Below are 56,190 nucleotides of genomic sequence, written 5' to 3'. Positions count from 1 at the left end.
TAGACCTAAATGTGGATCATTTGCCAATATCGGATTTCCTGTCGCCGATTTAGCTCCAGATACCGCCCAGTTATTACTACCGTTGTCTGGATTGGGTTTTGATATGGTTTCTGAAATCGTGTCTAATATCGCCATACTTTCTGGTAAAGCGGTTTGTGGGACGTCTATGAAATCCCAATTGGTTTCCTTAGGAATTACAGGATCTGTAATGTCAAAAAAATCAGGAAAAAGAAAATCAAAATTTTCTTTTCCAAACAAGCGCAAAGCATTGGTGTACTCCAAATCCTCGTCTCCACCTGCCAACATTTTGGTCATATACATTAACAGTAATGCCGTTTTTTTAGGTGACCAAGCTTCTGGCTTATAGTCTAATAATTTATATTCCACAGGATAATCTTCGGACTTTAGTTGGTTGATGTAAGCATTAACACCATCCGCATAATCTTGGATATAACCCAAAGTCTCTTTATCGTTTTCCTCCATATATGCGATAGCTTGGTCTGCACCGTACCCCATACCTCTACGACGCTCTGTACGGTCGTAATCCAAAGCTTTTTCACCAATGATTTCAGACAAGCGTCCTGCCGCAGCGTAGGTTTGAAACTCTAATTGCCATAACCTGTGTTTCGCTGTTAAATAGCCTTGTGCTTTATAAAGATCACTTTCATTTTGTGCAAACACATGTGGAATCAATTGCTCATCATAATGGACAGTAACGATGTCTTTTAATCCTGGCAGGTTAATCTGGCCTGTAACAATTTCGTCAGTTTCATTTTGCCATATTCCTGAATAGGGATTCAAAAATTTACCGATGGGTGGTATAGAACCTAGTTTTGTATTGAGTATAAAAAAAAGCCCTATGGTTAGGACAAAGGAGACGATGAGTTTAGTGTATTTCATTAAGTCAAAAATTGGTGCTTTAAAAGTACCAAATATTATTCTAAAGTTATAGTGTCTATTAAAAGTTTGAAATCTTCAGCTTTCTTGTTTCCGATTAAAAATGCGATTTCTTCCATCTGATCTCCCTTAAAGTTAGGAATATCTATTCGGTATCCTCTAAATGATGCATACATGTCGGCAAAAGGAATTTTTACCGTCTGCCATTTACCAGTAGTTTCAAACTTGAAGATATAGGAATAGCGATTGTATCGGCTATCTTTAACCCTAAATTGATAGGTTTTACCATCTCCTTTAATACGAATCTTAAAGCAGGAATAGTTAGATGAATCTATAGTTTCAAAATCATAACGAATCGAAGAAAACCCTCCATTATTTTCTAATGAGATATGACCATAATATTCGCCATGGCCGTCTTCATTAATTTTGATATGACCATCAGATTGCCCACCCATGACAATATCGTCTAATATTTGCCAATTGTCTAAAGGATTATCCGTACTAAATTGATATAAGGTCAAAGGTTGTTGTATAAACATGAGGAAAAGAAATGGATACAGTTTTAACATTGCTTTTTTATTAAAGTTACAAAATGTTAAAATGATTGTTTTTAGAATTTAGAAAACTTTAATGCTTTAATCAACGGAGCACCAATTTTTTTACAATCTCCTTACCAATGGATTCGTTAAGCATTTTCACGATTTTCTCGTTACCGTAACTCAACTCTTCCCTCAGCACACTAGAGCTAAGTTGCACATAGAGCGTTTCATTTTTGAGTTCTATGGCAGTGGTATAGTTATTGACACCATTACCCATAAGGTTTGCCCAGGCTTCGCGCACATTGACTTTATTTAAACCAGTTTCTAAATTATTGGTCTGCACAAACTCTTTTAGAATGTCCTCAATAGATCGATTATCATTGTTGCGCTTTGCCATTAGTATTACATCATTTTTTAGTCAACATCTAATTGAATAGGTATATAACGTTTATATAAATATACGTCCTTATTTTCATTACGCACCTTTAAATGGGTTTCTGAAGCTTCTAGAACAGTTTCTTTCCATTTTGAATAAGGTGTGCTGTAATAAAGAACTAAATTATCATTTTCTAGTTTTGCTATTATTTTTTCGGCATCATCCGAAGTGAAATATGTGTCGTTGATACCTGGTTTTAGTTTCTTTCTAAATCCTTGTAGACTGTCATTGACATTTATGTAATCTATCGTTTCGTTAAATTGGTATTGCTTTTTAGTTCCATTACTTAATGTTACTTCCTCTATTTCCCAATAGCCGTTAAGGTGTTCTAAATAATGCTCAGGATTATTGGAACAACTAACCATTAGTAGTAAGGTTATAAAAAGCAATTTTCTCATAGTTTATATAGCTTGTAAGATTGATGGATTTGTTTAACAATGGTTTCCGTGCGGTCAGCATGGGTATCACTGATAAAAATTTGACCAAAATGATCATCATCCACTAGGCTAACAATTTGTGCAACACGGTTTTCATCCAATTTATCAAAGATATCATCTAAAAGTAAAATAGGAGAGACACCACTTTGTTTTTTAATAAAATCGAACTGTGCCAATTTAAGAGCAATTAAAAATGATTTTTGTTGCCCTTGACTACCAAATTTTTTTATTGGAAACTCATCAATGGTAAAGACTAGATCATCTTTGTGAGAACCAACACTAGTGTATTGTAAGGCCTTGTCCTTGTTGAGGTTGCTTTTTAATAATGAAAGCAAATTACCATCAAACAAATCGCTTTTGTATTTTAGGTCTATGGCTTCTTTGCTCTGACTAATAGCTTCGTATCTATCCTTAAAAATAGGAATGAAAATTTTTAAAAAAGCATTCCGTTTTTCAAAAATTTCTGTACCATAAGTATTTAGCTGTTCGTTGTAAATCGCTAAAGTATCTGCATTAAAGGTATTGTTGAGGGCAAAGAACTTTAACAAGGCATTACGTTGCGACAATATTTTATTGTAGGCAATAAGAGCCGTTAAATAAGGTTTATCACTTTGTGAAATCACACTATCTATAAATTTACGTCGCGTATCACTACCCTCAATAATTAAATCCCTATCGGCAGGTGATATAATAACCAACGGAATAAAGCCTACATGATCACTAAACTTGTCATAGGCCTTACCATTTCGTTTTATGATTTTTTTCTGCCCCTTTTTGAGAGACACAATAATTTTTTCTTTTCGTTCGTTTTTAGTGAAATGGCCATCCACAACAAAGAAGTCGCTTCCGTGCTTTATATTCTGCAGAGCGATAGGGTTAAAATAGCTTTTACCATATGCTAAATGGTATATGGCATCTAGGGCATTTGTTTTTCCTACTCCGTTGGCACCGACGAAACAATTTATTTTACTGTCAAAATCAAAAACCTGGCTTTCAAAATTCTTGTAATTTACTAAAGAGAGGGTATTTAGTATCATAAAAAATAGATGTCCTTTGCTTGAATCTAGTAGCTTTATAATGTAATGAATATTCTCGCAAATTATTGAAAAATAACAAATAATTTGGCTTTTAAATCCCAATAAAAATTTTATTTTTGCGCACGCATTAATAGACAAGATATGGCAACGTACAAGAAAAGAGGCTATAAACCAAAAACCAAAAAAGAAAAGGAAGAAGTTGTAGAAGAAAACTCAACAACAGCAGAGGTATTTAATACCTTAGATGAGGGTGCTTCGAAAACAGAAGAGTGGTTTATTAAAAATCAAAACTACATAGTTGGTTTTATTGCAGTTGCAGCTGTTTTAGTATTAGGTTATTTAGGGTATAACAAATATGTGGCAGAACCTCAGGAAAAAGAGGCCATGAACGAGATGTATACCGCAAAGAAATATTTTGAAGATGCTGCAAATGGCATTTCTTCAGATTCATTGTATACCATGGCGCTAAATGGCGGTGAAGGAAAATATGGTATGTTAGATATTATTAATGAATACAGCGGAACACCTGCTGCCAATTTGGCTAATTATTATGCAGGTATGGCCTATTTAAATCTAAAGGACTATCAAAATGCCATTGAACACTTAAGCGATTTTTCTAGTGACGATAAAATGTTAGGTCCTATAGCTAAGGGTGGGATTGGAGATGCTTTTGTTCAGCTAGAGCAATTGCCTGAAGCACTTGAATATTACGAAAAAGCGTTTAAAGCTAATATCAATGATTATACCACACCAATGTATTTGTTGAAGGCGGCGAGAGTTGCTATAGATTTAGATCAAAACCAAAAAGCGTTAGATTATCTAAATAGAATTGAGACTGAATTTGACAGTTCTACAGAAGCAGATCAAGTTGATGTTTTAATTGGTATGGCTCAGGCTAAACTTTAAGAATGGCAACTGAAAATCACAATTTATCACATTACGATAAAGCAACAATCCCAAACGCGAAAGACTTTCGGTTTGGGATTGTTGTTTCAGAGTGGAATAACAATATTACAGAAGGGCTCTGGCAAGGTGCTTTTGACGCCTTGACAGATTGTGGTGCACTGAAAGAAAATATAGTGCGTTGGAATGTGCCAGGAACATTTGAATTGACCTATGGGGCCGCACGACTATCTAAAAGCATCTATGCTCAATCAGGTATGCTAGACGCCATCATTGTGATTGGCTGTGTTATTCGAGGTGAAACAAAGCACTTCGATTTTGTTTGTGAAGGGGTTACTCAAGGCATTAAAGATCTTAATTTATCAGGAGATATACCTGTTATTTTTTGTGTGTTGACAGATAATAATATGCAGCAATCTATTGATCGTTCTGGCGGTAAGCACGGAAATAAGGGTACCGAAGCTGCCATAGCTGCCATAAAAATGGCGGCCCTAAGAAGAGATACCAAATAAATGAGGGGTCGCTAACCAGGACAAACGCTTGTTTGTGCCTCATTTTTTAAATTTCAAACAGATAGTAAGGCGCTAAGGTCTTGCTTCCAAGTTCAAAGTGGCATCTTTTTTGTTGATAATTTTAAGGAATCATTAGGCAATATTTCCTTGTATTTTAAGTACTTTTGAGACTATCAAGCGTTTAATTTACAAGCCAACTTGTTTAATCAAAGAAAAAATAAGCGGTTCAATTATAAACCACGTTTTCAGGATTCTACGACCGATAACCATCGGAATGAGTCGAAAGACGACTTGGGGCGCAAGTGGAATGAATTGAAAGGGAATACCAAGCGAAAATCAAATAAATTGTTTTCCTTACCCTCTTTAATCATTATGCTTATTGCACTTTTTATTTTAATGTATGTCTTAGAAGGATATATAAAATAGTGATATTATGGGATTAATGAAATTGAAAAAGAATCGAAAATATAATTATAAGCCTAGATTTTACAAAGGGGATGGTAGTCCATACGAAGTAAAACACAAGTTTGATGACTACCGAAAAACGGTAAACCCACCAAAAGGGATTAAGGGAAAATGGAATGCTGCCCTAGACGAATACCAAAATGATAGAGATGAACGTGTAAACAAACGTGTTTTTATCATCGCAGGTATCTTGATCCTTTTGTTTTTGTTATTCATAGGATTCGATTTATCTATCTTCTTCCCACAAAGCTAATGACAGATATCATTCAACTTTTACCAGACCATGTTGCCAACCAAATTGCAGCTGGTGAGGTGGTGCAGCGTCCTGCCTCAGTAGTCAAGGAACTCCTCGAAAATGCCATTGATGCTGGTGCAGATGAAATTAAGCTTGTGATAAAAGATGCTGGTAAAACCTTGGTTCAAGTTATCGATAATGGTAAGGGCATGAGTGTTACCGACGCGCGTTTGAGTTTTGAGCGTCATGCAACTTCCAAAATAAAAACAGCAGAAGATTTATTCCAACTCAACACAAAAGGATTTAGAGGCGAAGCCTTGGCAAGTATTGCTGCCATTGCCCATGTGGACTTAAAAACCAAAAGACCTGTTGATGAGCTAGGTACAGCCATAGAAATAGAAGGCAGTACGGTAAAATCACAAGACATTGCGGTCACACCGACTGGTACTTCAGTAGCCGTTAAGAATTTGTTTTTTAATATTCCAGCAAGACGTAATTTCCTAAAGTCAGACACCGTAGAGTTAAGACATATCACAGACGAATTTCATCGTGTTGCCTTAGCACATCCCAATATTGCTTTTGCATTTTATCATAATGGAAGTGAACTTTTTAACCTTCCTAAAGAAAATTACAGGCAACGTGTTGTGCATATTTTTGGAAATAAAACCAATGAAAAATTGGTGCCTGTTGAAGAAGAGACAGAAGTATTAAAGATTTCAGGATTTGTAGGTAAGCCAGAATACTCAAAAAAAACACGTTCAGAGCAGTTCTTTTTTGTAAATCAACGTTTTATAAAAAGCCCCTATTTAAACCATGCTATCAGTGCAGCGTTTGAAGGCTTGTTAAAAGATGGTTACCATCCGAGTTATTTTTTAAATCTTAGTGTAGATCCAAAGACCATAGATATAAATATTCATCCTACCAAAACCGAAATTAAGTTTGATGATGAACATACCTTGTATGCTATTTTAAGGTCCGCAGTAAAACATAGTTTAGGGCAATTTAATATAGCACCTGTTTTAGATTTTGAACAACAAAGTGACTTTAATACACCTTACAGTTACAAGAATAAGGCTGGAAAAACACCAACAATTGAGGTTGACCAAAGTTTTAATCCATTTGCAGACGATTCTGGGTCATCTAAATCTGTTGATAGCAGAACAAATTATAAATCGCCACCGACTGCTAATTGGGAAAGTTTGTACGTAGGTTTAGAGTCTAAAAGTAATAATGGACAAAGAGATGAGGTGGATTTTAATTTTGAACAAGATCATAACACTGAAACCATTTTTAGTGATACCTCAGTTGAAACCAGTAAGACCACCTTTCAGCTCCAACAAAAATATATTGTTAGTACCCTAAAATCGGGTATGTTAATTATAGACCAAAATCGTGCACATCAACGGGTGTTGTATGAGAATTTTTTAAAACATATGACCATTAAAGAGGCAACAAGTCAGCAACTCTTATTTCCGTTAGAATTAGGTTTTACACCCAATGAACTTAAAATTATAATGGATTTACGGGAAGATTTAGAGCATACAGGATTTGTGTTTTCAAACGTTACAAAGGAAACGCTTACAGTTACAGGTGTTCCTGTTGGAGTGCCAGAAAGTGAGGTTTCTATAATATTAGAGCAGTTAATTAGCGATGTTGAGCATGATGTACCGGATGCTAATTTTAGTGCAGCGGATTTATTAGCCAAATCTATGGCTAAAAGTTTGGCCATTAAAAACGGACAAACTTTAAAGAATACAGAACAAGAGCATTTGGTAAACAGTTTATTTGCCTGCAAGGAACCTAATGTATCACCAACCAACAGACCAACATTTATAACCATGTCTACTGATGACATTGAAAAGAAATTTGTATAGCATATGAGAATAGGAATAACAGATGCAGTTAAACACCTCATTATTATTAATGTAATAATGTTCATTGGAACAATAACCATTGGTGGAGGCCAACTGTTTAACACCTTATTTACAATGTATTTCCCAACCAACGATTTGTTCCAGCCTTGGCAAGTACTTACTCATATGTTTATGCATGGAGGGCCAACACACCTACTTTTTAATATGTTTGCACTTTGGATGTTTGGCACACCCGTAGAGCAAAGGTTAGGAACAAAGAAGTTTCTTTTTATATATTTCTCTGCAGGATTTGGGGCGCTACTTTTTCAATTAGGGTATTACTATTTTGATTTTATACCTGCTATGCAAACAGTTTCTGAATTAGGATTGGATAAAACGCTTATAAACCAAATTATAAATATAGATGCCTTAGATGGCAATTATATAAGAGGTGAAATCTTAAAACAAAAGATGATTCCATTGCTTAATGAGTACAGTTATACTACGAATATTAATGAACAGCAGTTTAAAGCACTTTTTGATTTAAATGTAATTAATAGAAGTGCTATGGTTGGTGCTTCAGGATGTATAATGGGAATTTTGGCAGCATTTGGAATGATGAATCCTAATGCTAAATTGATGCTGATTTTTTTACCAATACCAATTAAAGCTAAATATTTTATACCTGGTTTGATTATATTGGATGTCATTTCAGCATTTACAGGTCAGTCTTTCTTCAGTCCTAGTAATACTGCATATATGGCTCATGTTGGTGGTGCTATTATTGGTTTTCTCATTATGTGGTATTGGAAAAAAAATAGTATGGATAAATACCGTTGGAATTAGGAATGACAACCATTGAAAGTTTAAAATATCGTTACAACAACCTTGATGTTTTTGGTAAAATTATTACCATAAATGCGGTTGTATTTATCATAGACGTTATCCTGACAAGTCTTTTTAGACTTAACGTGGTAAAATACTTTGTCTTGCCTGCTAATTTTGGTGATTTTATCACTCAACCATGGTCCATTTTAACGTATGGGTTTCTGCATAGTGGTTTTTTTCATTTATTGTTTAATATGCTGTTTTTGTTCTACCTATCTCGCGTAGCATCCAACCTTTTTAGAACCAAAATGGTGTTAAATATCTATCTTCTTGGTATTCTTGCTGGTGGTATGGCATATTTGGGGGTTTCAAATATAGATCCGACTAATTTTTTTGGAACCAAAAATGGTATAATGGTCGGTGCCTCTGCAGGTGTAAGTGCGTTATTAATGTTCGTTGCTGTTTATATGCCAAATTCTGAGATTAGATTATTCAATACGTTCAATGTCAGATGGATGCATATCGCGATTTTCTTTGTGGCCATGGATGTGTTTCGATTGTTGCTTGGGATTAATCAAGGTGGCTACGTTGCGCATGTTGGTGGCTATATTTTAGGCTATTACTACGCCAAACAACTTGTTAAAGGTAAGGATATTGGACTTGGATTTGAGCGTATGATGGATTCCTTTGCAAGTTGGTTTAAACCAAAATCTAATTTAAAAACCGTGCATAGATCTAAACGATCGGCCAGTAAAAGAGCATCAAAATCCAAATCTTCAGAGAAAAACGATAAGCAAAAAAAGATTGACGCCATTTTAGACAAAATAAGTAAAAGTGGCTATGAGAGTTTAACATCAGAAGAAAAAGCTTTTCTTTTTGATGCCAGTAAAGACAACTAAGGGACATGAAAAAGTTAAGCTTATTTAATAAATTTATTTTTGTTGTCAATTCCCTTGCCGCATTTTTTTTATTGATTTCTTACTTATTGCCTTATGTTCCCCCTAAAAGTTTTGCCACCTTATCCGTATTAAGTTTAGGTGTACCTCTTTTAATTTTACTGAATATTGTATTTTTTCTCTATTGGTTATTACAATTAAAAAAACAGATGCTATTATCTTTAGTAGTGCTAGTTTTGGGTTGGAACTATTTAGGGGCACTTTATAAATTTTCATCTTCAGAACCTATTGAAGAATCTGGAAATGTTTCAGTTATGTCTTTCAATGTGAGGTTATTCAATAAATATAATTGGAAACCAAACAAAACTACCAGAGAAGATATATTGGATTTTTTCCATAAGGAATCGCCAGATATTATTTGCATTCAAGAATACACCAGAGGTACACCAATCAATCTAGAAGGCTATACCGATTATAATGGTCGATACACCAAAAATGCTAAAGGTGGTCACACTATTTTTACAAAGTTTCCGATAGTAAATTCAGGATCTTTAGAGTTTACCAACACAGACAATAATGCCATTTTTGTAGATATTGTTAAAGACAAGGATACGGTTAGAATCTATAATGTGCACTTGCAATCGGCAAAAATTAATACGGAGATGGACTATTTAAATAGTCAATATTCGCGAGATGTATTTTTAGAGCGTGTAAAAGCAGCATTTAAAGCTCAGCAATCACAGGTTGAACTGTTTTTAGAGCATAAATCCAAATGTCCTTATAAAATTATTGTTGCTGGCGATTTTAATAATACAGCATATTCATATAGTTATAAGGAAATTTTAGGGGATGATTTAAAGGATGCCTTTGAGAAAGCTGGACACGGTTTTGGTAAATCCTTCGACTTTAAGTTTTTTCCGCTACGAATCGATTTTGTTTTAGCAGATAAACGTTTAAAGATTAATGGTTTTAAAACCTATAATGATATAAGTCTATCCGATCATTTTCCTATTAAAGCCACCTTGAATTTAAATCAATAAACAATCTGCACCATCTGAGAATATATGGGCTAAGAGTCCCACCGCGAAAACTCGAGTTGTTTTTGGAACTAGCATAAAGGCATACACTGTAATTGCAAAATAACTGTGAAGCGGATGAAAATTAATACTACAGCGCTTAGAATCAAAAATTGGATTGGCCAATAGGTGATCTAAATCTATAAGAAAGGCAGCAAGCATTATCAAATACATTTTTAACCAGTGCTTTCTAAAGCAAATAAGAGCAATTACTAATGGTAAACCAAAATGAAGACCGTAATGGACGCTAAATCTTAGCATAATTCTAAGTTTTGACGCATTAAATATAATTCTGCATTGGGTCCTTCATTAAAGAGTAGATCCAAAATGCTCAGGTTTGATATAAATCCATGCTTTTCAGAAAAAACTTGCGTGTAATACTCCAAATTTTTAGCTTCAAAATTTCGATGTACCAATGATCTGCAGTCTTTTTTGGATTTGGGTTCTTTTTCAAAATGTGTTGTTTTAGATATCGATATGTCCATCTGGAGACTATCAACCAGAATTTCAATACATTTTAAGTTTAAATCGAGGATATAGTCAAACTGGGTTTGAAAAAGCGGCATTAAATCATCTATATAAAATTCAAAAAATGGAGACATGCTATAAGCCGACTCTAGCGACTTTAGATGTTGTAATTGCCAATTATCTTCATTAGCAATTTTAACATCCTTATATAACTGTCGGTTCTTTTGAGAATACCGTACCGGTACTGTAAGGGCTAGTTTGCCATTAGCACCATAAATTTCCGTACGATTTCTATACGATTGTTTTTGATAATTGTCACAAAACTCCAAATAAACCGTATCCGAATTTATCGCAGCTACGAAGTGTGCTACGTTTGGAAAGTATGTTGGATGCAAAAGACAATCCATACGAGTGGACTTTAAGATGTTGAAGCCTTCTTTTTCTTACGCCACTTAGTAAAACCATAAATACCTAAAACCACCACTAAAAATGGAATCAAATAAGAGGTGCGTTCTCCAGATCCACTCACTGTTGTGAAAACTCTATCCCAACGGAACTTCCAGTTTTTCATACCATCCATTAAACCATCTATACTCATCCAAATAAAAACGGGCTTACCAAAAATGTGATTATAGGGTACAAAACCCCAATATCTGCTGTCGATAGAGTTGTTTCGGTTGTCTCCCATCATCCAATAATAATCTTGTTTAAAGGTATAAGAGGTAGCTGGCTCATCGTTAATAAAAATCTGATCACCTCTGGTTACAACTTTATTGCCTTCATATTCACCGATAGCACGTTTGTATAATGCAATATTCTCAGGGTTCAATGATACAGTTGCGCCAGCTTTCGGAATCCAAATAGGACCAAAGAAATCTGTGTTCCAATCGTTGTGATATGCATCTCTAGGAAAAACATTTCCAGAAATGCCCCTTTCTTGAGTAAGTCGTTCTACACTTGCAACATTAGGCTGGATTCTTAGCTTGTTAACGGCTTCATCTGATGCGGCGTAAATTATAAATGAGCCGTCTTCAGGATTATAGCGAAACCCATCATCAATATCGGCTTTATCTAACATATTATAAAACAGATGTTCTTCACCCGCTGTAGAAATTGACTTCTTTAGCGTCAATTTATAAGTAAACTGTAAATGTGATCTTGGAGGTAATACATTCTGTTTCCCATTTATATACACGTAACCTTCTCTTATTTCTAAAGTGTCGCCTGGTACACCAACGCAGCGTTTGACCAGATTGGTTTTTTTATCTATGGGTTTATAGTAGTTACGGTCCGGATTAAAGTCGTTCATGTCTAGCAGCGTGTCTGCAGGCTGATTAAAAACAACGATATCGTTACGCTCTACATTTTCAAAACCGGGAAGTCTAAAATAGGGTAATTGCAGTTTGTTTTTCCATGATGTTTTTCGAGCTTCAAAATTATCATCAAATAAATACGATTTAATACCTAATTTAGGAATGGTATCATGAACCATAGGTGCTGCTACAGTAGTCATAGGGCCTCTTGCGCCATAATGAATTTTACTCACAATAAGAAAATCTCCCACTAAAAGTGACTTTTCTAAAGAGGATGAAGGAATTACAAACGGTTGAAAAAAGTATGTATGTACAATTGTTGCTGCCACAATAGCAAATAGGATAGAGGTGATCCATTCGCCCGCTGTGGTTTTTGGTTTAAGTTGCCTGTTTTCTATAAACTTTACATCCTCAACATAGTTTAAATAATAGAGGTAAAACCCAAGGGTTACGATACAGATTAATGCATCTAACTTAGTGTCCTTACCAAATGCTCTTGCTGTTTCTACCCATGCAGCAGGAATCATAATAAGGTTAACAATAGGCAAAAACATGAGAATTACCCACCACCATGGACGCGTTATTATCTTCATTAAAATGACTGCATTGTAAACTGGTACAAAAGCTTCCCAGGCTTTGCGACCTGCCTTAACATATAGTTTCCATGTGCCTAAGCCATGAATTAGTTGTATAATCAATAAAAAAATAAACCACTCTGTCCAAGTCATGATGCTATGTTTAGTCTAGTAGGTTGAAAAATATTTTAATTAGTTTCATTTGATGGGCAAATTAACCAATGTTTAACACATCTCGCATAGTGAAAACGCCCTTTTTGTCTTTGATCCACTCTGCGGCAATTACAGCTCCCATAGCAAACCCTTGTCTGCTATGAGCAGTATGCTTAATGCTAATGGAATCTATATCAGAATTATAGGTCACTTTATGTGTGCCAGGTACTTCAGGAATGCGTTTGGCTTCAATATGGATTTCATCAGCAAATGGTTGTTCTAATGTCCACCATTTGTATCTAGTATTTTCAATAATTTGTTCTGCTAAGGTTATTGCGGTACCACTAGGTGCATCCAATTTTTTTGTATGATGAATTTCTTCAATTTCAGTGCTGTAGCCGTCCACAGTGGCCATAAGTTGACTTAATTTTTTGTTGATTTCAAAAAAGATATTTACACCTAGACTAAAATTAGAAGCATATAAAAACGTACCATTTTTAGAATGGCAATAGTCACTAACCTCATTGTATTGATCAAGCCAACCGGTTGTGCCAGATATAACAGGTACACCCGAATCCAGTGCCTTTTTTATATTGGCAACAGCTGCCGTTGGGATACTAAAATCTATAGCTACATCTGTATTTGAAAAATCGAAATCCTCTGTAGCGTTGGAAATCTTTAAAACAATAGTATGGTTACGTTCTAAGGCAATTGCTTCTATACTTTTTCCCATTCTGCCATAACCAAGTAACGCTATATTCATTAGAACTTGAAGTTTAATGTTAAACCTAAATCAGTAGAATTTTCTAGTTGATTGTATTGATAATGTGGACTCAAAGTGAGGTTTTCATCAACATTAAATTGTAAAAGATGGGCATCTACATTAGCATCGATGATATTTAACGCATAGAGTCCTATGGTCACTAAAAGTGAAACTTCCTTATTACGCCTAAATTGTTGTTGTGCTCTTATGAGGCCATCATCTGAAACCACACCAAAAAATTCATCATCTGTAAATCCTGCTAACCGTCTTTTGTAGGCATCTCTATAGCGGTCAAATTGCCTGTCGTTTCTCAAATAAAAGTAAACACCTGTACCAATAGCACCCCAAACAATTGGAATTTTCCAATATCTCTTATTGTAAAACTGACCAGCACCTGGTAAAATCGCCGAGTAGAATGCAGCTTTAGACGGTCTTAGGGGATCGATTTCTTTTCTTTCAATGAGCTTACTGTCTATTAATACAGGCTCATCCTCTAAGGTAACACTCAGACTATCACCTTCTTTTTGTGCAAATGAAAATGATATTAAAAGGATGGATAGGAAACCAAAAAAGAGCTGTTTATTTGGCACGTTGCACTAGTTTTTTAATCCTGTTGAAATCCTCTTCAGAATGAAAAGGAATGGTAATCTTTCCACTTCCATTTTTCCCAAGCTTAACATCAATCTTATGACCGAAATATTCAGAAAAATCTTTAATCCCTTTTTTGATGTATTTAGGAACTTCCATATTGTCTTTTTCTGCTTTAGGTTCTTCCTGTTTGTGTAGGTTTTTAACAAGTTGCTCTGTAGCTCTTACGGAAAGTTTCTGGCTTATAATTTTTTCATAAACCTCGAGTTGGTCAATTGGATTTTCAATATTAACCATAGCTCTACCATGACCCATGGAAATAAAACCATCTCGCATTCCCGTTTGGATAATAGGATCTAGCTTTAATAGACGTAAGTAATTGGCAATAGTCGAACGCTTTTTACCCACACGTTCACTCATTTGCTCTTGGGTAAGATTAATCTCGTCAATCAAACGTTGGTAGGACAAAGCAATTTCAATGGGATCTAAATCCTGTCTTTGAATATTTTCTACCAAGGCCATTTCTAAAGACTCCTGGTCATTGGCAATTCTGATATAAGCAGGTATAGTTTCTAATCCTATTAGTTTAGAAGCTCTAAAACGACGTTCACCAGAAACCAATTGGTAGTTGTTAAACGCTAATTTTCTAACCGTAATAGGTTGAATAACACCTAATTCTCTAATAGAAGATGCTAATTCTCTTAGCGACTCTTCGTTAAAGTTAGTTCTCGGTTGAAACGGATTAACCTCAATACTATCAATATCGAGTTCTACAATATTACCTACTACCTTATCTGCATTTTTGTCCTCAGCAGACTTGATATCGTTATCAGGATCTTTGAGTAATGCAGAAAGCCCACGTCCTAAAGCCTGTTTTTTTGTTGCCTTCGCCATTAAAATTCATTTTTCTTTATAAGCTCTTTCGCCAAACTTAAATAGTTGGCCGCGCCTTTACTGCTTACATCATAATTAATAATGCTTTCCCCATAACTAGGCGCTTCACCAAGTCTAACATTACGTTGAATGATAGTTTCAAATACCATATCGCTAAAGTGCTTTTGTACTTCTTCTACAACTTGATTCGATAAGCGCAAGCGCGAATCGAACATGGTGAGTAGCATACCTTCAATATCTAACGCTTGGTTATGTATCTTTTGTACACTTTTAATAGTATTTAACAATTTCCCTAAACCTTCCAAGGCAAAATACTCGCATTGGATAGGAATGATCACTGAATCTGAAGCTGTTAAAGCATTCAAAGTTAATAATCCTAATGAAGGTGCACAGTCAATCAATATATAATCGTATTCAGATTTTAAATCCGAAATAGCTTGTCTAAGCATGTATTCGCGTTCATCTTTGTCCACAAGTTCTATTTCAATAGCAACAAGGTCAATATGTGCTGGAATCACATCAACGTTCGGAGCATTAGAAGCGATAATGGCTTCTTTAGCTGTTTTTGTATGTTCTAAAACCTGATACGACCCAAATTCTACAGCATCTACATCAATGCCTAAACCAGAACTTGCGTTCGCTTGTGGATCTGCGTCTATAAGTAGGACTTTCTTCTCTAGGGCACCTAAAGAAGCTGCTAAGTTTACTGAGGTTGTTGTTTTACCAACACCACCTTTTTGATTAGCAATAGCAATGATTTTACCCATTAAATGATTTGGTTTATTAAGGGTTTAAAAATACAATTTATTATGGGTTTTGAAAATTGAAGTTGTTAACAGTTTTACTTTTTGTTGATCGGTACTATTTTTAATCTTTTTCACCTTGTATTCTGAGTTAGCCGACTGAGAACTAAATAATTGTGAAACTTTAATTGTCAGTTTTTTAACACAATTTTAAAATCTTAATATTTAACTTTAGCCTAACCATTAAATTAATCAAAAATATGAAAACTAATTTTCGCACTGCATTAGTGCTGGCTCTGACTTTGCTGCTTTCAGTATTGGTAGAGGCGCAGCCAAGACAAACCGCTTCGGTAGAAGGTATCACTGAGTACAAATTGGATAACGGACTTAAAGTCCTATTATTCCCAGATAACTCTTCACAAACTATTACAGTAAACATTACTTACAAAGTAGGTTCGAGACATGAAGGTTATGGGGAAAAGGGAATGGCACACTTGTTAGAACATTTGGTGTTTAAAGGAACGCCAAACCACCCGGACATTCCGAAGGAGCTCACAGCTCGTGGAGCTAGACCAAATGGTACTACTTGGTATGACCGAACCAATTATTTTGAAACCTTTAATGCCACAGAAGATAATCTAGATTGGGCTTTGGATTTAGAGGCCGATCGCATGGTAAATTCTTACATCGCTAAAAAAGATTTAGATTCTGAATTTTCGGTGGTTAGAAATGAGTTTGAATCAGGTGAAAATTCACCAACCAGTGTGTTGATGCAAAAAGTGATTAGTTCTGCATTTTTATGGCATAATTATGGGCAATCTACTATTGGTAACAAGTCTGATATAGAGCGTGTGCCAATTGAAAATTTAAAAGCGTTCTATAAAAAATATTACAGACCAGACAATGCCGTTTTAATGGTAACAGGAAAATTTGATACCGATAAAACCTTGGCTTTAATTGAAAAGAAATTTGGAAGTATTAAAAATCCAGACACCCCTTTAAAGGATGTGCCAACAATTGAGCCACCACAAGACGGTGAAAAGCGTGTAGAGTTGAGCAGGGTAGGTGATTTACAGTTGGTATCTGCATTATATCACACACCAGCAGGATCACATGTAGATTATGCGCCTTTAGCACTTGTGGAAAATATCTTAACAGATCAACCATCTGGTCGTTTGTATAAAGCCTTGGTAGAAAGTAATAAGGCATCTTCAATTTGGAGCTTTTCGCCATTTACCAAAGAACCAGGATTTATGTATTTTAATGTCGATGTGCCTTCGGATAAATCATTAGCTGATGCTGAGGCTACCTTGTTGGAGATTTTTGATGGGCTTAAAGATAATCCAATTACCGAAGAAGAGTTAAAACGTGCTAAAGCCAACTTAGGTAAGCAAATGGATCAGATGATGCGCAACTCTTCATTCCTAGGAACTTACACCAGTGAATTTATAGGTGCTGGAGATTGGAGATTAATGTTTATCCATAGAGACCGTGTAGAAGCTGCCACACTAGAGCAAGTCAATGAGGTTTTAAGCAACTATTTCATAAAGACCAATAGAACGGTTGGTAATTTTATCCCAACAAAGCAACCAATGCGTATCGAAATTCCTCACACTGAAGGTTTGGAAGCCTTGGTGACTAACTATAAAGGTAAGGAGGCCATGAGTGTTGGTGAGGCTTTTGATGTCTCTTATGCCAATATTCAATCGCATTTAGATTCTGGTGTTATTGGTGAAACAGGTATTGAGTACGGCTTCATCAAAAAAGACAATAGAGGTGAAACGGTAAACGTGAATTTCACCTTTAGAAATGGTAGTGTTGATGATTTAATGGATAAGGGAATGGTGGCGAGTTATACGGCCAGAATGCTCAATAAAGGTACTAAAAGTAAATCTAGACAGGACATAGAAGACAAGTTGAGCGAACTTAAATCTAGTGTTTTCTTCAGTGGTAACAACGGTAGAACTTATGCATACGTTACTTCGACAAAAGAGCATTTAATGGAAACTCTGGACTTAATGACCGAAATGTTAAAAACACCAGCATTCAGTCAAGAAGAGTTAGATAAATTAAAAACTCAGGATATAGCTAACATTGAGCGCAACAAAACCGAACCGCAGTATTTGGTGCAAAAGCGTTTGGGTGAAATTAATCAGACTTATCCGAAAGGACATCCGTTGTACAATATGTCCATGGAAGAAGAGCTTGCAGCGATTAATGACGTGACGGTTGAAGCTATGCAAGCGTATTATGATGATTTTTATGGAATCTCTAACAACGCAACTTTAGTGGCTATTGGTAATATAGACGAAGCGGCGCTTAAAGGCTACTTCGAAAAAGAGTATGCCGATTTTAAATCAGAGTTGCCTTATTCTGAAATTAAAGATCCGTTTAAACCAAACAATCCTGCTAACGAGAAAATAAAAACTCCAGATAAGAAAAACGCTTTTACGCTTGGTTTCTTAAATTTTGAATGTAGCCAGTACGATGAGGATTATGCAGCTCTACAAGTTGCAGGTTCTGTATTTGGTGGAGGATTCTTAAACTCTCGAATTGCTACAAGATTACGCCAGCAAGACGGTGTAAGCTATGGAGCAGGTGGAGGAGTTAATGTAGATGGTGATAAGGAAGATAAAAATTCCGGTATGTACATCTATGCTATTTATGCACCAGAAAACGAAGCCAAAGTTCAAAAAGGATTTGAAGAGGAAATAGCACGTTTTATTAAAGATGGTATTACACAACAAGAATTAGATGATGCAGTAGCTGGTTGGGTGCAGGCACAAAGCGTTTCTAGAGCAAAGGATAATGAATTGGCAAGTACCATTAATAATAACCTTTATTACGATAGGGATATGATGTTCCAAAAGAATATCGAGGAAAAGGTGAAGAGTCTTACAGTTGAAGATGTTAATAAGGTGATTAAAACTTATTTTAAAGATATGGAAGAGTGGACTGTTGTTAATGGAGGAGATTTTAAAGAGTATGAGATAAAGAAAGACGATAAAGTTGAAGATTAATTAGCCAAACTAGCAACAAAAAAGCCCTTCAATCGAAGGGCTTTTTTTATTAATTATTATAGTATCTATTCAATCAAAATCTCTAAAATTTTAATAGCAGCATCACTGATTTTAGTTCCAGGTCCAAATACAGCGACTGCACCAGCATCGAATAGATATTGGTAATCTTGTTTTGGTATCACACCACCAACAATGACCATGATATCTTCTCTACCGTAGTTTTTTAATTCTTCAATAACTTGAGGTACTAAAGTTTTATGACCGGCCGCTAATGAAGATACACCTAAAATGTGCACATCATTTTCTACGGCTTGCTTGGCAGCTTCTTTTGGGGTCTGGAATAATGGGCCAATATCCACATCGAAACCAACATCGGCATAACCTGTTGCCACAACTTTAGCACCTCTATCGTGGCCATCCTGTCCCATTTTTGCAATCATAATTCGTGGTCTACGACCATCTTGTTCTGCAAATCGGTCTGCTAGTTCTCTGGCCTTTTTAAAGCTTTCGTCGTCTTTTATTTCTTTGCTATACACTCCGCTAAATGATTTTATTTGTGCCTTGTAACGTCCAAACTCTGCTTCCAAAGCATCACTGATTTCACCCAAAGTTGCACGTTTTCTTGCGGCATCTACGGCTAAAGCTAATAAATTTTCTTCACCAGATTTTGCGGCAGCTGTTAATTTAGCCAACGCTTCATCAACGGCTTTGGTATTTCTTGTGCTTTTAATGCGCTTAAGACGCTCTATTTGTTGGGTTCTAACGGTTTGGTTATCTACTTCTAGAGTTTGGATTGGGTCTTCTTGTTCTAAACGATATTTATTGACACCAACAATAATGTCTTGTCCAGAATCAATACGTGCTTGTTTACGAGCAGCAGCTTCTTCAATACGTAACTTCGGAATTCCGGCTTCAATGGCCTTGGTCATGCCGCCCAATTCTTCAATTTCTTGGATATGCTCCCAAGCTTTATTGGCAATCTCATGCGTAAGCGATTCAACATAATAACTTCCAGCCCAAGGGTCTACTGTTTTGGTGATGTACGTCTCTTCTTGAAGATATATCTGTGTGTTACGAGCAATACGTGCAGAAAAATCCGTTGGTAAGGCGATAGCTTCATCCAAGGCATTGGTGTGCAAACTCTGTGTACCACCAAAAGCGGCAGCGGCGGCTTCAATACAAGTTCTAGCCACATTGTTAAATGGGTCTTGTTCGGTTAAACTCCAGCCTGAGGTTTGTGAGTGCGTTCTCAGTGCTAATGATTTTTCATTTTTAGGGTTAAATTGTTTCACGAGCTTTGCCCAAAGCATACGAGCCGCTCGCATTTTGGCAATTTCCATAAAATGATTCATGCCAATAGCCCAAAAGAAGGATAAACGCGGAGCAAAAGTATCTATATCCATTCCTGCTTCTAATCCTTTTCTAATATACTCTAAACCGTCAGCTAAGGTATATGCTAGTTCAATATCGCAGGTAGCACCAGCTTCTTGCATATGATAGCCTGAAATACTGATACTGTTAAACTTTGGCATGTTTTGACTGGTATATTCAAAAATATCTGAAATGATTTTCATTGATGGAGTCGGTGGATAGATATAGGTATTACGCACCATAAACTCTTTGAGAATATCATTTTGAATGGTTCCTGCGAGTTGTTCTGGTTTTACCCCTTGTTCCTCGGCAGCGACAATATAAAATGCCATAATAGGTAAAACGGCACCATTCATGGTCATGGACACTGACATTTTATCTAATGGGATTTGGTCGAAGAGAATCTTCATGTCTTCAACCGAATCTATGGCTACACCCGCTTTACCAACATCGCCAACCACGCGTTCATGGTCTGAGTCATAACCTCTATGCGTTGCTAAATCAAAAGCGACCGAAAGCCCTTTTTGCCCTGCAGCAAGATTTCGTCTGTAAAAGGCGTTACTTTCTTCAGCAGTAGAAAATCCAGCATACTGCCTAATCGTCCAAGGTCTACGCACATACATGGTAGAGTAGGGTCCACGAAGATTTGGTGCAATACCAGCTACAAAATCTAAGTGGTCTAGTTGTTTGATGTCGTCTGAAGCGTAATTTGATTTTACCGTAATGTTTTCGGCAGTTAAAAACCCATCATTCGTTTTTTGCTGTTTGTCCTGAACTTTATTTTGCAATGTAATATGTTGAAGTGCTCTGCGTGTCATATAATCATTTTTTCTAAAAAGAGGTCAAAATTAATCTGAAAAGGAGCCATGAGATTAATGAGTACCGTTTTGTTGTTTGAGGATATAAAATAAACGTGTTGAAACGCCTGTTGGTTTAGTTTTAAGTTCTCAAGTTTAAAAATAGCCTTGAATACTTGAGCCTTTCCATTGTCATTGTGCTTGGCTGTGATTTTTGTAAACTTCAAATCGGTTACTTCAGAAGCTTTAGCCTGATTTTGCCTAACAATCCCTAAAATGAACTTAGCGTCTTGACGGCTAATTGGCTGATATGGAACAGTATTGATTGTGTAGGTAGCATTTACTGTGTTATCAAAAAAAACATAGTGATTACCTTCCATTTCTCGGATATGTCTAAACCGAGTTCGTTCTATTTCTAAATCCTTGCTGTCAGTGACCAAAGAATCCAATAACTTTAAATAATCGATAGATGAATATTTTTTAAATGTTTTTGGCAAAAAGATTTTAATACCATCATCGCTCAAAAAATGAGTTTGTCCGTCAATTGCTTCAATGTCATTAATTTCAGTCCAATTGTATATTTCCTTGGCAACTTCGAGACAGGATGTTAGTGTAATGAAAAAAACACTTAAAACAAGTACTATAGATTTTCTCAATACCATGTTTTATTCTTCTTTTAATCTTTTGATTTCCAATTTTTCAGATAGTCGTTTCTCAATTATTGGTTCAATTAGTGTTTTTCGTTTTTCAATTTTTAAAAAGGGACTTATTTCTAAGTCGTTTTTCATTTGATCGGCTGGATTTGGGTGCTTGTTAGTACCTAAGAGGATTAACTTTTCAGCATCAAAATCAGCTTGTTCTTTATCAGCGCTTTCTTTTATTTTTCGCTGAATGGTACCTTCTTTTAGCTGGCTTAAGAAGCCTCCGTTGTTTTCAATATCCTTAAAAAGTGCCAATGCTTTTTCGCCTAATTGTTTGGTCAAACTTTCAATGTAATAGGCGCCATCAGCAGGATTGTTAACCTTATCAAAGTAGCTTTCATTTTTAAGGACTAACAATTGATTACGAGCGATACGATTTCCAAACTCATTAGGCTTATGATAAAGGCTATCATAGGGTAAGTTGGCAATTATATTAGCACCTCCTAAAACGGCACTCATACACTCTGTTGTGGTACGCAACATATTAACATTGTAATCGTAAATCGTTTTATTGCGCTTGCTTGGTAATGCAACAATTCTACAATTGGTATTAAAACCATATTCCGAAGCCAATGTTTGCCATAGTTGTCTAAGTGCTCTGAGTTTAGCGATTTCGAAAAAATAATTTGAGCCTATTGCTGCGTTAAATGTGATGTCTATGGATTCCTTAATTTCACTTGAAATTCCATCGAGATGATTTAAGTATTCATTGGCATGTGCTAAAGCATAAGCTAGCTGTTGAACGCAATTGGCACCAGCGTTTTGGTATAAACTTGTATCTATGGAAAAGTGTTTGGACACTTTTAAAATGGTATCAAATTGAGTATGGTCTTCCTTTAAGTTGGTATACCAATTTCCTGTTTTGGCTAAATGCCCTATGATATCTGTATGGATGTTTACTTGGGATCCTTCAGCTGCATTTAGAATATGAGAATTCACTTTATTTATAAATGTGCTAGAGAGGAAATCACATTGTATTTCAACAGGAACTAATGTTAAATCTATATTTTGAAATAAGTCCTCAACTGAAATCGTCTCAGAAATAATGTTGAAAATAATACTCTCAGCACCTCTCGTAATGGCATCGATGGCATTTGCATTTGCTTCCTTGGCATCAGTTACCTCAATACCTTGAGAAATTTTCCATTGAGAAGTTTGGCTAGCTAAAGGTTCTGGTAAATTTTCAAACTCGTCAGAATGGTAAAATGGTTTTACGTCTATACCTTCATTGGTGTGCCAAATTAAGGTGTCGTTGTAATCCGCACCTTTAAGGTCTACTTGTATCTTTTGTTTCCATACTTTGGAGGAGACACCATCAAAGTCTTTAAATAAGGATTTAGTCATCTTTATCTTGTTTAGCTATACTGTCTTCGTACTCTATAATGAAAATGTCTTCGTTCGCTTTTTTCATATAGTAATTCTCACGAGCCGCACGTTCAGTTCCTTCTTCCGTACTCAATTCTTTTATAGCTTTGTTATCTTTTACTATTTCGTTTTTGTAATGTTCTTTTTGGTATTCTAGTTCTTCAATTTCTTTATTGAGTTCGTTGTGAAATAATAAAGAGTGTGCGTCAAAAAATAACATCCATATAACAAATACCAAAAGCACTAGAATATAAATATTCTTGAATGGTTTTAAGTATCGGTTATTAAATATTTTCATTGCAGGCGTTCATTTATAATGGTTTTAACGATATCTACAGCAACTGTGTTGTACTTATTGTTTGGGATAATGATATCTGCATATTCCTTCATGGGTTCTATAAATTGTTGATGCATTGGTTTTAAGGTTGTCTGGTACCTAGTCAGTACTTCGTCAATATCACGACCACGTTCTGTTATATCTCTCTTCAAACGGCGTATAAGGCGTTCGTCCGAGTCAGCATGCACAAATATTTTAATATCAAATAATTCTCTAATTTCAGGATGCGATAAAATAAGAATACCCTCAACAATCATCACTTTTCTTGGTTTCGTTACGATGACATCTCCAGTCCGGTTATGCTTTACGAAAGAATATACAGGTTGATTGATGGATTGGCCTTTTTTGAGATCTTTGAGATGTTTTTCTAGTAACTCAAAATCAATGGATCGTGGATGGTCAAAATTTATTTTAACCCTTTCTTCAAAACTCAAATGAGAGGTATCTTTGTAATAAGAATCTTGAGAGATGACGCCAACTTCACCTTCAGGAAGTTCTTTTAGAATTGTATTAACAACTGTGGTTTTTCCACATCCAGTTCCGCCACCAATTCCAATTATAAGCATTGTAAAATTATAGATTTAGTTAGTTGTACAAAGTTAGCTAATTAAGCCTAGTTTTTAATGATTTTTGTCACATCTTCCGAAGTCACAAAATTACCATAGTTATTTCCCCAACTGTGGTTAATGTAGTTTAAAACGTCCGCAACTTCCTTATCGGTCAAACCTAAAGGACTCATGACGCTATTGTAAGTTATCCCATTAACAGCAATTTCCCCTGACATACCATTTTTTATGCCTTTTATACTGGCTTTCTGATTGTCTCTTAAATAGTCTGACTGAGCCAATGGCGGAAATACTTTTACTGCACCTTTGCCATTGGGCATATGACAAGTAATGCATAATTTTTCATAGACTATTTTTCCACGTTCGTAGCTTTCCTTTTGTTGTGGGTCTAAAGTCGGACTCTCTTTTTTTACTGAATAGTCAGCATCATTATTTTTCTTCTGTCCCGAATTACAAGACACCGCAAAAAAAACAATAACTAAAAGTTTATAAAGCCTGCTCATTGCCTTAATAATTTTACAATTCCTAAATTTTCTACTCCGACGTAAATGTAACCGTCTGGTCCTTGTTCTATAGATCTCACCCTGCCAATACCATCTAACAAGCGCTCTTCTTTAGTGACTTTTCCGTTTTTTATAGTACACATGTCCAAATACTGAAATTTTAACGAGCCAACCAATAAGTTTCCGTTCCAATCTCCATATTTGTCACTATTGATAAAAGCCATTCCACTTGGTGCTATAGACGGATCCCAATAATGAAGAGGCTGCTCCATGCCTTCTTTTTCCGTGATATCTGTAAATTTTGTACCACTATAGTTGACACCGTAACTAATTACAGGCCACCCATAATTCTTACCTGGTTTAATGATATTTATTTCGTCACCACCTTTAGGGCCGTGCTCGTGTGTCCAAATTTCATTAGTTTTAGGATGAAGGGTCATGCCTTGTGGATTTCTGTGGCCATAAGAGTAGATGGCTTTTTTGGCATTAGAAACCTTGTGGAACGGATTATCATCAGGGATTGTGCCATCGGCATTAATACGATATACCTTGCCGCAATCTCTGGTGATATCTTGTGGATTTTCGTCTCGATTTCCGCGATCACCAATGGTAAAAAACAAATAACCCTCTTTATCAAACAGAAGACGTGAACCAAAATGTTGTCCTTTTTGAGAATTGGGTTCTGCTTTGTAGAGTACTTTCCAATTGGTTAGCGTCATATTATTAAATTCAGCAGAAGCTATAGTGGTATTGCCACCTTCGCCTTCACCAAGAGAGGATGCATAAGAAAAATAGATGAGATGGTTGTCTTTGTAATTGGGATGAAGTGTAATGTCTAAAAATCCTCCTTGCCCTCTTACATATATTTCTGGGACACCTGAAATTTCAGTTTTAGTCCCATTTTTAAAATGAATCAATTGTCCAACTTTTTCTGTAATTAACATAGCTCCATCGGGTAAAAATGTAAAGCCCCATGGAATGTTTAGGTTTGGAACGACAACTTCATGTGCATTCTTAGTATTTATAGGGTTTTTGTCTTGAGCACAAGTAAGTAAACATATGAGTATAAGTACAGTTGTGTTAAGTTTTAACTTCATGTTTTTATTTGAAATACGGGTCAAACTCTAAAGTTAGAAAATTGTTGTTGGATTGTAAAGAAAAACTCTATATTTGCAGTCCTTAAAACGATAACCTTAATTCGGGGTGTAGCGTAGCCCGGTTATCGCGCCGCGTTTGGGACGCGGAGGTCGCAGGTTCGAATCCTGCCACCCCGACTTCAAAAAAAAAGCTCAGCAACTGCTGAGCTTTTTTTTTTTTTTAAATATCATTAGAAACTATTGTATTCAAAATCAATTCCAGATACAATGACGGCACTGATTAAAATAAGTAGAATGAAACCTATTACCTTTGCGCCGATTACTGTTTTCTTATCTTTCTGAAAAAGATAATCCTTTCTATCTTCATTCTTTTCTTTTATAAATTTCATTTTTCGCATTTTTTTTGGTTTTCTTTAATATACTGATTTTTATGCCTCTTAGCAAGTTAAAAAAGGTTAAAGGTGTGAACCATAAATCGTGAAAAGAACATGTTTTTGTAAGATTTTGTTAATTTTTTCATTGCTTTTTAATGGTTCTAAGTCTAATAACATGTGTTCATCGATTTTTTTTTAATAGGGACTTTTATTTACATAGTTTCATGCATTGAAAAATGAAAAGGAAATATGCTAACTTTCATAGTACCTATAAAAAGTGAACGTGTCTCTGACAACTGGACAGGGTTTTGCTCTCTAGTGGAAAGAACTTTTAAGTCTATTTGCAATCAGTCTGACCAAAATTTTAAGGTGGTCGCAGTTTGCCATGAGATTCCACCCATTACTTTTACCCATAGGAATATTAATTATTTACAGGTAGACTTTAAACCTCCAGTTAGACAATCAGATGAAAGTAATGAAAGTATCAATAAGCGTAGAGAGATTGATAAAGGAAAAAAACTAAAGCTGGGTGCGGATTATGCCAAAGAAAAATTTCAGACTGATTATATTATGACGGTAGATTCGGATGACTATGTCAGTTGCCGCATTGCCGAATTTGTTAATAAGTCCGATACAAATGAACCAGGATGGTACACAAAGAATGGCTATCTGCATTTTGAGGGCAAGGCCTTTTTGTTTGCAACCTTTAAATTTAGTTATCTCTGTGGAAGTTCTGTGATTGTTAAACCAGAACTCTTCAAATATTTTTTTGATGTAGACCCAATACTATATTTTGACCACCGTTTAACGGTTTTAGATAGTCGTATAGAGCTTAAACCTTTACCATTTTATGGTGGTATATATAGCATGGCGAATGGAGAAAATCATTTGATGCATGTTTCAAACATCAAAAAATTTAACAACCATAAAGGTTGGATGTCTTCAGCTGGTTTGAGTCGTATTATTACTAAAATTAAGAACTATCGTTTCAGATTTATCACAAAAAAGATTCGACGGGAATTTAATTTTTATAATTGATATTACTCAACTCGAACATAGTTTTCGGAGTAAATTCTATTACCAAATTCATCCAATTCAATTTGTTGAAATTTATTGGGATATAAATCAAGTTCAAAAATAAATTTCTTTTTTTCGTCGATAACCTCTTGCATGACTTCAGATCCAAAATCTAGCACTTCGGTTAATTTATCACCATCATAGTTGTACGTGCCATATCCAAACCACTCAGATGAGTCAGCCGCCCTATGTTTGCACCACATGACTTTAGTGTCGGTATACATTTTTAATTGTCTAAACTCGGGATTTCTATCAAAGGAGTCGACAACAACATCGTCTTTGTAATTATAAAATCCGGTTAGTTCCCAAGTGCCCTTTAATGAATTTAATTTCTTTGACGTATTAGCCACAGTAGTATCTTCGTCTTTGGTGATATGGTTACAAGACAAAACTAGTAACAATACAATGTTGAATAAAAAAAGCTTTAATTTCATGACTGATATAGTTTTTATTTTTTAAGCATCTAAAAATTAATAAATTATATCGAGAAAATGAAGTAATTATGATTATTTATATTGGTATAAGGAGTGTTAATAACTTATAAGTAAGGATTTACTCAAAAATCCTACTTTTGTTAGTGATAAAATACATGATATGTCAGATTCAATTGAGAAAATAAAATGTTTAATAATAGGTTCTGGACCTGCAGGATACACAGCGGCTATTTATGCTTCTAGAGCAAACATGGAACCCGTTTTATACCAAGGAGAACAACCAGGTGGTCAATTGACCACAACGAATGATGTTGAGAATTTCCCAGGATATCCCGATGGTATTACAGGACCAGAAATGATGATCCAATTACAGAAACAAGCAGAGCGCTTTGGTACGGATGTTCGTCATGGGTGGGTAACTAAAGTAGATTTCTCTGGTGATATCCACAAGGTTTGGATAAATGATGAAAAGGAAATTCACGCTTCAACGGTTATTATATCAACAGGTGCCTCAGCTAAGTATTTAGGGCTTCCATCGGAGCAAAAGTATTTAAAGCTTGGTGGCGGTGTTTCTGCTTGTGCAGTATGTGATGGATTCTTTTACAGAAACCAAGAAGTAGTTATTGTAGGAGCAGGTGACTCGGCTTGTGAAGAAGCTCATTATTTATCAAAGCTTTGTAAAAAAGTAACCATGTTGGTGCGTAGAGATGAGTTTAGAGCGTCTAAGATTATGGCTGAGCGTGTTAAAAAAACCAAGAATATTGAAATTTTATACAATACCGAAACCGAAGAGGTTTTAGGGGATGGGCAAGTAGTCACAGGTGTGAGGGTATTTAACAACCAGACCGATGAAAAGTTTGATATTCCTGCTACTGGGTTTTTTGTGGCTATTGGTCATAAACCTAACACGGATATTTTTAAAGGCCAGATAGATTTAGATGAAACAGGATATATCATAAATGCTGAGCCTGGTACAAGCAAAACCAACGTAGAAGGGGTATTTGTTAGTGGTGATGCAGCAGACCATGTGTATAGGCAAGCAATTACTGCTGCAGGTACAGGTTGTATGGCAGCCTTGGATGCAGAACGTTACTTAGCTGCTAAAGATGCAGATTTTGAAGTAGCAACCTCTACTTACAATTAAGTTTTCAGGATTTTCTTTAATTTTTTCTTAGAAATATTAAAACCCAAGTATAGCACTTGGGTTTTTTATTTTTTGTAATTCTCAAAATAATTCAATAGAACAGAATATAATTCAACAAAAAAATCGAAATGTGATAAATATCATAAAATTTGAATGTCTAAATCTTAACCTTTGTATCGAACTAATTAAAAACACTATGCAATTATTTAAGCACTTACCAAAAAAATCGCTGCTATGTACAATCGTATTTGTTATCTCGGCAGTAGTGTACTCTCAAGATTACAAACTGGATAATACGACCTCCTTTATGAAGATAGAAGGTACTTCATCCTTACATGATTGGCATATAGATGTTGAAAAACAAGCTGGAAGTCTGGTTCTTGAGCAGTCTGAAACAATTAATGTAAAGGCAATTAGTCTAACAGTAGAAAGTGAAAGCTTAAAAAGTGGAAAATCCAGAATGGATAAGAACACTTATAAAGCCTTAGAAACTGATGACTACAAGAAGATAACCTTTAAGTTAATAAAGACAACAGAGATTAAAAAGTTATCTGATGGTATATACGAGTTTAATGGTGTTGGGGAATTAACTATTGTTGGTAATACCAAGGAAATAGCAATGTCATTAAAGCTTGAAATAAAAGACGGTATGGTTCTAATATCTGGTAAAAATGAAATAAAAATGACAGATTTTGGAGTAGAACCACCAACCGCACTTTTAGGAACAATTAAAACCGGTGATGCCATTACAATAAGTTATAAATCAACGTTCAAAACAAAATAAATAGTAATAAACTAACACAATTAAAAAATTATGAAAACTACATTAAAAACCTCAGTATTAATTATGGTCATGTTAGGACTGTTTAGTCTAAATGCCCAGAACAGAAATTTAGACAATTACAGACAACCTGATAAACGTGGTATAAATGTATTTGAAGCACCAAAAGACAGTGTTTCAACGTTTGAAGGTGTAAAAGTAAGAGTAGGCGGACAATCTACATTACAATATCAAGCCATAGACCATGAAAATGGTGTAGCACCAGCTGATCAAACAACAACGAACACATTACAAGAAATAGGTTATAACTTTAACTTGGCTACAGCCAATTTAGACTTAGATGTAGCTTTAGCTAAAGGTTTAAGAATGCACTTAAGAACCTATTTATCTTCTCGTCACCACCCAGAACCTTATGTAAAAGGAGGTTATATTCAAATCGATAACCTAGATTTCATTAGTGAAGGGGCTTTAAGTAACCTTATGAAGTATACTACTGTTAAAATAGGGCATATGGAAAATAACTATGGTGATGCACATTTTAGAAGAAGTGATAATGCGCAGGCTATTTACAACCCATTTGTTGGTAACTTGATTATGGATGCTTTTACAACGGAGGTTGGAGCTGAAGTTTATTATCAAAGAAATGGATTTATAGGTATGATTGGATTCACTAATGGTAAGTTAAATCAAAATGTTCTCGAAGGTTCTAATGGTAAAACAGGTGGAGCAGCATTTCTTGCAAAATTAGGGTATGACAAACAGTTCACCGATGATTTCAGATTTAGATTAACAGGGTCTTTATACACTACAGGATATGTTGCAAACAACTATCTTTACACAGCAGATAGAGCTGGTTCTAGATATTACTCTGTTTTATCACCAGAACAATATTTTGATTTTAGATCACAGTCTCTACAAAATACTACAGCTACTAATACATTTAGAACAGGACGTTTTGATCCTGGTTTCAGAAATAGAATTACTGCTATTATGTTTAACCCATTCGTGAAGTATGGTGGCTTGGAATTCTTTGGTACTCTAGAATTTGCAAATGGTAGAGCCGCTTCAGAGTCTGATAACCGTAGTACAACACAGTTGGCTGGTGAAGTAATCTATCGCTTTGGCTCTAATGAAGACTTCTACATCGGTGGTCGTTATAATACAGTAAGTTCAGAACAATCATTTGGTGATGCAGATATTGATAGATTCCAATTGTCAGCTGGTTATTTCTTAACTAAAAATGTTCTGGCAAAACTTGAGTATGTTAATCAAAGCTATGATGGCTATCCATCAGATAACGTTCTCTATGAAGGTAAATTCAATGGCTTAATGTTTGAAGCTGTCATTAGCTTCTAAAAATTTAAATTAATATATTAAGGCCTTCTAACAAGAAGGCCTTTTTCTATAATTATGAAAGTTACACATCTATTTATTGGTTCGTTTCTGCTCATGTCTTTTCTGTTTTCATGGAGATTCAATTCAACACCTAAAACGTCCACGGTATTTTTCTGTGAGGGTAGCTCTCTTAAAATAAAAGGGAGCTCTAACGTAAATAAGTTTGAGTGTGTCTTAGATATGAATACCTTGTCAGATGAGCTGTTGGTTTCTTACATTGAATCAGAGGATTACTTAAACTTTACAAATACTAATTTGGTTATTCCTGCAAAACATTTTGATTGCGGAGGAAAGATGATTAATAAAGACTTTCAAAAACTACTTAATACAGATGAGTTTCCAGAAATCCGCTTAGTTTTAAAGAAAGTAATGAAATCAAATATAACTGAGGACTGTACTGAGGCTATTGTAGATGTCCTTATTTGTGGGATTAAAAATACGTATAGCGTACCTATAACAACTTCTAAATCTATTGAGGGCAATAACATAAATGGCGTTCTGGCACTAAATATTAATGATTTTAGTCTTGAGCCACCTAAAAAAATGTTAGGGGTTATTAAAGTGTCTCCAGTTATTGAAATAGATTTTTTGCTAAACTTTAAAGTTGATTAGTTCATTACCTTTGCTTCTTTTGAAGTTTTGCGTTATCCTCAAATTTTGTGATGGTAATGGCTGGGTTACCAAACAAATACAGTTCCGTATCCCCTGAAGCCGAAATCATAATCTTCTCGGTTGCACTAATAGTTAGATCACTGTTGTCCTCTAAGGTTGCTATAACGGATTTTACATCAAGGTTAGGACTATTGAAGTTACTTGAGTTATCCAATCTCAATATAGAATTTTTGACGCTACCCTCAATAGCAGCATCAGAACGCTGATATAGATCAAAATCAGCAACTTTGCTATTGATTAAAGCGTCCAATTTGCTATTATCGCTCAATTCAATCTTAGTGGAATCTGCGGTGAGATTCAAACGTGTTTTAGACTTTCCCGAACTTTTGTAAGAAAAATTGGTTGAATTGATATTTAAATAGGCTCTCGCATTATCTGCTGTTTCTAAACTGGCACTTTTAAGTTCCATTGAAGTTAAAGACCTTACCTCACCGTCACCTCTAACGATGATATTTTCAAGTGCATCACCATAATTTACAGTAATATTCAATCTTTTTTTAGAAGTGATCCGAATGGTCTCTGTAAAAGAGAGCACACCATCTACAACTTCAAATTGTATAACCTCGTGTAAATTATCATCCGTTTCGACAGTAACCGAAGGTTTGCTATTATAAACGATTTCAATTGAAAAATCACCATTTACTACAAGTGTCTTAAAATCGTCAATGTAGGTTTGCTTTATAGTTACATTTCTGTCACCCTTAATTTTTTCTTGGGCATTAAGCATTGGTGATACCACCACTAATGTTAGAATAAATAAAAAATATCTCATCAATAAACTTTGTTTCGCTGTTATAGTGACACTAACTCATCGTTATGTCACTTTTTTAGCTATTAAACAAAGATATACAAAAACCGCCCCAAACTCTATAAAGAATTTAAAACGGTTCTTAAAAGATTGGTTATAAGATTGTTAAATATAAAAAGAAAATTAATTTTGTTAAGAAAAATGATATTAATTGGCTCTTACACTACCTGAGGAATTATCTGATTTTTCAACTTTTTCAGGATTACCAGAGTATCTAATGTCTCCACCACTAGTGGCTCTTGCCGTTAATTCTTTTGAAGTATTAACCGAAATATCTGCTCCACTTGTTGCCTTTACTTTAGAGGTTTCAGCTTTTAAGTTAGATGCTTTTATATCGCTACCACTAGTAGCTTCTGCAATTAATAAGCTTGTTGTTCCGCTAAGTTTTATATCGCTTCCACTGGTAGAGTGGCAATTTAATGTTTCAGTTTCAACATCTAATGTGATGTTTGCACCACTTGTACAATTAACTTCTAATTCATTTGCAGAAATGGTGTTTGTAGAATACACATCGCTACCACTAGTAGCCTTGATGGCAGAGATGTCGGTAACATATAAGTTTATTCGTTTAGAGGCTGCGCTTCTGATGTTTTCGGTAACATAGATTCGAAGTGTTCCATTTTCAACGTCGGTCATAATGATATCGTGAAGGTTTTCATCAGCTTCAACACTTAAAGCCACATTATTACCTTGTGTGATATATAGATCTAAGCCTTGACTTACCTTAACAGACTCAAAGTCGTCAGAAATTGAGCGATCTTGGATTACCACGTTTCTGTTTCCATCAACACCAGGCCCAAACGAAAAATTACAGGACAGCATTAAGATGCTTAAAATTATACTAACTACTATTCTTACTAATGTGTTCATGATGTTTTGATTTATTTGATTGATGATAATGTTTGATTTTACTTATTTTTTTGCTTTTGCAATATCGGAAACCAAAAGGATTCCGATACTGCTCAGCAAAAGTGATTTGATTGATTGGTTCATTTTTTGATTGATGATTACACAGCAAATGTCTGTGTTATTTTGATTGATTTAAACTTAATATGACCGAACTGTCATTTTTTGGGTGTCAATTGTCATTTACCTCGAGATCAACACCATCTTCGTCAATGGTTAGGTTCACTTCTGGCTTGTTTTGAGTAGACGAGGTCTCTTCGTCTGAAGTTACATTTTTTTCATTAACAATTGCCTCTTCTTCGCAATCTAAGCATACGACATTGTCCTTTTCTATCTTATAATAATGACCGAAATCCATATCTCTTAAAAGATTATTGCCATATCCCGAATAGTTGTATCTCCATGATCTGGAGAAACGCTTATCGGTATGCATAATCGTGCCTTCCGGTAAATAGAGAATAACCCTGACTTCTTGTTCACTAAATTTGTTCTCAATATCCGTCTTAAGGTAATTGTCTAGAACTAAAGTATTTCCATTTAATCTGTAGCCATAGTCAATATTTTCCGCACGTTTTTTGGCTTTATTATAGTTTCTACCTGTAGCTTCTTTTTCAATTGTGATTGATGCTGTAGAATCTGTAGTTGACTTTACAATATATCTTAGGTTAGAAGAGACCAAACTTTTACCATTGTCGTCTTCTACAATGTTAAATTCACCATTGTGATTGTAACGGTAGCTATTGTATTCGCTCAATTCAGAATGATCTAAACTGATTGTATCACCAGCTTTTATATTTAAGACATTTTTTGTCGTTACCTTGGCATCAAAGGCATGCTCAGTTGCCTGTTTTACTCCAGTGATAACAAGACCTATGATAGACATAAGCCATAGTCCTAGTAAAGTGAATTTGGCCACGTTTCCAATAGACTTTAGGTTGTTTACCAGAATCTTTAATCCTAAATAAAAGACAAAGAAAAATGGAATGCCAATAGCGAAAAACAATAGCATAGACATGAGCCATATAGGAATGTTAGCTGCATTTGCTACGTACAATAAATCTAAACCTGGAAGGTGAACAGCATCTGTAATACCAACTGTAAATAGCGCTACAATTAAGGAAATCAAGGTACTTATTCCCACAATGATTAAGATGATGCCAATGAACTTTGCTATGACTTTTAGGAAAAACATTAAAATACTTCCTATAGAATCAAAAAAGGTTTGTGAACTTGATTTTAACCGATTGCCTTGTTTTTGGAAATCGACACTTTTTACGGTTTCAGAAATATTATCAGTAAGATCGTCTAAACCCTCCTTAAATTTTTCACCATGCTTTTTAAAATCAACATTTTTTACGGTTTCTGATACCGAATCAATGCTGTCTTTAATTTTTTTTTCAATGTTGCTTATGTTCACAGGGTCACCTGTCATCATAAGCTTTTCAGCTGTTGTCCTTGCTTCTGGGACTAATGCCCAAAAAATGAGGTATATGAATATAAAGGTACCACCAGAACCAAGTGCCAACAATAACCAAATTAGTCGCATCCAGATGGATTCTATACCAAAATAATGACCTAAACCTGCAGCAACACCACCAATATATGAGTTGTCCGTATCTCTAAACAATTTTTTGGTAGGACCGGTTTGGTAGGTTTTTTTCTGTTGTGGTTCGTCTTCAAAGATTTCATCATCTACCAGATAATCTTCAGGTTGTCCCATAATGGTAATGACTTCATCAACGAGTTTGATACCTACTACTTGCTTTTCATTTTGTATGCGCTCAGAGAAAAGTTCGGCGATTCGAGCTTCAATATCTGCGATTATCTCTGATCGACCTTGAGAGTCTGTAAATGAACGTTTTATAGCCTCAAGATAGCGTGATAACTTAAGGTAAGCATCTTCGTCTATATGGAAGAATGTACCTGCTAAATTTATATTGACTGTTTTATTCATTTCTTTGTTGTTTTTGTACTGGTTACTAGGTTTACTGCATTTTGTAATTCACTCCAAGTGGTGTTTAATTCATTAAGAAACAGTTTGCCTGTTTCTGTAAGACCATAATATTTTCTTGGTGGTCCCGATGTGGATTCTTCCCAACGATAATTGAGTAATCCAGCATTTTTTAATCTTGTTAATAGCGGATATATGGTTCCCTCTACAACAAGCATCTTTGCGTCTTTCAAAGTGCCAAGAATCTCTGCTACATAGGCATCCTCATCTTTTAAGATGGATAAGATGCAATACTCCAGAACACCTTTACGCATTTGTGCTTTTGTGTTTTCTATCTTCATAATTTAAGCGTCTTAAATTTTATTAAACTGTTCATTTTTTGATTGATTATTGATGATGATTTATTTCAAAAAATTGATGGTCAATGGATATTTATAAATTTGACCATCCCTTGCAGATAGACTTGCTTTTACAATAAGTGCTAATTCAATTATAAAAGCGATAACTGCTAGTGCTCCAAGTCCACCTCCTATATAAAGTAAAGGGGAAGGTTCTCCTATATTTATATGAAAATCGTGAAAGCCACGAAAATCGATGACATCTAGTTTTCCAAAAAGCTTAAAGATGAAAAAAGGAACACTTATAGTACCTATAATTATGGCATAAAGTAAAACACTAATCTGAAAGTTAATGGCTTGCTTTCCATGTTGATCTATAAACTCTGATTTATCTTTATTAGCAGCCCAAAGTACTATTGGACCAATAAAGTTTCCAAAGGGAATTATAAACCTTGAAAAGGTTGAAAGATGTATAAATGTGGCTAAATTTTTATGATGATTATCTAACATTTTAAAAAGTATATAATAGTTTCTTATACAAATATATGTCTAAAAGAAGGTAATATGTTACGCATAGTACCTAAAATTAACATATATTTAACATTAGTAGTGTTAATATATTTGATTTATTTTAGTGGAAAATCTAAACCGTTTTAAATGAATATATCGCCCTCAAAGCTCAATACATTCTTAATGTTTAAGCTACCTGCCGCATATTTTACAGGGGTTAGAACAAAGTCTCTAGATGATACAACTTGTGTAGTTACCGTAAAACATCGATGGATTAATCAAAATCCTTTTAACTCTATGTTTTGGGCGGTGCAAGGTATGGCGGCAGAATTGACCACAGGTGCTCTAGTTATGAAAAAGATTAAAGAAAGTGGTAAAAAAGTATCCATGCTAGTAGCCAATAATAATGCGACCTTTACAAAGAAAGCTACAGGAAGAATTACCTTTACCTGTACAGAAGGGCATAAAATAGATGATGCCATTATAAAAGCTATTGAAACAGGTGAAGGACAAACCGTTTGGCTCAGTGCCAATGGAGTCAATAAAGATGGAGTAGAAGTGTCTTCTTTTAACTTTGAATGGACTCTGAAAGTTAAAAGTTAATGTCATTGCTAACCAAGTGAAGCAATCTCATTAAAATGTAACAAAATGTTATTTTAAACAACATATACATACATCAACCAAAAAACAAAAACATTATGGAAAGATTACCAGATTTTACAGATAGAAATGCCCACGAAATAGATTATCGTATTTATGGAGAGGAAATGCAATATGTTGAGATAGAGCTAGATCCACAAGAAGCCGTAATTGCAGAGTCTGGCAGTTTTATGATGATGGACGATGGTATTAAAATGGATACCATTTTTGGAGATGGTTCACAAAAAGATAAAGGGTTTTTGGGCAAAATATTAGGAGCAGGAAAACGTATCCTTACAGGCGAGAGCTTGTTTATGACTGCTTTTTATAATGACCTTACGGGAAAGCGAAACGTATCTTTTGCATCTCCCTATCCAGGAAAAATTATACCTATAGACTTAACAGAATATCGCGGGAAGTTCATTTGCCAAAAAGACGCCTTTCTTTGTGCAGCTAAAGGCGTCAGTGTTGGTATTGAGTTTTCTAAAAAGCTGGGTAGAGGATTATTTGGTGGCGAAGGCTTTATTATGCAAAAATTAGAAGGTGATGGTATGGCATTTGTACATGCTGGCGGTACCATGGCAGAAAAAACGCTACAGCCAGGTGAAACCTTACGAGTAGATACAGGCTGTATTGTCGGTTTTACACAAGATGTAGATTATGATATTGAGTTTGTAGGGGGAATAAAAAATTCAATATTTGGTGGAGAAGGCTTATTCTTTGCCAAGTTAACAGGGCCAGGAAAAGTATACATCCAGTCTTTACCATTTAGCAGATTGGCAGATCGAGTTATAGCGTCTGCTCCAAAAGCAGGTGGTAAAAGTAGAGGAGAAGGAAGTATCCTTGGAGGCTTAGGTGATCTGTTAGATGGAGATAATCGATTTTAGATTTATATCTTTTTTAAAATCAACAATTTAAATCGTAAGAAATCCCTTTGGATAATATTTGAGTTTAACGAGTTATTTCAACTTTTAACATAATAAGCTGTTAAACTTTAAAGATTTGATTTTTAAAAATGTGATTTTTTCCTATCTTAGAGATTGAATTGAAACTAATAGCCTATAGAGAAAATTTACTTTTGTTGAACCTAAAACTTTAAATTACCTATGGCGAGAGCAATGTTTGAGTACACCAAAACTGTACTTAAAAAGGTGAGTTTTGATGCGACATTATTCTGTAAAGAAGTGGAAAAAGCAGTGAAACGTTTACTGCCTCACGAACTAGAAGAATTACGAATTTTTATTCAGTCCCTAATCAATCAGAACCCGGAATTAAATCAATGTTTAATTTATTTAAAAGCATAGAAAAAAGCGACTTACGAGTCGCTTTTTTTATTTGGATAAAGGACTTATAATTTCTACATCACTAAAAGCAATTGCACCACGTATAATCCCAGAAATAACACTATGCATGGCATCTATGATTTGCATTTTTAGTTCGCTTTTGTGATAAATAATACTAACCTCCCTTGCTGGTGAGGGTTTTGCAAAATGCCTTAAATTAGAGCTTAGTTTTTCTTTTAAATCTAGTGTATGTAAATAGGGTAACAAGGTCATACCCATTCCCTCATTTGAGAGTTTTATCAGCGTCTCAATACTACCACTTTCCAATTGAAAATGTTCGTCTATTTGGTCTTTAAATGTTTTGCACAGATTAATAACCCCTTCTCTAAAGCAATGGCCATCTTCAAGCAGTAACATGTCTTCGATATCTAAATCAGCGACTTCAATGGTCTTTTTATCACGAAGTCTATGATTGTCTGGTATGTAAGCTACAAACGGCTCGTAATACAAAACACGTTCCTTTATATTATCGCTTTCAAGTGGTGTAGCGGCAATGGCAGCATCAAGATGGCCATCATTAATCCGTATGAGGATCTCTTCAGTCGTAAGCTCTTCAATTTTTAATTTTACCTTAGGATATTTTTTGATAAAATTTTTGAGGAACATTGGTAAAAGTGTTGGCATGATGGTAGGTATGATGCCTAATCTAAATTCACCACCAATAAACCCTTTTTGTTGATCGACTATATCTTGTATACGCTCTGCTTCATTAACAATATTTCTGGCCTGAAATACTATTTTTCTACCTACTTCGGTCAATTCAATTGGTTTTTTCCCTCTGTCAAAAATAACAACATCGAGTTCGTCCTCTAGTTTCTGAATTTGAGTACTTAAGGTTGGTTGCGTCACAAAGCATTTCTCGGCGGCTTTGGTGAAATTTTTGTGCTCAGCAATAGCCAAAGCATATTTAAGTTGTGTGATTGTCATGACTATTTAATTAGACTATAAAAATATAAAAACTATTTATAAAATCTATAGTAAATGTGGTTTTGTTTAGTTGTAAATTTGTTTGACACATAAAATAAAGAAGAAATGACACTGAATAGCATAGGTTTAGATACCCAAAAAACAAAAGATTTAGCTGAGAAATTGAATCAGCTGTTAGCCAATTTTCAGCTATATTATCAGAATTTACGAGGGATCCATTGGAATATAAAAGGGCGTATGTTCTTTGATTTGCACGAAAAGTTTGAAGAACTATACACAGATGCCAACGTTAAGGTCGATGAGATTGCAGAACGTATCTTAACGTTAGGTGCCACTCCCTTACATACATTTGAGGATTACACAAAAGCGGCCAAAGTTCCTGTTGGTAAAAATATTTCTAAAGACGAAAAGGCTGTAGAATTAATTGTAGAGTCACTTACAGAATTGTTGAAAATAGAACGAATTATTCTTGATGCCTCCGATGAGGCCAATGACGAAGGAACCAACTCCATGATGAGTGATTTTATCACCGAGCAGGAAAAGACCGTTTGGATGATGAAAGCTTGGTTAGGTGAAACAGTATAATGACATTCATATGATATGAAAAAGACTGCCACTGGCAGTCTTTTTTTGTGATTATTGTTTTAATTGATGATATCTTTTAGAATCTGATGTTTAGATTTAAGTCTTTATCTGTAACGGTAAATTTAGCATCACTGTACTGTGGTGGTCCCATTGCCATAACGTTGTTGGATGCACCATAGGATTCTTTTGGCATGCCGTTTTCCTGAAAGTCCATACGTTTGTTATCGTTTTTATCATGTAAGGCTAGGATGGCATATTCTCCTGGCAATACATTTTCAAAAGTAAGAGTTACTTTTCCATTTTCAATAGTAGTTTCTGCATCCATTATACCTTGTGCTTTCATAAAGGTATCAGAGTTATGAAGCGACATTAATACCTTACCTTCATTACTAGTTACATTGTCTACAGTTACCGTAATGGTAATGCCTTTGTCTTGTGCAAAACTGAATAAGGTTGTTAAAGTTAGAGCGAATGTTAAGATTAAATTTTTCATGATGTAATGTGTTAATAGTTAATGTTTTTTAATTGATGATTCAAATATCCAACATAACTTTAAGAAAGAACAATCGTAATTACTGAACTGTAATTTTATGGAGATGAGTTGTTTATTAGTGCTATTTGGTCGTCAAACACTACAGTAATCCTCGCGCCTTAATCTCTAAATACTTGTTAATGGTATTAATAGTTAAGTGCTCAGGCTCTGTTAAGATAGACTGAATACCATACTTTTGAAGTTCATTAACAATCAGACGCTTTTCATAAGCAAATTTTTCTGCAATTACCTTGTCGTAGGCTTGTTGTACGGTCTCTGCAGGTTCATTTATTAAGGAATTTAATTCAGTATTCTTAAAGAAGATGACTACCAGAAGATGATTTTTAGCAATACCTTTTAAGTATGGTAGTTGCCTATGTAGGCTATCCAAAGTTTCAAAGTTGGTATAAAGCAACATTAAACTTCGGTGGGTTATGTTTCGTTTTACATCGGCATAGAGTCGACTGTAATCACTTTCATAAAAATCGGTACTAACATTGTACAAGGTTTCTAAGATTAAATTCATCTGCGAGGTTCTTCGTTCTGCCGCCACAATGTTTTCGACCTTTTTTGAAAATGCTAAAATACCTGCTTTATCATGTTTCTTTAGTGCCACGTTAGAAATTACCAATGCCGCATTAATAGCATAATCTAAAAGCGTGAGGCCTTCAAAAGGCATTTTCATAACTCTACCTTTATCAATAATTGAATAGATAGGTTGCGATTTCTCATCCTGAAATTGATTCACCATTAAATGGTTACGCTTTGCTGTCGCTTTCCAGTTAATGGTTCTTAAATCGTCTCCAAGTACATACTCTTTAATTTGTTCAAACTCCATAGTATGCCCAATCTTACGAATCTTCTTTATCCCATATTGATGCAGATTGTTGCTAATGGCCAATAAATCATATTTACGCAATTGCATAAAGCTAGGGTAGGTTGGTACCATTGCCATTTCATTGTACCAAAATCTTCTGGCTATCAGACCAAAGACTGAAGTGACGTAAATGTTGAGTTTGCCAAAATGATACTCACCGCGTTCCGTTGGTCTTAATTGGTATGAAATTTCAGAAGTACTCGTAGCATTTAATTTTCTTTGGATATTGAAGTCCCTAACTTGAAACTGTTCTGGGATTTCATCTATGATATTTACATAGACGTTGAAAGTGTAAAAATTCTGAAGTACAATCTTAATCGAATTTTCATCGCCATTAGAAAATTTTTCAGGTAGTATGCGTTCTGCTTTCACTCCATTTTTTGCAGCAAATAAAATCAGTGTGTCTAATACCGAAAGTGTTACAAACAGTAATAAGACAACTTTTACAATATTAAAAAGCCTCGGAAAAATAAAGCTTAATACAAACAGAATGATAATACCTATACAGGCATAAAAAAATCTGTTTTGTAAGTAAAATGGCTTGATACGTTTTAGCACCCTCCTTGTTGTTTTGTTATTTATCTCGGAATCTCTACAGCTTCAATGATCTGTTTAATGATTTGTTTGGTATTAATACCCTCCATTTCACGTTCAGGAGTAACAATAACACGGTGTTGCAGTACAGGTATTGCAGCACGTTTTATATCCTCGGGAGTTACAAAATCCCTACCGTTCATTGCGGCGAAGGCTTTACTAGCTCTCAAAATGGCAATAGAGGCTCTTGGTGATGCTCCTAGATATAAAAATGGATTATTTCGCGTATTCACAATAATGTCGGCTATATATTTAAGTAAATGCGATTCAATAAGAATTTGCTCTACCAAATTTTGAAAGCTGCTGATTTGTTCTTTGGAAAGATGTGCTGTAATGCGATCTGTTTTAACGCTTCCTTTTAAGTTTTGCTCCCTATTTAAAATTTCAATTTCTTCATCAAGGCTCGGGTAGTCGATATCAATTTTGAACAAAAAACGATCCAACTGTGCCTCTGGCAATCTGTAGGTGCCTTCTTGTTCCACCGGGTTTTGAGTCGCTAGCACAATAAACGGTAAATCCATTTTAAACTTATTTCCATCAATGGTTATCTGGCGTTCTTCCATGACTTCAAACAAGGCTGCTTGTGTTTTAGCAGGTGCTCTATTGATTTCGTCAATAAGAATCATATTCGAAAAAATAGGACCTTCCTTAAACTCAAACTCTGTTGTTTTCATATTGAATACAGAGGTTCCTAAAATGTCACTAGGCATTAAATCTGGCGTAAACTGAATTCGGCTAAAACCAATATCCAAGGACTTGGCCAATAATTTTGCCGATATGGTTTTTGCTACACCTGGGACACCCTCAATGAGGGAATGACCATTGGCAAGTATGGAAGCAATAAGCATATCTATCATTTCTTTCTGGCCAACAATTACTTTCTCAACTTCATTTTTGATAAGTGCTATGCCATCCTTTAACTCAGAAAGATCAATTCTATTCTCAAAGCTTAGATCTTCAGCTTGGTTTTCTTCGGTTGGGTTTGTGAGGTCTTCAGCATTGTTATTCTCAGACAATTCGTTTAGTTCATCATTTGAATCTTTCATTATTTAAGTCTATTTAAAGAACCTATGGTTCAATTATTTAATTATTTCGTTGGGTATTGGTGTTGCTACCATATACCAATTATTATTCAGTATAAAACTCTTCAATAGCCTTATTCAGTTGCAACAAATCATTTTCAGTGCAATTTGATTTGGCCCTTAAATTGGCTATTTGATTTATGAGCTTTTTAATATCCTCTAGATCTTTTCCAGATTTTAAAGATAAGTTCTTTACAAACTTATCATCTAAGATTTGTGTATCTAAATAATACACACGTCTTATGTACTCCAGAAAATATGTAATTTTTTTATCTATAAGGTTATTGTGGTCTTTAGTTTCGTAGTATAGATTACCAATGGTTTTGGTAAAATCTACCGTGGTGTTTTTTAAAGGCTTTATAACCTTTACGATCCGTTGTTTGCGTTTGGCATTAAATATCATAAAAATTAGGATTGAAACTAATACCATGTACCATGCCCAACGTAAGGCTGGTTGACTTAAAATATAACGCAAAGATGACCTGTTTTCAATAGATCTTGTTTTATTTCTGGAATCAAAATAAATGGTGTCGTCTCCTAAATAAGACATAGCGGCCTCCGCATATTTTTTATTGTCTTTTTTAAGTAATTGATAATTGGTAAACACTGCAGGTTGTAAGTGTATATAAAAATTACCACTTCCCCAAGTCGTTTTTATAAAGTTGGTGTACAAGGAGTCTCCAAATTTTTGATAACCAAGCACTGTGGTATAAAGGGTATCTATTTTTGAAAAACAGATATTACTAAGTCCTTTTTCAATGGTGATACTGTCATTTTTAAAACTCGGGTTTGTATAGGATAATTTGGCCTTGCCAGAGAAACTAAAGTTATTGTCCAAGGTAAAGTCCAAACTATCTTTTAATCGTTGAGGAAAATAATTGGCAGAAATAAAAATATCATTTCCAAATGAGGCAAAATCCAGTAGTTCCTGAGCAGAGCTATTATCAATGTCTGGCGCCTCATCTATAAGGATATAGGTGCCAGTAGTTAAATATGTGGAGTCTTCCCAACTGTAATAGTCATCAAAATACTCATAAGGTGTAACCTTAATATTTTGCACTTTACTTTCAGGAAAGAGCTTTTCTAATTCTTCATGGAAGATATAAGTTCCAAAGGGAATTTTATGGGTTTCGTTATAGGTCTTCTGCCAATTGACTGGTGGAGGAGTGGTAAACTCAATGATTACGATACCAATGAACAGTAATACTAAAACTCCTAAATATATTTTTAGTGTCCTATTCATGGTTTTACAGATTCAAAAAATAGGTGAAACGCAGTTTTGGCTTTATTGAATTGATTCTGGTCAATATCAAACTCACCATACCATATATAATTGTAGAGGTAGGACGTATAGGAAAACCCGTCCTTTATGTTTTTAGAGGTGATCTCGTAATAATAATCACTGTTGGTTTTTTCCACATCATACTCAATGACCCCTTTTTGCGAAAGCTGTTTTAAGAGCCACAAATAGTAATACCTTATTGCTAATCGGTAATTGTTATCCTTTTCGGCAGAAGCAATGAGCGATTTAAAATCGGCTTCATGAATATTACTTTCAATATCGGTAACGGGTATAATGCTTTTTTCTGAAGATTTACCAAAGACCCATTTGCCCTCTTTATTTAAAACAGCCTTGACAATAAAGAAAACAACCAAAATAAAAATAACAACATAGAATATTTTTAAAACAAGGTCTGTAATATCTGCAGCCTTCGCGTCAGAGTTAATGCTAAATAAACTTCTAAAAACGTCCGTTAACCATTGCTTAAAACGTGTCCACCAGCCCGAATTGTTGATGGTACGTTCGTATATAAACTCGTCACCAGAATACTTGTCTTTAAAATCGTCGAAATGTCGCTTTTCAATAGGCTCAGTGTCTGCATAAACCTCGTCTTGCGGTATAGCGTCTAAAGGCATTGAAGCACTAAAACCATAGGTGCTCATAAAAATACCTAAGAATAAAAACAGCGTATGTACTAACTTTAAATTATTCACGGGTTCCTATGAGGTCTATGTCGCTTTTTGTGTTAATATGTTCTACGTCTTCTTTTAAACTGTAAAAGACAACACCTTGGTTAACTTGTATAATGAGATTAAGGAATATTCCAATCAAATAGGATAGCAAAAAAATCAGAACCATAATTACTGAAAACGACTTACTTATTTGTTGTGGATCTGGGTCAGTACCTGCCTCGAGTCCCGTAAGCATATCTACAATAAAAATAAAATAGGGAATTAAGACCACGATGTTTTGAAATATATAACCCATTAGAAAGAACAAACCAACACAACCAATGGCAGACCAAAACTTAGTACTCATTAAAACCCAGCTATAGCTAAAACTCTCCCAAATACTTTTTTTATGTTCTATATATTCCATTAAGGTACCTTGGTAGAATAAGCTTACAGCACCAATAACTAAAGGTATAAACAATAAACCTATTATGGTTATGGTCAATACAAAGCTTACCACACCAGCGATTAGAAGTACTGGAATTGCTACTAGAATGGCACAAACGAGATAAATCAGTAGTTTACTAATGTTACTCTTATATTCATTAATAATATCTGAGGCATTAAAATTTTTGCCATTCTGCTTGGCATAGAGTTTTAGATATATGGGAACATAGGAGTAACTTATAATAATTGAAATTAATCCTACCGTAAAAAACGCTATCAAGAATATTATAAAAACTGCAGCATTTTCATTAATATAAGATTCTACCGCACTGGCATCGTTAGATAAGTTGCCGAATAAAAGTTCCGAATAAAAATCACTAAAAAAATATCCTAGAACCAATAGAATAAGTATAAAAACACCATTGATGATAAAGAAGTTTTTATACAAATGTTTTCCGTTTTGTTTTAAAAATAAAAACGTATCCTGAAAAAACTCACCAAAACCTCTAGACTTATAAAGTTGCATGAAATTCCTTTAATTTTTTATTTACCATAAACGGATACACCAAATAGTAAAATGAAATGAAACTTAAAGTGGTTAAGATAATACCAACGCTCAGCCAATTAGGCATGGTGTTAGAGTAGCGTGTGACATAGCCTTCTAAAAACCCTGCAGCAATAGTGAATGGAAAAGTACTGATTAAAATCTTAACACCATTTTTTACACCTATCTTAAAGGAGGTGATTCTTGAGAAGGTTTTTGGAAACAGTATACTGGCTCCCAAGATAAGTCCTGCAGCTCCTTCTATAACAATAGCAAATATTTCCATAGAGCCATGAATCCAAATCCCTCGTACACTTTCCCATAGTACACCTTGCTGATGAAAGAAATATTGAAAGGAGCCCACCATAATAAAATTATGAAGCATAACATATACCGTTCCCAATCCAGCAAATACACCATAGAGAAACGCTTGAATTCCAACATAGAGGTTATTTAAAGTAATACCAATAAAACTACCCCAGTTACTTCCACTTTTATAAATGGCAACTGGGTCACCAGACTCAATATTTTCCAATGTTTCATTAACATAGGCATTACCCAAAATTAAGCGCACAAAAGCGCCATCATTAGCAGCCGACAAAACTCCTATGGCTATAAAGCAAAACGAAATGATGAAGGAATAAAAAATGTAACGGCGGTATTCATAAACGATGAGCGGAACTTCAGTTTTCCAAAAGTGTATAAACCTATTGTTGTCTTCGCGCTTTGTTTTATAAATTTTTTGAAATGCTCTTGCTGTTAGATTATTTAAATATAGAATTGTCTTACTTTTGGGGTAATAGGTTTGTGCATAAGATAAATCGTTTACAAGCTGAATGTAGAGCGAAGCAAGTTCGTCAGGATTTTTGAGTTGTTTTCCAAAAATAGCCTTTTCAAAATTGAGCCATTTTTGTTTATTTTGCTTGATAAATGCGACTTCTCTCATTGAGAATCAAATTAACAGAATTAATGGTAGAGTTACAAATAAATACCACACAAAACGTTAATATAAATTTTGTTGCTGCAAGTGTGGGAGAGCGCATTTTAGCATACATCATAGATCTTATAATTAAGCTAGCCTATGTAGTGGTGACCTATCAAATTGTGTTTAAACTATTTAATATAAATGAGGTCATAGAGGACATGGATTTTTGGTCTCAGATAGCCGTAGTTGTATCGTTTTATCTACCTGTAGTTTTTTACAGCTTAATCTTTGAAACCTTTTTAGATGGCCAAACCATTGGTAAGCGTATCATGAAGATTAAAGTCGTTAAAATTGATGGTTACCAAGCTTCTATTTACGACTATTTGGTGCGCTGGTTTTTTAGAATTATCGATCTCAACTTATTAGGTCCTGTATTTGGCCCTGTTGTTGCCTTAATCACTATAATAACAAGCAAAAAAAGTCAACGTTTGGGTGATATGACCGCAGGTACATCTGTCATTACCCTTAAAAATAACGTGAATATAAGCCACACTATTTTAGAGGATTTAGACGACCATTACGTACCAACATACCCTAATGTCATCCGATTGTCTGATAATGATGCTCGGATTATAAAAGACACCTACACACGTGCAAAAGCTTCAAAAGATTATGAAACCTTAATTAAATTGAGAAAGAAAATTATTGAAGTCATAGAATTAAAAGAATACAATCAGCACGATATTGAATTTATAGACACCATTTTAAAAGACTATAATTACTATACACAAAACATGTAATGTTTTTTCAAACTCTAGATATATTAGGAACAATTGCTTTTGCAATTTCTGGTGTACTTGTGGCCATGCACAAGCGCATGGACCCTTTCGGTGTGCTTATTATTGCTTTTGTTACTGCTGTTGGTGGTGGTACATTACGTGATATCATGGTTGGAGTAGAGCCTGTATCATGGATGCAAAATATGACCTTTGTATATGTAATTATAGCCTCAACTATATTTGCGGTGGTCTTTAGAAATAAGTTAAAACACCTAAGGAAATCCCTCTTTTTATTTGATACCATAGGAATTGGTTTGTATACGGTTGTAGGGATAGAAACCGGTTTGGTAGCAGGATTACACCCGTTGATTTGTATTGCCTTAGGCACTATGACGGCTTGTTTTGGTGGTGTCACCAGAGATATTTTATGTAATGAAATACCGGTCATCTTTAGAAAGGAAATCTATGCGACGGCTTGTATTGTAGGAGGTTTGACTTATTTTGCGCTTAGGGAATTTCTTGAAGATCAAAATTACCTCTTCATTATAGCAGGACTTGTGGTGATTGTTATTCGATTAATTGCTGTTCGGTTTAAAATCAGTTTGCCCAGTTTGTACAAAGTTGAAGGTGAACAAGAGGATTAGGCTTATTTATAGTTTTTTAGAAGTATGTTCAACCCTTACAGCGTATTTTACAAAAAGCAAAACAAATAGAGGAACTATTATTAATCCGGTCATAAAATTGAATAATCCCACCCAATCGGATAGTGCATTACCACCTTTTGAAACCAATAGTAAGTCACCCAAGGGACCTTTTGAAAATATGGTATTATATACAAAGTTCCATCCTAAGTGCAGTCCAAAGGGTAACATTATTGATCTTGTTTTTGAAAATGCCCATGCCCAGGCGTACCCCATCAATCCAGTTCCGATAAAAACTAAAATCATTGCCATGACATTACCTAAAACTCCGTACGAGAACCAGTGATAAATTCCGAATGCGACGGCAGAGATTAGGATACTTTTTCTTGAGCCTATTTTTTGAATGAGTATGTACAATAATGCCCCACGAAATATCAGTTCTTCTGTCAGTACCGATTTTAAGTCCCACCAAAAGGATTTTAGGATAATACCTCTTGTAATACTTTTGTTCAAAATCCAAGTTGAGGATTTGAGGTAGGATTCTAAATATTGGACAAGAAGGCAAAGTATGCCAGTAATTAAAAATCCGATTAAGAATTGTTTTAGTCTTTTGTGAATAGGAAGAAATCCTAAGGCTAAAATAGTCTTTCTTTCAATCAGGTGTAAAAGTAACCAAGAAAGGGCAAGTGCGACTAAAATTCCTATCATTATGCGATTTAATTTAGTTTGTCTTCTAACGTTAGGATTATACTCATCATTATTTATTGGCTGTATCCTGCAAAGCTATCCATTAATACTTTCCACCAGTTCCATTCATCAGAAAAATACATCAATGAATGCTGAACTATAATAAAAATTAAAAAAGGAACGTAGGTTAGATATGTTTCCTTTTCATTACGTTCGCGCCATATCATAATCAAAATTACAAGTTCAATAGCTACATACGAATAGGTTAGGGACTGCACAAAGTCTGAAGTGACTTCGAAAGTAAATAGAAACATTCGTGTCAATGCTGGAATTAGAGGACCAAAAATTGTAGCGACCATAAATTTGGAATGCAGCTTTAGTTTCTTTCTAAAATATATTGCCAATACATATAGAACAGCAAAACCAAAAAGGGTACATGCATCTATAAATGCCAATTTGTAAACCAAGTTAGGAGGGTAATTGGCTTGCCCTAGTATCATCAAGCGCATCATTATTATGCCACAAATAATGATTGTAGGGATTAACAATAGCGAGGACCAACCTAGATAGCGATGGGCTTTAAACTTACCTTTCTGAAATAAATAGGGTTGAAAGATGAGTAAAACCATCCATAAGGTTGCGCTAATACCATGAAGGTGATAGGGTAAAGAGAAGGCTTTTAACCTTGTAAAATAGGTCATGCTAAAGCCTAATAGTACAATGACTAACCCTAAAGTTAAATAGATATGGGCATATTTATAGTATGTTTTTCGTGCCATAATAATTACTGATTAGGCTGGTTGTTGATCCATGAACTTCGACAATCCATTTTCGTTACTCATTTAATTTGCTATTTAGAATGTCTTTTATGGAATGCATATCTAAAATTAGGTCTTCACTTCGTTCTTTGGCATTTTTTAAGAGTAGAGCTTGCTCATACAACAGCGATTCTAATTCCAATAAACTTTGCAACGCCACTTTTTGGTCGCTATAGTAATTGATAAGTTCAGGATGCTTACCAACCCTAGTAGGTAAATCTGGCCCACCGTATAATTTTTGGGTCTCAAGGCTCGAAGTAGATATTAGGTGGCTTTGTGTCTTCAAATAATCAATTAAACCCGCTTGTTTGTATTTAAAATCCAATAGCATATTTCGTATATCAACAGGAATCATTTTAATATCTCCAGTAGTCAATAGGGTATTGATAGTATTGGTATGCGCTTCAAAATTAGATCCTCGAATGGCTTCAGCAGAGAATACTTTTCCGATTTCGGTGGTTGCAGCCCACAAGGATATTTCGTTTTTTTTAAATGATTCCTGATATAAAGTTAACCGCTTAAAAAACGAATCGATCATGCGATTTCCTATTATCATTAAGGACTCATCTTTTTCTAAATCCTGCAAGATTTGGCCATAATAGACTTTGATGTTCTCTTTGTTTTTTCTATTGGTATTCCAGTTATTAATTTGAACGGCAATTAAAATCCCAATAACCACGAGTATAATTTCTCCAACAGCATATCTCAGATATTTGCCGGTTTTACCCTCCGAAAGCAAATTTTGACGAATTTTCCGAAAGAATTTTATCATATCCTCATGATTTATCAACTCTTATTTTCAAAGCCGTTATTAATATCAGGCCGTAGGCTTATGGCTGAGCCTAGTGATTAGACTTTAATCTTAGCCTCTTATCTAACTTCAAAAGTTTTCAGCATGTTTTTTTGCGAAGCATCTGGAACTTCAGATATTAAGACATATCGACCTGGGTTAAAAGTTGCCGTAAAATATCCAGTGCTACCTGTTGGCATATCATTTACGCCGCCCATAAAAGTAATGGCCTTTGGAGCTGGTTCTATTAAGCCTTTTGGGTCTGCCCAGTTCATCCAATTTTCAAGTTCTTCAAGATTGGCGTTATCTTCGAGTTTAACAAGGTTGATATCGTGACCAACAAAATTTTCATGTACAATTTGATCTTTATAGTAGACTGAAAAAGTGTGTTTTCCTGAACTTATGGAGTCATTAAAAACAATACCATCAGTACTGGAAATCTCAATTGTTATGTCCGCTTCTAATGGTTTATTTCCTGAGTCGTTTTCGGTTACTACCAGATCTTTAGTCATGCCCATGGAGGTATGAAACATTCCGTTACTCATTTTTACATAACATTCAACGATATATTTTCCGGGTTTTAGATTTAGAGTGGTTTCTCCGACCTGACCTGGTGATAATAGACCAGAACCTCCCACAAAAACGACTTCTCCGAACCATTCTGGTAGTTTTGAAAACTCAGCAAAACCTTCTTCGGTTTTACCATCCATTATTAATTTCATGGCGCTATCAAAGACTGGTGCAACAAGCTTTTCAGCATCTTTTGAAGTTTTGCCTTCAGGATATTTGTCAATCAAGAAAAAGTGTGTTTGAGGTGATTGATTTTTGTAACGAAAGGTGTTCCAACCTGAGGCTATGGTATCTATCATTTGAAAATCCATATTCTCGGTTATAATTTCTATGACGTTCTCTTTTTCTATTTCAGGCGTTTCGTCTAAGTTTTTCTTTTTGTCATTTTTACAAGACTGAACGTGTACTACGCAAAGAATTAAAAGGATTATAAATTTGAAAGAAGGGGCTTCTAAAACATCATTTTTTAAGATTCTCATATCATTAATTATTTGGTTAGCAGTTGCTACTTTAAAAACGGTTTTTATAAAATGACGAATTGGGGAAAAGTCTTGGGGAATTTAAATCGTAATTTAAAGATAGTAAATTGTAATCAATTGTAATTATGAAATTTAGAAATGAGTAATACAGTCTAATATACGTTCCTAAATTTTTATTTTAGGTATTAATTAGTTTGATTGGCAAACTCTGTCTGTATTTTATCTCCCCGTTGCTTTACTATTTTCAAAAAATAGGCATACCCTCTCCAATGTGTAGCGAGCCTTGAGAATGTATTTATAAACTCTTCATCTTCAGACATTTTGTTAAAGTCATAATCATGGGTTATTGATAACGCCTCTGGGTTTACATAAGTACGGATGTATCTGCTAAACACTTTATAATCGTCTTCAATCGCCATACTTATTTTATCATAAACCTTTTCTACCTGTTTTAAATAATTGTAAAAGTCGGTTATTTGATTCCTTAACTTTACATCATAGATTAAATTTAAATCTCCATTACTTTTCATCTCCTCATAGGTTGACAATGCTGGTAATTGATAGGTTGTGCGTGAAAACCATATCATGGCATAATCCATCGTTTTTTTGTCCTCCCTGGTTAATTCTTTTTTTGATTCTAATAGGGCTACTGCTTTTGTGATTGACGTTAAAACCCTATCAGCATTTGACTTTAAATTATCCCCTTGCTTAGTCAACCGATCTAAATCTTCATAAATTCTTTGATGATATTCTCGCGATCGCATGTTTTGTTTTCTATTTTCATTCCAATTGTTAATCTGCAAGGCAATCAAAATCCCAATAACTACAAGTACAATTTCCCCAATGGCATATTTTAAATACTTTCCAGTTTTACCTTCTGAAAGTAGTCGATGCCTGATGTTTCTGAAGAACTTAATCATACATGTTGCTTTTTATTATTTCTGCCAACGACTTTCTCAACTAAAGCTCTATAAGACCTCTGATTTTGCTTTATAAAATTGTGTTTCGATAATCTTAAGAATTTTTTCATTAGTAATGGGTAGTCATAATAATGATAATTGTACTCTGTATTTTAACTTAATTTGCCAATCAAGATTGTTGGAGCACCTCCTGTTGAAATTCTAGTTGCATCTGCCGCAACTTCTTGCATTCCTAATGACGCCATTGCTCCATTTAATGCTTCTAGTGAATCAAAAGGCATTGTAAACATTTGATAAAAAGGGGGCTTACCTTCTGGTCCTTGCAAAAATTTGGTTACCGTGTAAGGTTTTTCATTAGATGGTATTCCTGTTTTCTCGTGAAGTAATTGAATATGGGCAGAATAGTCTGATTCAAATTTTTCTACGTCTTTTGGTTGTGGATAAAGTACTATTAGTTTCATAGTTTTTAAGTTTAAATTTATACTTACGCTGTTCTGTTTTTGGTCAGCCCTCTATATCTTCTTATTGGTTGGTTTTAATGAAGCACAACGGTTGGGCGGTGGTTTCATTGATCGAAAATCCGCGAGGATTTTCAGGCGTAGCAAACAGTTGTTTAAATGTAGTAATTAAAATTGGAGTAGAGAAGTGGGTGTGAATTATACACCTTGTTATGGCACATTTTTTCTGTTACTAATAAGATTAAGACCAATTGTCCAAGAGAGTATTAAAATGAAAGCTCCTTTTTGTACTATAGGGCCATATTGAATTAGATTTTCATTGTAATAAAAAAAGTTGTTCAACCCAATTATCAGAATACAACATATCCCCATTACCATCATAAAAGGTAACTGGTTATTGTACAGCGCTCTAATCATTCCGATTATTACCACTGTGCCGGATATACTCAAAACGGAGGTCATGATATCATGATATTCAGAAAATATGAAGGGAGCGGATGAAATTGCCAAAGTTCCCGAAATTTTTATGATCATTTTCCACATTCTATGTTTTTCAAAGTGGTTTGCAAATTGAAAGAAAAAAATAATCATACTGCTACAAAGAATAATTATTCCTGTAATTGCAATGGGCTGTGCTTTGTTTTTAACTCCATTCAACCCATTCTCAAGCATTAGGTTACACCAATAATTGTTGGACCAATCAAATCCAACTGCATTAAGGTCGGCTTGTGAACCTCCGGGATATAGTTTAGAGGCATAAATGTAAATACCTATGAAAAGTAATATGCCAATGGTAGGCAGAAATTTTAATAGTCCTTTTAGGTATATCATATTTCTATTTGTTCAATAATGAGCTCCAACTGTTTTGTTATGGCATGGTAGGCAAGTATCATTCCGCTATAACCATAAACTTAGCAACAAGGCTCTAAATTCCGATTAGGAATTTCAGCCGCAATGAATGATAGCCTTGGTTGGGCACATTTATAGCCACTTCATTTTTCAATCATAATTATTGAACGATTAACAGGTCGTTTTATGATTTATTATTATAATCCTTTAAACTTTTTAATGTTTCTTTATATCCTATTTCAATTAATTCATCTGCTTTATAAAAGTCATAGATATTACAGATATGACGAGGTGTCTCTATTAAAACATCAGGTGGATTATTCTCTAGAGACAATTTTACCAATTGATCTCTCATTATTTCAAATGAATCATTCATAATATCAAAATACCCTAACTTTTTTTTCTTGTCATTTGAAATTAATTGATGTAAACTGGTATTGAATTTTTCTAAAAGACTTTGATAATAAGATTGCTTCTCTTTATGCTCATTTTCCTTCTTTGCAGGAACAGGAGTGTTGGCATTTACATTAACGGCAATCAAAATATCATCGTCAATTCGTTGGGCATGATTGAGAGGGATATTATTTACTACACCTCCGTCAACAAGGATAGAGCCTTCCTTTTCTACAGGTGTTAAAACATTTGGAATTGCTATCGAAGCCCGCATTGCATCATAAAGACTTCCTTCTGTGAAAAGCACTTCTTTTCTGGTAACTAAATCGGTTGCGGTTGCAGAAAACTTAATCGGTAAATTCTGAATCTGTTTATCCCCAATAAAGGTTGACAATTCTGCAAACACTTTGTCTCCTTTTATAAAGCCACTATTAAAAAGAGTGAAATCCACTAATTTAAATACATCTATTTTGTTAAGTTCCAGAATCCATTGTTTAAACTCTTTAATTTTTCCGGCAGCATAAATTCCACCAACCACGGCTCCCATAGAAGTTCCAGTTATTGAGTGAATTTCATAACCTTGTTGTTCTAATGCTTCCAAAACTCCTACATGGGCAATGCCTCTTGCCCCTCCTCCGGATAAAACTAAAGATATCTTTTTCATTTATTAGTTTCTATTTTCGTATCATTTCTAACAGTTTCGCCTATGAGTAGTTGCGGGTTTTACACAACTGCCTTTGAGATTACAATATACTTTTTTTAACGAAAAAGCGATTTAGATTAAGCTTAAACCGCTATTGCTTATACACCTTGTTAGTCACCGCATTTTTGACTTTTCAAATGGTCTTTTATCTGAAGTAGTCATTTTATATTGTTCCAAAGCCTCTTCCAGAGTAAGATCTGCTGGTAAATTTTCAATGAATGTCATAACTGATGTAAATATGAACGGTATGTTGCTTTTTGAATTAAAATCAGATTTTATTGCTATGTCATCTAATTGATCAGCATTCCATTTTTTTCTTATTCTGTTGGCACTCTCATATTTTTCCTTATTCAAATTTGGAAGCCATATTTTGTTATTTAGAGAATCTGGCAACAAGTGATGTCTATATTGCCAAGTTGAGTACACCTCAAAATTTCCTTTATCTTTATCATTTTGGAAATGCAGGTAAGAGATTGCCTGTTCAGGATCAAATCGTCCCTCATTCACTGCCTTGCAAAGAATTGGTTCAAGATCAATTATGTTTTTGTTGCTGCTTCTTCTTTGAGATGTATGAACTAAAACCACATCGTGATTTTGCCCCCTTAAGGATTTCTTAAAACCGAGCTCAATCTGAGAAGGGAAGCCAATAGAATCAGTTATTGAAAGTATCCTGTTCATATTGATTATTCGATTAGCTTGAATAGTGTCATCATGAGTATCATACATTGGTCTGAACAATTGATCTCTTTCCCACATTGATTTGAATTCATTTCTTAATCTTGAGTCATAGTCAGTCGTTCTTTTCTCTATAAAAGAATTCCAGAGGTTTTCATTTATATATGTGTTGACAAAAATTGACTTTAGGACACTCAAATCATCAGAATTATTTATAAGTAGCTGAAGATTTAAATTTCTTTCATCAAAATTATCAGAGAGGTGGTTTGAAAGTGCAGCATTATAAACATCAGCACCAAAAGGTTTTTTAATTTCTTTAAAAGCCAAAGAATAATTTTTTGATGCTTTTTCGAAATCACCATCACAAATTGCAATTTCAGCTTTATTAGTTAGAATGTGATATTTAGTAATTGCTTCATTATTGCAGTTGCATTTCGTTAATTCAGTGATGGCAGAATTTTCAGACTTAATATTGGTCTCATTACGGTTTTTACAACCTATTAGAATTGTCAGAATAATTATAATGATTGTTATTCTCATTTTTTTAATCTTATGGTGTCTAACCTCTTTGGCTATGGTTTCGTTGCGGAATGGTTCGGCAGAACTATTCCGCAGTAAACCAAAGTTAGCAAACACGTAGGAATTTCCAATTGGGAATTCAGCCGCAATGAGCTATACACGGTGTTAGGCACTGGCCAAATCATTCGCCTTCTAATAGAATCTTCGAACAGTCAATATCTGGTCCGAGTATTTTCTGTTTCCAATTTTGGTCATACACTTCTTTCATGTATTCATCAATGACATTATTGTAATCTTCGATTTGTGCCATCAATTCTTCACTGACATAACAACCAGCGACTTGGTAAATTTGCAAACCATATTTTTTTCTTATTTGGTCTTTACACTTGTGATCGCTCATTTCTCCATATTCTAACCAGTACATTTTTGTATTGTAGTGAATATCATTTATTGCCGATTCTTTCGAAATTTCTTGACCTTCAGGAAGGGTAACTTTCTGTTGTTTTAAATTAAAGGTGAAGACGAATAATCCGATTAATATTTTTGATATTAAACTATTCAATTTTCTATTTTTTGCTGTCTCGTCCTGAAATATGGCTACAGGTTAAAAATTGATTTACGCTGTTAATTTATATACCATATCAGGTGTTTTAAAATCTAAAGATAAATGTAATCTTATTTCATTGTACAGATTAATTGCATT

At 34.7% G+C, this 56,190-nt stretch carries 63 protein-coding genes and 1 tRNA gene (1 of these 64 only partly in view); 20 read left to right on the top strand and 44 right to left on the bottom strand.

The window, feature by feature from the left end; all coding sequences use genetic code 11:
- The 5 genes from ACFQ1K_RS04735 to recF form a co-directional block, all read right to left on the bottom strand.
- Positions 1–900, bottom strand: partial view of a penicillin acylase family protein gene (locus ACFQ1K_RS04735; RefSeq protein ID WP_320556476.1) — the 5' portion only. 1,524 nt of this gene lie to the left of the window's left edge; only the first 900 of its 2,424 coding nucleotides appear in the window; its start codon is at positions 898–900; the stop codon falls past the left edge of the window.
- Between the two features lie 35 nt (positions 901–935).
- Complete coding sequence (locus ACFQ1K_RS04730; protein WP_320556477.1) at positions 936–1,436, bottom strand: CIA30 family protein; 501 nt, start codon at positions 1,434–1,436, stop codon at positions 936–938.
- 100 nt (positions 1,437–1,536) lie between these two features.
- Complete coding sequence (locus tag ACFQ1K_RS04725) at positions 1,537–1,833, bottom strand: DUF721 domain-containing protein (protein ID WP_320556478.1); 297 nt, start codon at positions 1,831–1,833, stop codon at positions 1,537–1,539.
- Positions 1,834–1,850: 17 nt separating this feature from the next.
- Positions 1,851–2,270: a hypothetical protein gene (locus ACFQ1K_RS04720; RefSeq protein WP_320556479.1), complete on the bottom strand. Its 420-nt coding sequence runs from the start codon at positions 2,268–2,270 to the stop codon at positions 1,851–1,853.
- Positions 2,267–3,346 carry a DNA replication/repair protein RecF gene (gene recF / locus ACFQ1K_RS04715; RefSeq protein ID WP_320556480.1) on the bottom strand — a complete coding sequence of 360 codons (1,080 nt, stop codon included), beginning with the start codon at positions 3,344–3,346 and terminating at the stop codon, positions 2,267–2,269. The genes ACFQ1K_RS04720 and recF overlap by 4 nt, the downstream gene beginning before the upstream one ends.
- Before the next feature lie 141 nt (positions 3,347–3,487).
- On the opposite strand from recF, the gene ACFQ1K_RS04710 reads away from it, so the two are divergent.
- The 7 genes from ACFQ1K_RS04710 (at position 3,488) to ACFQ1K_RS04680 (ending at position 10,078) form a co-directional block, all read left to right on the top strand.
- A complete protein-coding gene (locus ACFQ1K_RS04710) occupies positions 3,488–4,252 on the top strand; it encodes a tetratricopeptide repeat protein (protein WP_320556481.1) in 765 nt (254 codons plus the stop codon).
- A 2-nt stretch (positions 4,253–4,254) separates the two neighbouring features.
- A complete protein-coding gene (ribH, locus tag ACFQ1K_RS04705; protein ID WP_320556482.1) occupies positions 4,255–4,761 on the top strand; it encodes a 6,7-dimethyl-8-ribityllumazine synthase in 507 nt (168 codons plus the stop codon).
- Between the two features lie 433 nt (positions 4,762–5,194).
- Positions 5,195–5,479, top strand: coding sequence for a riboflavin synthase subunit beta (locus ACFQ1K_RS04700; RefSeq protein WP_320556483.1), 285 nt, complete (start codon positions 5,195–5,197; stop codon positions 5,477–5,479).
- The gene (gene mutL, locus ACFQ1K_RS04695; protein WP_320556484.1) at positions 5,479–7,335 is read left to right on the top strand and encodes a DNA mismatch repair endonuclease MutL; all 1,857 of its coding nucleotides are present in this window, start codon (positions 5,479–5,481) and stop codon (positions 7,333–7,335) included. Before ACFQ1K_RS04700 ends, mutL begins: the two co-directional genes overlap by 1 nt.
- Before the next feature lie 3 nt (positions 7,336–7,338).
- A complete protein-coding gene (locus ACFQ1K_RS04690) occupies positions 7,339–8,160 on the top strand; it encodes a rhomboid family intramembrane serine protease (RefSeq protein ID WP_320556485.1) in 822 nt (273 codons plus the stop codon).
- 2 nt (positions 8,161–8,162) lie between these two features.
- On the top strand, positions 8,163–9,041 hold the full coding sequence (locus ACFQ1K_RS04685; protein ID WP_320556486.1) for a rhomboid family intramembrane serine protease: 879 nt from the start codon (positions 8,163–8,165) through the stop codon (positions 9,039–9,041).
- A 206-nt stretch (positions 9,042–9,247) separates the two neighbouring features.
- Complete coding sequence (locus ACFQ1K_RS04680) at positions 9,248–10,078, top strand: endonuclease/exonuclease/phosphatase family protein (protein WP_320556487.1); 831 nt, start codon at positions 9,248–9,250, stop codon at positions 10,076–10,078.
- Here ACFQ1K_RS04680 and ACFQ1K_RS04675 read toward each other — a convergent pair.
- From ACFQ1K_RS04675 to ACFQ1K_RS04645, 7 genes are all read right to left on the bottom strand, one after another.
- Positions 10,067–10,375: a DUF6122 family protein gene (locus ACFQ1K_RS04675; RefSeq protein ID WP_320556488.1), complete on the bottom strand. Its 309-nt coding sequence runs from the start codon at positions 10,373–10,375 to the stop codon at positions 10,067–10,069. The genes ACFQ1K_RS04680 and ACFQ1K_RS04675 overlap by 12 nt on opposite strands.
- Complete coding sequence (locus ACFQ1K_RS04670; RefSeq protein ID WP_320556489.1) at positions 10,369–10,989, bottom strand: WbqC family protein; 621 nt, start codon at positions 10,987–10,989, stop codon at positions 10,369–10,371. Before ACFQ1K_RS04670 ends, ACFQ1K_RS04675 begins: the two co-directional genes overlap by 7 nt.
- 11 nt (positions 10,990–11,000) lie before the next feature.
- Complete coding sequence (lepB, locus tag ACFQ1K_RS04665) at positions 11,001–12,623, bottom strand: signal peptidase I (RefSeq protein ID WP_320556490.1); 1,623 nt, start codon at positions 12,621–12,623, stop codon at positions 11,001–11,003.
- Between the two features lie 61 nt (positions 12,624–12,684).
- Positions 12,685–13,386, bottom strand: coding sequence for a 4-hydroxy-tetrahydrodipicolinate reductase (dapB, locus tag ACFQ1K_RS04660; RefSeq protein ID WP_320556491.1), 702 nt, complete (start codon positions 13,384–13,386; stop codon positions 12,685–12,687).
- Positions 13,386–13,976, bottom strand: a complete 591-nt coding sequence (locus ACFQ1K_RS04655) for a DUF5683 domain-containing protein (protein ID WP_320556492.1) — start codon at positions 13,974–13,976, stop codon at positions 13,386–13,388. The genes dapB and ACFQ1K_RS04655 overlap by 1 nt, the downstream gene beginning before the upstream one ends.
- Entirely contained in the window at positions 13,966–14,868 is a 903-nt protein-coding gene (locus ACFQ1K_RS04650) for a ParB/RepB/Spo0J family partition protein (RefSeq protein ID WP_320556493.1), read from the bottom strand. Before ACFQ1K_RS04650 ends, ACFQ1K_RS04655 begins: the two co-directional genes overlap by 11 nt.
- The gene (locus ACFQ1K_RS04645; RefSeq protein WP_320556494.1) at positions 14,868–15,635 is read right to left on the bottom strand and encodes a ParA family protein; all 768 of its coding nucleotides are present in this window, start codon (positions 15,633–15,635) and stop codon (positions 14,868–14,870) included. Before ACFQ1K_RS04645 ends, ACFQ1K_RS04650 begins: the two co-directional genes overlap by 1 nt.
- 236 nt (positions 15,636–15,871) lie before the next feature.
- Between ACFQ1K_RS04645 and ACFQ1K_RS04640 the strand changes: the two genes are divergently transcribed.
- The gene (locus ACFQ1K_RS04640) at positions 15,872–18,631 is read left to right on the top strand and encodes a M16 family metallopeptidase (protein ID WP_320556495.1); all 2,760 of its coding nucleotides are present in this window, start codon (positions 15,872–15,874) and stop codon (positions 18,629–18,631) included.
- Positions 18,632–18,696: 65 nt separating this feature from the next.
- Here ACFQ1K_RS04640 and scpA read toward each other — a convergent pair whose 3' ends face one another.
- Genes scpA through ACFQ1K_RS04605 form a run of 7 tightly spaced genes read right to left on the bottom strand, consistent with a single transcriptional unit; the run spans position 18,697 to position 25,368 of the window.
- On the bottom strand, positions 18,697–20,820 hold the full coding sequence (gene scpA, locus ACFQ1K_RS04635; protein ID WP_320556496.1) for a methylmalonyl-CoA mutase: 2,124 nt from the start codon (positions 20,818–20,820) through the stop codon (positions 18,697–18,699).
- The gene (locus tag ACFQ1K_RS04630) at positions 20,817–21,461 is read right to left on the bottom strand and encodes a hypothetical protein (protein WP_320556497.1); all 645 of its coding nucleotides are present in this window, start codon (positions 21,459–21,461) and stop codon (positions 20,817–20,819) included. The genes scpA and ACFQ1K_RS04630 overlap by 4 nt, the downstream gene beginning before the upstream one ends.
- Positions 21,462–21,464: 3 nt before the next feature.
- Positions 21,465–22,844: a methylmalonyl-CoA mutase subunit beta gene (locus tag ACFQ1K_RS04625; protein WP_320556498.1), complete on the bottom strand. Its 1,380-nt coding sequence runs from the start codon at positions 22,842–22,844 to the stop codon at positions 21,465–21,467.
- The gene (locus ACFQ1K_RS04620) at positions 22,837–23,163 is read right to left on the bottom strand and encodes an FtsB family cell division protein (RefSeq protein ID WP_320556499.1); all 327 of its coding nucleotides are present in this window, start codon (positions 23,161–23,163) and stop codon (positions 22,837–22,839) included. Before ACFQ1K_RS04620 ends, ACFQ1K_RS04625 begins: the two co-directional genes overlap by 8 nt.
- Positions 23,160–23,768, bottom strand: a complete 609-nt coding sequence (udk, locus tag ACFQ1K_RS04615; RefSeq protein WP_320556500.1) for a uridine kinase — start codon at positions 23,766–23,768, stop codon at positions 23,160–23,162. The genes ACFQ1K_RS04620 and udk overlap by 4 nt, the downstream gene beginning before the upstream one ends.
- A 47-nt stretch (positions 23,769–23,815) precedes the next feature.
- Positions 23,816–24,271 carry a c-type cytochrome gene (locus ACFQ1K_RS04610; RefSeq protein ID WP_320556501.1) on the bottom strand — a complete coding sequence of 152 codons (456 nt, stop codon included), beginning with the start codon at positions 24,269–24,271 and terminating at the stop codon, positions 23,816–23,818.
- Positions 24,268–25,368 (bottom strand): PQQ-dependent sugar dehydrogenase, encoded by a 1,101-nt coding sequence (locus tag ACFQ1K_RS04605; RefSeq protein ID WP_320556502.1) that lies wholly within the window; start codon positions 25,366–25,368, stop codon positions 24,268–24,270. Before ACFQ1K_RS04605 ends, ACFQ1K_RS04610 begins: the two co-directional genes overlap by 4 nt.
- Positions 25,369–25,470: 102 nt before the next feature.
- Here ACFQ1K_RS04605 and ACFQ1K_RS04600 point away from each other — a divergent pair.
- Positions 25,471–25,545, top strand: a tRNA-Pro gene (locus ACFQ1K_RS04600).
- A gap of 53 nt (positions 25,546–25,598) precedes the next feature.
- On the opposite strand, the gene ACFQ1K_RS04595 is transcribed toward ACFQ1K_RS04600, so the two are convergent.
- Positions 25,599–25,766 (bottom strand): hypothetical protein, encoded by a 168-nt coding sequence (locus ACFQ1K_RS04595; protein ID WP_320556503.1) that lies wholly within the window; start codon positions 25,764–25,766, stop codon positions 25,599–25,601.
- A gap of 225 nt (positions 25,767–25,991) precedes the next feature.
- Between ACFQ1K_RS04595 and ACFQ1K_RS04590 the strand changes: the two genes are divergently transcribed.
- Complete coding sequence (locus ACFQ1K_RS04590; RefSeq protein ID WP_320556504.1) at positions 25,992–26,780, top strand: hypothetical protein; 789 nt, start codon at positions 25,992–25,994, stop codon at positions 26,778–26,780.
- Between the two features lie 2 nt (positions 26,781–26,782).
- Here ACFQ1K_RS04590 and ACFQ1K_RS04585 read toward each other — a convergent pair whose 3' ends face one another.
- On the bottom strand, positions 26,783–27,253 hold the full coding sequence (locus ACFQ1K_RS04585) for a hypothetical protein (protein WP_320556505.1): 471 nt from the start codon (positions 27,251–27,253) through the stop codon (positions 26,783–26,785).
- 160 nt (positions 27,254–27,413) lie between these two features.
- On the opposite strand from ACFQ1K_RS04585, the gene trxB reads away from it, so the two are divergent.
- The 4 genes from trxB (at position 27,414) to ACFQ1K_RS04565 (ending at position 31,185) form a co-directional block, all read left to right on the top strand.
- The gene (gene trxB / locus ACFQ1K_RS04580) at positions 27,414–28,397 is read left to right on the top strand and encodes a thioredoxin-disulfide reductase (protein WP_320556506.1); all 984 of its coding nucleotides are present in this window, start codon (positions 27,414–27,416) and stop codon (positions 28,395–28,397) included.
- Between the two features lie 196 nt (positions 28,398–28,593).
- Positions 28,594–29,181, top strand: a complete 588-nt coding sequence (locus tag ACFQ1K_RS04575; RefSeq protein WP_320556507.1) for a YceI family protein — start codon at positions 28,594–28,596, stop codon at positions 29,179–29,181.
- A gap of 30 nt (positions 29,182–29,211) precedes the next feature.
- On the top strand, positions 29,212–30,534 hold the full coding sequence (locus ACFQ1K_RS04570; protein ID WP_320556508.1) for a hypothetical protein: 1,323 nt from the start codon (positions 29,212–29,214) through the stop codon (positions 30,532–30,534).
- A gap of 54 nt (positions 30,535–30,588) precedes the next feature.
- Positions 30,589–31,185 carry a YceI family protein gene (locus ACFQ1K_RS04565; RefSeq protein WP_320556509.1) on the top strand — a complete coding sequence of 199 codons (597 nt, stop codon included), beginning with the start codon at positions 30,589–30,591 and terminating at the stop codon, positions 31,183–31,185.
- Between the two features lie 4 nt (positions 31,186–31,189).
- Here ACFQ1K_RS04565 and ACFQ1K_RS04560 read toward each other — a convergent pair whose 3' ends face one another.
- From ACFQ1K_RS04560 to ACFQ1K_RS04540, 5 genes are all read right to left on the bottom strand, one after another.
- Positions 31,190–32,017 carry a GIN domain-containing protein gene (locus tag ACFQ1K_RS04560; protein ID WP_320556510.1) on the bottom strand — a complete coding sequence of 276 codons (828 nt, stop codon included), beginning with the start codon at positions 32,015–32,017 and terminating at the stop codon, positions 31,190–31,192.
- A gap of 183 nt (positions 32,018–32,200) precedes the next feature.
- Positions 32,201–32,923: a head GIN domain-containing protein gene (locus ACFQ1K_RS04555; protein WP_320556511.1), complete on the bottom strand. Its 723-nt coding sequence runs from the start codon at positions 32,921–32,923 to the stop codon at positions 32,201–32,203.
- Between the two features lie 208 nt (positions 32,924–33,131).
- Positions 33,132–34,913 (bottom strand): PspC domain-containing protein, encoded by a 1,782-nt coding sequence (locus ACFQ1K_RS04550; protein ID WP_320556512.1) that lies wholly within the window; start codon positions 34,911–34,913, stop codon positions 33,132–33,134.
- Positions 34,910–35,251: a PadR family transcriptional regulator gene (locus ACFQ1K_RS04545; RefSeq protein WP_114300844.1), complete on the bottom strand. Its 342-nt coding sequence runs from the start codon at positions 35,249–35,251 to the stop codon at positions 34,910–34,912. Before ACFQ1K_RS04545 ends, ACFQ1K_RS04550 begins: the two co-directional genes overlap by 4 nt.
- A 60-nt stretch (positions 35,252–35,311) precedes the next feature.
- Positions 35,312–35,758, bottom strand: coding sequence for a DUF4870 domain-containing protein (locus tag ACFQ1K_RS04540; RefSeq protein WP_320556513.1), 447 nt, complete (start codon positions 35,756–35,758; stop codon positions 35,312–35,314).
- Between the two features lie 147 nt (positions 35,759–35,905).
- Between ACFQ1K_RS04540 and ACFQ1K_RS04535 the strand changes: the two genes are divergently transcribed.
- The 3 genes from ACFQ1K_RS04535 to ACFQ1K_RS04525 all read left to right on the top strand — a co-directional run bounded on the left by ACFQ1K_RS04535 (position 35,906) and on the right by ACFQ1K_RS04525 (position 37,701).
- On the top strand, positions 35,906–36,361 hold the full coding sequence (locus tag ACFQ1K_RS04535; protein WP_320556514.1) for a DUF4442 domain-containing protein: 456 nt from the start codon (positions 35,906–35,908) through the stop codon (positions 36,359–36,361).
- Positions 36,362–36,456: 95 nt separating this feature from the next.
- Positions 36,457–37,284 carry a TIGR00266 family protein gene (locus ACFQ1K_RS04530; RefSeq protein ID WP_320556515.1) on the top strand — a complete coding sequence of 276 codons (828 nt, stop codon included), beginning with the start codon at positions 36,457–36,459 and terminating at the stop codon, positions 37,282–37,284.
- Positions 37,285–37,503: 219 nt separating this feature from the next.
- Complete coding sequence (locus tag ACFQ1K_RS04525; protein ID WP_320556516.1) at positions 37,504–37,701, top strand: hypothetical protein; 198 nt, start codon at positions 37,504–37,506, stop codon at positions 37,699–37,701.
- Between the two features lie 27 nt (positions 37,702–37,728).
- Here ACFQ1K_RS04525 and ACFQ1K_RS04520 read toward each other — a convergent pair whose 3' ends face one another.
- Positions 37,729–38,667, bottom strand: a complete 939-nt coding sequence (locus tag ACFQ1K_RS04520) for a LysR substrate-binding domain-containing protein (protein WP_320556517.1) — start codon at positions 38,665–38,667, stop codon at positions 37,729–37,731.
- Positions 38,668–38,772: 105 nt separating this feature from the next.
- On the opposite strand from ACFQ1K_RS04520, the gene ACFQ1K_RS04515 reads away from it, so the two are divergent.
- Positions 38,773–39,252: a Dps family protein gene (locus ACFQ1K_RS04515; RefSeq protein ID WP_320556518.1), complete on the top strand. Its 480-nt coding sequence runs from the start codon at positions 38,773–38,775 to the stop codon at positions 39,250–39,252.
- Between the two features lie 76 nt (positions 39,253–39,328).
- Here the strand turns inward: ACFQ1K_RS04515 and ACFQ1K_RS04510 are convergent, their stop codons facing one another.
- From ACFQ1K_RS04510 to ACFQ1K_RS04480, 7 genes are all read right to left on the bottom strand, one after another.
- Entirely contained in the window at positions 39,329–39,745 is a 417-nt protein-coding gene (locus ACFQ1K_RS04510) for a DUF2141 domain-containing protein (protein WP_320556519.1), read from the bottom strand.
- 139 nt (positions 39,746–39,884) lie between these two features.
- Entirely contained in the window at positions 39,885–41,219 is a 1,335-nt protein-coding gene (locus ACFQ1K_RS04505) for a DUF58 domain-containing protein (RefSeq protein ID WP_320556520.1), read from the bottom strand.
- Between the two features lie 20 nt (positions 41,220–41,239).
- Positions 41,240–42,301 carry an AAA family ATPase gene (locus tag ACFQ1K_RS04500; RefSeq protein ID WP_320556521.1) on the bottom strand — a complete coding sequence of 354 codons (1,062 nt, stop codon included), beginning with the start codon at positions 42,299–42,301 and terminating at the stop codon, positions 41,240–41,242.
- Positions 42,302–42,383: 82 nt separating this feature from the next.
- On the bottom strand, positions 42,384–43,580 hold the full coding sequence (locus tag ACFQ1K_RS04495) for a DUF4350 domain-containing protein (protein WP_320556522.1): 1,197 nt from the start codon (positions 43,578–43,580) through the stop codon (positions 42,384–42,386).
- Entirely contained in the window at positions 43,577–44,332 is a 756-nt protein-coding gene (locus ACFQ1K_RS04490; protein WP_320556523.1) for a DUF4129 domain-containing protein, read from the bottom strand. Before ACFQ1K_RS04490 ends, ACFQ1K_RS04495 begins: the two co-directional genes overlap by 4 nt.
- Positions 44,325–45,263, bottom strand: a complete 939-nt coding sequence (locus ACFQ1K_RS04485; RefSeq protein WP_320556524.1) for a hypothetical protein — start codon at positions 45,261–45,263, stop codon at positions 44,325–44,327. The genes ACFQ1K_RS04490 and ACFQ1K_RS04485 overlap by 8 nt, the downstream gene beginning before the upstream one ends.
- The gene (locus ACFQ1K_RS04480) at positions 45,250–46,227 is read right to left on the bottom strand and encodes a stage II sporulation protein M (RefSeq protein WP_320556525.1); all 978 of its coding nucleotides are present in this window, start codon (positions 46,225–46,227) and stop codon (positions 45,250–45,252) included. Before ACFQ1K_RS04480 ends, ACFQ1K_RS04485 begins: the two co-directional genes overlap by 14 nt.
- A 23-nt stretch (positions 46,228–46,250) precedes the next feature.
- Here ACFQ1K_RS04480 and ACFQ1K_RS04475 point away from each other — a divergent pair, with 23 nt between their 5' ends.
- On the top strand, positions 46,251–47,006 hold the full coding sequence (locus ACFQ1K_RS04475; protein ID WP_320556526.1) for an RDD family protein: 756 nt from the start codon (positions 46,251–46,253) through the stop codon (positions 47,004–47,006).
- The gene (locus tag ACFQ1K_RS04470) at positions 47,006–47,629 is read left to right on the top strand and encodes a trimeric intracellular cation channel family protein (RefSeq protein WP_320556527.1); all 624 of its coding nucleotides are present in this window, start codon (positions 47,006–47,008) and stop codon (positions 47,627–47,629) included. The genes ACFQ1K_RS04475 and ACFQ1K_RS04470 overlap by 1 nt, the downstream gene beginning before the upstream one ends.
- Before the next feature lie 6 nt (positions 47,630–47,635).
- Here ACFQ1K_RS04470 and ACFQ1K_RS04465 read toward each other — a convergent pair whose 3' ends face one another.
- The 10 genes from ACFQ1K_RS04465 to ACFQ1K_RS04420 all read right to left on the bottom strand — a co-directional run bounded on the left by ACFQ1K_RS04465 (position 47,636) and on the right by ACFQ1K_RS04420 (position 56,049).
- The gene (locus ACFQ1K_RS04465; protein WP_320556528.1) at positions 47,636–48,334 is read right to left on the bottom strand and encodes a CPBP family intramembrane glutamic endopeptidase; all 699 of its coding nucleotides are present in this window, start codon (positions 48,332–48,334) and stop codon (positions 47,636–47,638) included.
- A 53-nt stretch (positions 48,335–48,387) separates the two neighbouring features.
- Entirely contained in the window at positions 48,388–49,092 is a 705-nt protein-coding gene (locus ACFQ1K_RS04460; protein WP_320556529.1) for a hypothetical protein, read from the bottom strand.
- Positions 49,093–49,147: 55 nt separating this feature from the next.
- Entirely contained in the window at positions 49,148–49,903 is a 756-nt protein-coding gene (locus tag ACFQ1K_RS04455) for a DUF6090 family protein (RefSeq protein WP_320556530.1), read from the bottom strand.
- Between the two features lie 98 nt (positions 49,904–50,001).
- On the bottom strand, positions 50,002–50,970 hold the full coding sequence (locus ACFQ1K_RS04450) for a hypothetical protein (protein WP_320556531.1): 969 nt from the start codon (positions 50,968–50,970) through the stop codon (positions 50,002–50,004).
- Positions 50,971–51,155: 185 nt separating this feature from the next.
- Positions 51,156–51,890: a DUF6090 family protein gene (locus ACFQ1K_RS04445; protein WP_320556532.1), complete on the bottom strand. Its 735-nt coding sequence runs from the start codon at positions 51,888–51,890 to the stop codon at positions 51,156–51,158.
- Positions 51,891–52,042: 152 nt separating this feature from the next.
- Positions 52,043–52,351, bottom strand: a complete 309-nt coding sequence (locus tag ACFQ1K_RS04440; protein WP_320556533.1) for an EthD family reductase — start codon at positions 52,349–52,351, stop codon at positions 52,043–52,045.
- Between the two features lie 207 nt (positions 52,352–52,558).
- Complete coding sequence (locus tag ACFQ1K_RS04435) at positions 52,559–53,179, bottom strand: hypothetical protein (protein ID WP_320556534.1); 621 nt, start codon at positions 53,177–53,179, stop codon at positions 52,559–52,561.
- A 202-nt stretch (positions 53,180–53,381) separates the two neighbouring features.
- The gene (locus tag ACFQ1K_RS04430) at positions 53,382–54,254 is read right to left on the bottom strand and encodes a patatin-like phospholipase family protein (RefSeq protein ID WP_320556535.1); all 873 of its coding nucleotides are present in this window, start codon (positions 54,252–54,254) and stop codon (positions 53,382–53,384) included.
- 153 nt (positions 54,255–54,407) lie between these two features.
- The gene (locus ACFQ1K_RS04425) at positions 54,408–55,508 is read right to left on the bottom strand and encodes a hypothetical protein (RefSeq protein WP_320556536.1); all 1,101 of its coding nucleotides are present in this window, start codon (positions 55,506–55,508) and stop codon (positions 54,408–54,410) included.
- 160 nt (positions 55,509–55,668) lie between these two features.
- Positions 55,669–56,049 (bottom strand): FEKKY domain-containing protein, encoded by a 381-nt coding sequence (locus ACFQ1K_RS04420; protein WP_386133886.1) that lies wholly within the window; start codon positions 56,047–56,049, stop codon positions 55,669–55,671.
- Positions 56,050–56,190: the final 141 nt, after the last annotated feature.

This window comes from Winogradskyella aquimaris (assembly GCF_042676105.1).
Taxonomy (GTDB): Bacteria; Bacteroidota; Bacteroidia; order Flavobacteriales; family Flavobacteriaceae; genus Winogradskyella; species Winogradskyella aquimaris.
Note: the sequence above shows the minus strand (reverse complement) of the source record. Positions and strands in the feature narration are given on the sequence as shown.

Excerpts from the sequence above, each read along its gene's own strand:
- ACFQ1K_RS04730 (WP_320556477.1), bottom strand. The coding sequence starts at position 1,436 with ATGTTTATACAACAACCTTTGACCTTATATCAATTTAGTACGGATAAT.
- ACFQ1K_RS04725 (WP_320556478.1), bottom strand. The coding sequence starts at position 1,833 with ATGGCAAAGCGCAACAATGATAATCGATCTATTGAGGACATTCTAAAA.
- ACFQ1K_RS04720 (WP_320556479.1), bottom strand. The coding sequence starts at position 2,270 with ATGAGAAAATTGCTTTTTATAACCTTACTACTAATGGTTAGTTGTTCC.
- recF (WP_320556480.1), bottom strand. The coding sequence starts at position 3,346 with ATGATACTAAATACCCTCTCTTTAGTAAATTACAAGAATTTTGAAAGC.
- ACFQ1K_RS04710 (WP_320556481.1), top strand. The coding sequence starts at position 3,488 with ATGGCAACGTACAAGAAAAGAGGCTATAAACCAAAAACCAAAAAAGAA.
- ribH (WP_320556482.1), top strand. The coding sequence starts at position 4,255 with ATGGCAACTGAAAATCACAATTTATCACATTACGATAAAGCAACAATC.
- ACFQ1K_RS04700 (WP_320556483.1), top strand. The coding sequence starts at position 5,195 with ATGGGATTAATGAAATTGAAAAAGAATCGAAAATATAATTATAAGCCT.
- mutL (WP_320556484.1), top strand. The coding sequence starts at position 5,479 with ATGACAGATATCATTCAACTTTTACCAGACCATGTTGCCAACCAAATT.
- ACFQ1K_RS04690 (WP_320556485.1), top strand. The coding sequence starts at position 7,339 with ATGAGAATAGGAATAACAGATGCAGTTAAACACCTCATTATTATTAAT.
- ACFQ1K_RS04685 (WP_320556486.1), top strand. The coding sequence starts at position 8,163 with ATGACAACCATTGAAAGTTTAAAATATCGTTACAACAACCTTGATGTT.
- ACFQ1K_RS04680 (WP_320556487.1), top strand. The coding sequence starts at position 9,248 with ATGCTATTATCTTTAGTAGTGCTAGTTTTGGGTTGGAACTATTTAGGG.
- ACFQ1K_RS04675 (WP_320556488.1), bottom strand. The coding sequence starts at position 10,375 with ATGCTAAGATTTAGCGTCCATTACGGTCTTCATTTTGGTTTACCATTA.
- ACFQ1K_RS04670 (WP_320556489.1), bottom strand. The coding sequence starts at position 10,989 with ATGGATTGTCTTTTGCATCCAACATACTTTCCAAACGTAGCACACTTC.
- lepB (WP_320556490.1), bottom strand. The coding sequence starts at position 12,623 with ATGACTTGGACAGAGTGGTTTATTTTTTTATTGATTATACAACTAATT.
- dapB (WP_320556491.1), bottom strand. The coding sequence starts at position 13,386 with ATGAATATAGCGTTACTTGGTTATGGCAGAATGGGAAAAAGTATAGAA.
- ACFQ1K_RS04650 (WP_320556493.1), bottom strand. The coding sequence starts at position 14,868 with ATGGCGAAGGCAACAAAAAAACAGGCTTTAGGACGTGGGCTTTCTGCA.
- ACFQ1K_RS04645 (WP_320556494.1), bottom strand. The coding sequence starts at position 15,635 with ATGGGTAAAATCATTGCTATTGCTAATCAAAAAGGTGGTGTTGGTAAA.
- ACFQ1K_RS04640 (WP_320556495.1), top strand. The coding sequence starts at position 15,872 with ATGAAAACTAATTTTCGCACTGCATTAGTGCTGGCTCTGACTTTGCTG.
- scpA (WP_320556496.1), bottom strand. The coding sequence starts at position 20,820 with ATGACACGCAGAGCACTTCAACATATTACATTGCAAAATAAAGTTCAG.
- ACFQ1K_RS04630 (WP_320556497.1), bottom strand. The coding sequence starts at position 21,461 with ATGGTATTGAGAAAATCTATAGTACTTGTTTTAAGTGTTTTTTTCATT.
- ACFQ1K_RS04625 (WP_320556498.1), bottom strand. The coding sequence starts at position 22,844 with ATGACTAAATCCTTATTTAAAGACTTTGATGGTGTCTCCTCCAAAGTA.
- ACFQ1K_RS04620 (WP_320556499.1), bottom strand. The coding sequence starts at position 23,163 with ATGAAAATATTTAATAACCGATACTTAAAACCATTCAAGAATATTTAT.
- udk (WP_320556500.1), bottom strand. The coding sequence starts at position 23,768 with ATGCTTATAATTGGAATTGGTGGCGGAACTGGATGTGGAAAAACCACA.
- ACFQ1K_RS04610 (WP_320556501.1), bottom strand. The coding sequence starts at position 24,271 with ATGAGCAGGCTTTATAAACTTTTAGTTATTGTTTTTTTTGCGGTGTCT.
- ACFQ1K_RS04605 (WP_320556502.1), bottom strand. The coding sequence starts at position 25,368 with ATGAAGTTAAAACTTAACACAACTGTACTTATACTCATATGTTTACTT.
- ACFQ1K_RS04595 (WP_320556503.1), bottom strand. The coding sequence starts at position 25,766 with ATGCGAAAAATGAAATTTATAAAAGAAAAGAATGAAGATAGAAAGGAT.
- ACFQ1K_RS04590 (WP_320556504.1), top strand. The coding sequence starts at position 25,992 with ATGCTAACTTTCATAGTACCTATAAAAAGTGAACGTGTCTCTGACAAC.
- ACFQ1K_RS04585 (WP_320556505.1), bottom strand. The coding sequence starts at position 27,253 with ATGAAATTAAAGCTTTTTTTATTCAACATTGTATTGTTACTAGTTTTG.
- trxB (WP_320556506.1), top strand. The coding sequence starts at position 27,414 with ATGTCAGATTCAATTGAGAAAATAAAATGTTTAATAATAGGTTCTGGA.
- ACFQ1K_RS04575 (WP_320556507.1), top strand. The coding sequence starts at position 28,594 with ATGCAATTATTTAAGCACTTACCAAAAAAATCGCTGCTATGTACAATC.
- ACFQ1K_RS04570 (WP_320556508.1), top strand. The coding sequence starts at position 29,212 with ATGAAAACTACATTAAAAACCTCAGTATTAATTATGGTCATGTTAGGA.
- ACFQ1K_RS04565 (WP_320556509.1), top strand. The coding sequence starts at position 30,589 with ATGAAAGTTACACATCTATTTATTGGTTCGTTTCTGCTCATGTCTTTT.
- ACFQ1K_RS04560 (WP_320556510.1), bottom strand. The coding sequence starts at position 32,017 with ATGAGATATTTTTTATTTATTCTAACATTAGTGGTGGTATCACCAATG.
- ACFQ1K_RS04555 (WP_320556511.1), bottom strand. The coding sequence starts at position 32,923 with ATGAACACATTAGTAAGAATAGTAGTTAGTATAATTTTAAGCATCTTA.
- ACFQ1K_RS04550 (WP_320556512.1), bottom strand. The coding sequence starts at position 34,913 with ATGAATAAAACAGTCAATATAAATTTAGCAGGTACATTCTTCCATATA.
- ACFQ1K_RS04545 (WP_114300844.1), bottom strand. The coding sequence starts at position 35,251 with ATGAAGATAGAAAACACAAAAGCACAAATGCGTAAAGGTGTTCTGGAG.
- ACFQ1K_RS04540 (WP_320556513.1), bottom strand. The coding sequence starts at position 35,758 with ATGTTAGATAATCATCATAAAAATTTAGCCACATTTATACATCTTTCA.
- ACFQ1K_RS04535 (WP_320556514.1), top strand. The coding sequence starts at position 35,906 with ATGAATATATCGCCCTCAAAGCTCAATACATTCTTAATGTTTAAGCTA.
- ACFQ1K_RS04530 (WP_320556515.1), top strand. The coding sequence starts at position 36,457 with ATGGAAAGATTACCAGATTTTACAGATAGAAATGCCCACGAAATAGAT.
- ACFQ1K_RS04525 (WP_320556516.1), top strand. The coding sequence starts at position 37,504 with ATGGCGAGAGCAATGTTTGAGTACACCAAAACTGTACTTAAAAAGGTG.
- ACFQ1K_RS04520 (WP_320556517.1), bottom strand. The coding sequence starts at position 38,667 with ATGACAATCACACAACTTAAATATGCTTTGGCTATTGCTGAGCACAAA.
- ACFQ1K_RS04515 (WP_320556518.1), top strand. The coding sequence starts at position 38,773 with ATGACACTGAATAGCATAGGTTTAGATACCCAAAAAACAAAAGATTTA.
- ACFQ1K_RS04510 (WP_320556519.1), bottom strand. The coding sequence starts at position 39,745 with ATGAAAAATTTAATCTTAACATTCGCTCTAACTTTAACAACCTTATTC.
- ACFQ1K_RS04500 (WP_320556521.1), bottom strand. The coding sequence starts at position 42,301 with ATGAAAGATTCAAATGATGAACTAAACGAATTGTCTGAGAATAACAAT.
- ACFQ1K_RS04495 (WP_320556522.1), bottom strand. The coding sequence starts at position 43,580 with ATGAATAGGACACTAAAAATATATTTAGGAGTTTTAGTATTACTGTTC.
- ACFQ1K_RS04485 (WP_320556524.1), bottom strand. The coding sequence starts at position 45,263 with ATGCAACTTTATAAGTCTAGAGGTTTTGGTGAGTTTTTTCAGGATACG.
- ACFQ1K_RS04480 (WP_320556525.1), bottom strand. The coding sequence starts at position 46,227 with ATGAGAGAAGTCGCATTTATCAAGCAAAATAAACAAAAATGGCTCAAT.
- ACFQ1K_RS04475 (WP_320556526.1), top strand. The coding sequence starts at position 46,251 with ATGGTAGAGTTACAAATAAATACCACACAAAACGTTAATATAAATTTT.
- ACFQ1K_RS04470 (WP_320556527.1), top strand. The coding sequence starts at position 47,006 with ATGTTTTTTCAAACTCTAGATATATTAGGAACAATTGCTTTTGCAATT.
- ACFQ1K_RS04465 (WP_320556528.1), bottom strand. The coding sequence starts at position 48,334 with ATGATAGGAATTTTAGTCGCACTTGCCCTTTCTTGGTTACTTTTACAC.
- ACFQ1K_RS04460 (WP_320556529.1), bottom strand. The coding sequence starts at position 49,092 with ATGGCACGAAAAACATACTATAAATATGCCCATATCTATTTAACTTTA.
- ACFQ1K_RS04455 (WP_320556530.1), bottom strand. The coding sequence starts at position 49,903 with ATGATAAAATTCTTTCGGAAAATTCGTCAAAATTTGCTTTCGGAGGGT.
- ACFQ1K_RS04450 (WP_320556531.1), bottom strand. The coding sequence starts at position 50,970 with ATGAGAATCTTAAAAAATGATGTTTTAGAAGCCCCTTCTTTCAAATTT.
- ACFQ1K_RS04445 (WP_320556532.1), bottom strand. The coding sequence starts at position 51,890 with ATGATTAAGTTCTTCAGAAACATCAGGCATCGACTACTTTCAGAAGGT.
- ACFQ1K_RS04440 (WP_320556533.1), bottom strand. The coding sequence starts at position 52,351 with ATGAAACTAATAGTACTTTATCCACAACCAAAAGACGTAGAAAAATTT.
- ACFQ1K_RS04435 (WP_320556534.1), bottom strand. The coding sequence starts at position 53,179 with ATGATATACCTAAAAGGACTATTAAAATTTCTGCCTACCATTGGCATA.
- ACFQ1K_RS04430 (WP_320556535.1), bottom strand. The coding sequence starts at position 54,254 with ATGAAAAAGATATCTTTAGTTTTATCCGGAGGAGGGGCAAGAGGCATT.
- ACFQ1K_RS04425 (WP_320556536.1), bottom strand. The coding sequence starts at position 55,508 with ATGAGAATAACAATCATTATAATTATTCTGACAATTCTAATAGGTTGT.